The organism is Polyangiaceae bacterium (assembly GCA_015075635.1).
GTDB lineage: Bacteria > Myxococcota_A > Polyangia > Polyangiales > Polyangiaceae > JADJKB01.
Genome location: JABTUA010000001.1, coordinates 740,475 through 795,903, shown reverse-complemented (window position 1 = coordinate 795,903; position 55,429 = coordinate 740,475). Strand labels below are relative to the sequence as shown.

General features: G+C 70.6%; 56 protein-coding genes and 1 pseudogene (2 of these 57 only partly in view). 28 read left to right on the top strand and 29 right to left on the bottom strand.

The features are described from left to right. On the top strand, positions 1-162 hold the 3' portion of the coding sequence (gene rnr, locus HS104_03705; protein MBE7479085.1) for a ribonuclease R. The gene continues 2,157 nt to the left of window position 1, outside the view; 162 of the gene's 2,319 nt are visible here — the last part of the coding sequence; the start codon falls outside the window, past its left edge; the stop codon is at positions 160-162. Here rnr and serS read toward each other — a convergent pair. Next, positions 159-1,463: a serine--tRNA ligase gene (serS, locus tag HS104_03700; GenBank protein ID MBE7479084.1), complete on the bottom strand. Its 1,305-nt coding sequence runs from the start codon at positions 1,461-1,463 to the stop codon at positions 159-161. The genes rnr and serS overlap by 4 nt on opposite strands. 27 nt (positions 1,464-1,490) lie before the next feature. Continuing rightward, positions 1,491-2,021, bottom strand: coding sequence for a hypothetical protein (locus tag HS104_03695; protein ID MBE7479083.1), 531 nt, complete (start codon positions 2,019-2,021; stop codon positions 1,491-1,493). Positions 2,022-2,110: 89 nt separating this feature from the next. Between HS104_03695 and HS104_03690 the strand changes: the two genes are divergently transcribed. From HS104_03690 to HS104_03680, 3 genes are all read left to right on the top strand, one after another. Further along, complete coding sequence (locus tag HS104_03690) at positions 2,111-2,665, top strand: hypothetical protein (protein MBE7479082.1); 555 nt, start codon at positions 2,111-2,113, stop codon at positions 2,663-2,665. A 113-nt stretch (positions 2,666-2,778) separates the two neighbouring features. Beyond that, the gene (locus tag HS104_03685) at positions 2,779-3,117 is read left to right on the top strand and encodes a hypothetical protein (protein ID MBE7479081.1); all 339 of its coding nucleotides are present in this window, start codon (positions 2,779-2,781) and stop codon (positions 3,115-3,117) included. After that, entirely contained in the window at positions 3,114-3,650 is a 537-nt protein-coding gene (locus HS104_03680) for a hypothetical protein (protein MBE7479080.1), read from the top strand. The genes HS104_03685 and HS104_03680 overlap by 4 nt, the downstream gene beginning before the upstream one ends. A gap of 14 nt (positions 3,651-3,664) precedes the next feature. On the opposite strand, the gene HS104_03675 is transcribed toward HS104_03680, so the two are convergent. Next, complete coding sequence (locus HS104_03675) at positions 3,665-4,873, bottom strand: SAM-dependent methyltransferase (GenBank protein ID MBE7479079.1); 1,209 nt, start codon at positions 4,871-4,873, stop codon at positions 3,665-3,667. Next, positions 4,870-6,465, bottom strand: a complete 1,596-nt coding sequence (locus HS104_03670; GenBank protein MBE7479078.1) for a protein kinase — start codon at positions 6,463-6,465, stop codon at positions 4,870-4,872. The genes HS104_03675 and HS104_03670 overlap by 4 nt, the downstream gene beginning before the upstream one ends. A 128-nt stretch (positions 6,466-6,593) precedes the next feature. Between HS104_03670 and HS104_03665 the strand changes: the two genes are divergently transcribed. The 4 genes from HS104_03665 (at position 6,594) to HS104_03650 (ending at position 9,320) form a co-directional block, all read left to right on the top strand. Then, a complete protein-coding gene (locus tag HS104_03665) occupies positions 6,594-7,472 on the top strand; it encodes a hypothetical protein (GenBank protein MBE7479077.1) in 879 nt (292 codons plus the stop codon). Beyond that, complete coding sequence (locus HS104_03660) at positions 7,469-8,299, top strand: prephenate dehydrogenase/arogenate dehydrogenase family protein (protein ID MBE7479076.1); 831 nt, start codon at positions 7,469-7,471, stop codon at positions 8,297-8,299. Before HS104_03665 ends, HS104_03660 begins: the two co-directional genes overlap by 4 nt. A gap of 34 nt (positions 8,300-8,333) precedes the next feature. Continuing rightward, positions 8,334-8,723, top strand: a complete 390-nt coding sequence (locus HS104_03655; GenBank protein ID MBE7479075.1) for a hypothetical protein — start codon at positions 8,334-8,336, stop codon at positions 8,721-8,723. 132 nt (positions 8,724-8,855) lie between these two features. After that, the gene (locus tag HS104_03650) at positions 8,856-9,320 is read left to right on the top strand and encodes a BatC protein (protein MBE7479074.1); all 465 of its coding nucleotides are present in this window, start codon (positions 8,856-8,858) and stop codon (positions 9,318-9,320) included. Positions 9,321-9,323: 3 nt separating this feature from the next. Here the strand turns inward: HS104_03650 and HS104_03645 are convergent, their stop codons facing one another. The 4 genes from HS104_03645 to HS104_03630 all read right to left on the bottom strand — a co-directional run bounded on the left by HS104_03645 (position 9,324) and on the right by HS104_03630 (position 12,057). Further along, positions 9,324-9,827 carry a cyclic nucleotide-binding domain-containing protein gene (locus tag HS104_03645; GenBank protein ID MBE7479073.1) on the bottom strand — a complete coding sequence of 168 codons (504 nt, stop codon included), beginning with the start codon at positions 9,825-9,827 and terminating at the stop codon, positions 9,324-9,326. 5 nt (positions 9,828-9,832) lie between these two features. After that, positions 9,833-10,741 carry a hypothetical protein gene (locus HS104_03640; protein ID MBE7479072.1) on the bottom strand — a complete coding sequence of 303 codons (909 nt, stop codon included), beginning with the start codon at positions 10,739-10,741 and terminating at the stop codon, positions 9,833-9,835. Positions 10,742-10,813: 72 nt separating this feature from the next. Continuing rightward, complete coding sequence (locus HS104_03635; GenBank protein ID MBE7479071.1) at positions 10,814-11,617, bottom strand: TIGR02266 family protein; 804 nt, start codon at positions 11,615-11,617, stop codon at positions 10,814-10,816. Between the two features lie 2 nt (positions 11,618-11,619). After that, positions 11,620-12,057: a GNAT family N-acetyltransferase gene (locus tag HS104_03630; GenBank protein MBE7479070.1), complete on the bottom strand. Its 438-nt coding sequence runs from the start codon at positions 12,055-12,057 to the stop codon at positions 11,620-11,622. 109 nt (positions 12,058-12,166) lie between these two features. Between HS104_03630 and HS104_03625 the strand changes: the two genes are divergently transcribed. The 3 genes from HS104_03625 (at position 12,167) to HS104_03615 (ending at position 14,761) form a co-directional block, all read left to right on the top strand. Next, positions 12,167-12,829 (top strand): ribulose-phosphate 3-epimerase, encoded by a 663-nt coding sequence (locus HS104_03625; protein MBE7479069.1) that lies wholly within the window; start codon positions 12,167-12,169, stop codon positions 12,827-12,829. A gap of 1 nt (position 12,830) precedes the next feature. Next, positions 12,831-14,210, top strand: coding sequence for a hypothetical protein (locus tag HS104_03620; protein ID MBE7479068.1), 1,380 nt, complete (start codon positions 12,831-12,833; stop codon positions 14,208-14,210). A gap of 128 nt (positions 14,211-14,338) precedes the next feature. Beyond that, positions 14,339-14,761 (top strand): hypothetical protein, encoded by a 423-nt coding sequence (locus HS104_03615; GenBank protein ID MBE7479067.1) that lies wholly within the window; start codon positions 14,339-14,341, stop codon positions 14,759-14,761. 3 nt (positions 14,762-14,764) lie between these two features. On the opposite strand, the gene HS104_03610 is transcribed toward HS104_03615, so the two are convergent. The 3 genes from HS104_03610 to HS104_03600 are packed head-to-tail and all read right to left on the bottom strand — an operon-like array spanning position 14,765 to position 18,984. Next, positions 14,765-16,918, bottom strand: a complete 2,154-nt coding sequence (locus tag HS104_03610) for a DUF3488 domain-containing protein (GenBank protein ID MBE7479066.1) — start codon at positions 16,916-16,918, stop codon at positions 14,765-14,767. Then, positions 16,915-18,006, bottom strand: coding sequence for a DUF58 domain-containing protein (locus HS104_03605; protein ID MBE7479065.1), 1,092 nt, complete (start codon positions 18,004-18,006; stop codon positions 16,915-16,917). Before HS104_03605 ends, HS104_03610 begins: the two co-directional genes overlap by 4 nt. A 9-nt stretch (positions 18,007-18,015) precedes the next feature. After that, positions 18,016-18,984, bottom strand: a complete 969-nt coding sequence (locus HS104_03600; GenBank protein ID MBE7479064.1) for a MoxR family ATPase — start codon at positions 18,982-18,984, stop codon at positions 18,016-18,018. Between the two features lie 139 nt (positions 18,985-19,123). On the opposite strand from HS104_03600, the gene HS104_03595 reads away from it, so the two are divergent. Further along, complete coding sequence (locus HS104_03595; GenBank protein ID MBE7479063.1) at positions 19,124-19,765, top strand: ABC transporter ATP-binding protein; 642 nt, start codon at positions 19,124-19,126, stop codon at positions 19,763-19,765. Here HS104_03595 and HS104_03590 read toward each other — a convergent pair. Together HS104_03590 and HS104_03585 are read right to left on the bottom strand one after the other, a co-directional pair. Beyond that, positions 19,755-20,426 (bottom strand): dethiobiotin synthase, encoded by a 672-nt coding sequence (locus HS104_03590; GenBank protein MBE7479062.1) that lies wholly within the window; start codon positions 20,424-20,426, stop codon positions 19,755-19,757. The two genes, HS104_03595 and HS104_03590, sit on opposite strands and share 11 nt — an antisense overlap. Next, positions 20,399-21,517, bottom strand: a complete 1,119-nt coding sequence (locus HS104_03585; protein MBE7479061.1) for an 8-amino-7-oxononanoate synthase — start codon at positions 21,515-21,517, stop codon at positions 20,399-20,401. The genes HS104_03590 and HS104_03585 overlap by 28 nt, the downstream gene beginning before the upstream one ends. A 262-nt stretch (positions 21,518-21,779) precedes the next feature. On the opposite strand from HS104_03585, the gene HS104_03580 reads away from it, so the two are divergent. Continuing rightward, positions 21,780-22,355: a hypothetical protein gene (locus tag HS104_03580; protein MBE7479060.1), complete on the top strand. Its 576-nt coding sequence runs from the start codon at positions 21,780-21,782 to the stop codon at positions 22,353-22,355. A gap of 45 nt (positions 22,356-22,400) precedes the next feature. Further along, the gene (locus HS104_03575) at positions 22,401-22,730 is read left to right on the top strand and encodes a cell division protein ZapA (GenBank protein MBE7479059.1); all 330 of its coding nucleotides are present in this window, start codon (positions 22,401-22,403) and stop codon (positions 22,728-22,730) included. Between the two features lie 2 nt (positions 22,731-22,732). Here HS104_03575 and HS104_03570 read toward each other — a convergent pair whose 3' ends face one another. The 3 genes from HS104_03570 to aroB form a co-directional block, all read right to left on the bottom strand. After that, on the bottom strand, positions 22,733-23,299 hold the full coding sequence (locus tag HS104_03570) for a hypothetical protein (GenBank protein MBE7479058.1): 567 nt from the start codon (positions 23,297-23,299) through the stop codon (positions 22,733-22,735). An 8-nt stretch (positions 23,300-23,307) separates the two neighbouring features. Further along, entirely contained in the window at positions 23,308-24,072 is a 765-nt protein-coding gene (locus HS104_03565) for a hypothetical protein (GenBank protein ID MBE7479057.1), read from the bottom strand. Positions 24,073-24,154: 82 nt separating this feature from the next. Then, positions 24,155-25,714: a 3-dehydroquinate synthase gene (gene aroB / locus HS104_03560; GenBank protein MBE7479056.1), complete on the bottom strand. Its 1,560-nt coding sequence runs from the start codon at positions 25,712-25,714 to the stop codon at positions 24,155-24,157. Between the two features lie 117 nt (positions 25,715-25,831). Here aroB and HS104_03555 point away from each other — a divergent pair, with 117 nt between their 5' ends. The 5 genes from HS104_03555 (at position 25,832) to HS104_03535 (ending at position 33,584) form a co-directional block, all read left to right on the top strand. Beyond that, positions 25,832-26,086, top strand: coding sequence for a DUF167 domain-containing protein (locus HS104_03555; protein ID MBE7479055.1), 255 nt, complete (start codon positions 25,832-25,834; stop codon positions 26,084-26,086). Further along, positions 26,083-26,904, top strand: a complete 822-nt coding sequence (dapF, locus tag HS104_03550; protein ID MBE7479054.1) for a diaminopimelate epimerase — start codon at positions 26,083-26,085, stop codon at positions 26,902-26,904. The genes HS104_03555 and dapF overlap by 4 nt, the downstream gene beginning before the upstream one ends. Positions 26,905-26,913: 9 nt before the next feature. Then, on the top strand, positions 26,914-27,984 hold the full coding sequence (locus HS104_03545; GenBank protein MBE7479053.1) for an isocitrate/isopropylmalate dehydrogenase family protein: 1,071 nt from the start codon (positions 26,914-26,916) through the stop codon (positions 27,982-27,984). 66 nt (positions 27,985-28,050) lie between these two features. After that, positions 28,051-31,278 (top strand): response regulator, encoded by a 3,228-nt coding sequence (locus HS104_03540; GenBank protein ID MBE7479052.1) that lies wholly within the window; start codon positions 28,051-28,053, stop codon positions 31,276-31,278. Positions 31,279-31,313: 35 nt separating this feature from the next. Next, the gene (locus tag HS104_03535; GenBank protein MBE7479051.1) at positions 31,314-33,584 is read left to right on the top strand and encodes a sulfatase-like hydrolase/transferase; all 2,271 of its coding nucleotides are present in this window, start codon (positions 31,314-31,316) and stop codon (positions 33,582-33,584) included. Here the strand turns inward: HS104_03535 and HS104_03530 are convergent. The 10 genes and pseudogenes from HS104_03530 to HS104_03485 all read right to left on the bottom strand — a co-directional run bounded on the left by HS104_03530 (position 33,581) and on the right by HS104_03485 (position 44,149). Next, positions 33,581-35,455 (bottom strand): hypothetical protein, encoded by a 1,875-nt coding sequence (locus tag HS104_03530; GenBank protein MBE7479050.1) that lies wholly within the window; start codon positions 35,453-35,455, stop codon positions 33,581-33,583. The two genes, HS104_03535 and HS104_03530, sit on opposite strands and share 4 nt — an antisense overlap. A 19-nt stretch (positions 35,456-35,474) precedes the next feature. Next, positions 35,475-37,616, bottom strand: a complete 2,142-nt coding sequence (locus tag HS104_03525) for a CehA/McbA family metallohydrolase (GenBank protein MBE7479049.1) — start codon at positions 37,614-37,616, stop codon at positions 35,475-35,477. Then, positions 37,613-39,211 (bottom strand): SUMF1/EgtB/PvdO family nonheme iron enzyme, encoded by a 1,599-nt coding sequence (locus HS104_03520; protein MBE7479048.1) that lies wholly within the window; start codon positions 39,209-39,211, stop codon positions 37,613-37,615. Before HS104_03520 ends, HS104_03525 begins: the two co-directional genes overlap by 4 nt. Positions 39,212-39,257: 46 nt before the next feature. After that, positions 39,258-39,995: a hypothetical protein gene (locus tag HS104_03515; protein MBE7479047.1), complete on the bottom strand. Its 738-nt coding sequence runs from the start codon at positions 39,993-39,995 to the stop codon at positions 39,258-39,260. Between the two features lie 53 nt (positions 39,996-40,048). Continuing rightward, the gene (locus HS104_03510) at positions 40,049-41,149 is read right to left on the bottom strand and encodes a haloacid dehalogenase-like hydrolase (protein ID MBE7479046.1); all 1,101 of its coding nucleotides are present in this window, start codon (positions 41,147-41,149) and stop codon (positions 40,049-40,051) included. Positions 41,150-41,269: 120 nt separating this feature from the next. Beyond that, a pseudogene (locus HS104_03505) lies at positions 41,270-41,431 on the bottom strand (hypothetical protein). Positions 41,432-41,509: 78 nt separating this feature from the next. After that, complete coding sequence (locus HS104_03500) at positions 41,510-42,256, bottom strand: SDR family oxidoreductase (GenBank protein MBE7479045.1); 747 nt, start codon at positions 42,254-42,256, stop codon at positions 41,510-41,512. A 12-nt stretch (positions 42,257-42,268) separates the two neighbouring features. Further along, the gene (locus tag HS104_03495; GenBank protein MBE7479044.1) at positions 42,269-43,231 is read right to left on the bottom strand and encodes an alpha/beta fold hydrolase; all 963 of its coding nucleotides are present in this window, start codon (positions 43,229-43,231) and stop codon (positions 42,269-42,271) included. Positions 43,232-43,238: 7 nt separating this feature from the next. Beyond that, positions 43,239-43,502 carry a hypothetical protein gene (locus HS104_03490; GenBank protein MBE7479043.1) on the bottom strand — a complete coding sequence of 88 codons (264 nt, stop codon included), beginning with the start codon at positions 43,500-43,502 and terminating at the stop codon, positions 43,239-43,241. Positions 43,503-43,612: 110 nt separating this feature from the next. Further along, positions 43,613-44,149: a hypothetical protein gene (locus HS104_03485; GenBank protein MBE7479042.1), complete on the bottom strand. Its 537-nt coding sequence runs from the start codon at positions 44,147-44,149 to the stop codon at positions 43,613-43,615. A gap of 100 nt (positions 44,150-44,249) precedes the next feature. On the opposite strand from HS104_03485, the gene HS104_03480 reads away from it, so the two are divergent. Genes HS104_03480 through HS104_03450 form a run of 7 tightly spaced genes read left to right on the top strand, consistent with a single transcriptional unit; the run spans position 44,250 to position 51,652 of the window. Continuing rightward, positions 44,250-45,224 carry a hypothetical protein gene (locus HS104_03480; GenBank protein MBE7479041.1) on the top strand — a complete coding sequence of 325 codons (975 nt, stop codon included), beginning with the start codon at positions 44,250-44,252 and terminating at the stop codon, positions 45,222-45,224. Next, positions 45,221-46,195: an alpha/beta fold hydrolase gene (locus HS104_03475; GenBank protein MBE7479040.1), complete on the top strand. Its 975-nt coding sequence runs from the start codon at positions 45,221-45,223 to the stop codon at positions 46,193-46,195. Before HS104_03480 ends, HS104_03475 begins: the two co-directional genes overlap by 4 nt. After that, on the top strand, positions 46,192-47,751 hold the full coding sequence (locus tag HS104_03470) for a TIGR04551 family protein (protein ID MBE7479039.1): 1,560 nt from the start codon (positions 46,192-46,194) through the stop codon (positions 47,749-47,751). Before HS104_03475 ends, HS104_03470 begins: the two co-directional genes overlap by 4 nt. Before the next feature lie 7 nt (positions 47,752-47,758). Beyond that, complete coding sequence (locus HS104_03465; GenBank protein MBE7479038.1) at positions 47,759-48,598, top strand: hypothetical protein; 840 nt, start codon at positions 47,759-47,761, stop codon at positions 48,596-48,598. 18 nt (positions 48,599-48,616) lie between these two features. Next, complete coding sequence (locus HS104_03460) at positions 48,617-48,901, top strand: hypothetical protein (protein ID MBE7479037.1); 285 nt, start codon at positions 48,617-48,619, stop codon at positions 48,899-48,901. A gap of 7 nt (positions 48,902-48,908) precedes the next feature. Beyond that, the gene (locus HS104_03455) at positions 48,909-50,645 is read left to right on the top strand and encodes an AMP-binding protein (GenBank protein MBE7479036.1); all 1,737 of its coding nucleotides are present in this window, start codon (positions 48,909-48,911) and stop codon (positions 50,643-50,645) included. Further along, a complete protein-coding gene (locus tag HS104_03450; GenBank protein ID MBE7479035.1) occupies positions 50,645-51,652 on the top strand; it encodes an alpha/beta fold hydrolase in 1,008 nt (335 codons plus the stop codon). The genes HS104_03455 and HS104_03450 overlap by 1 nt, the downstream gene beginning before the upstream one ends. On the opposite strand, the gene HS104_03445 is transcribed toward HS104_03450, so the two are convergent. From HS104_03445 to HS104_03435, 3 genes are all read right to left on the bottom strand, one after another. Further along, complete coding sequence (locus HS104_03445) at positions 51,649-51,945, bottom strand: hypothetical protein (protein ID MBE7479034.1); 297 nt, start codon at positions 51,943-51,945, stop codon at positions 51,649-51,651. The genes HS104_03450 and HS104_03445 overlap by 4 nt on opposite strands. A gap of 29 nt (positions 51,946-51,974) precedes the next feature. Then, entirely contained in the window at positions 51,975-52,550 is a 576-nt protein-coding gene (locus tag HS104_03440; GenBank protein MBE7479033.1) for a hypothetical protein, read from the bottom strand. Positions 52,551-52,611: 61 nt separating this feature from the next. Next, positions 52,612-53,049: a Uma2 family endonuclease gene (locus tag HS104_03435; GenBank protein ID MBE7479032.1), complete on the bottom strand. Its 438-nt coding sequence runs from the start codon at positions 53,047-53,049 to the stop codon at positions 52,612-52,614. 85 nt (positions 53,050-53,134) lie between these two features. Here HS104_03435 and HS104_03430 point away from each other — a divergent pair, with 85 nt between their 5' ends. Together HS104_03430 and HS104_03425 are read left to right on the top strand one after the other, a co-directional pair. Then, complete coding sequence (locus tag HS104_03430) at positions 53,135-54,601, top strand: cellulase family glycosylhydrolase (protein ID MBE7479031.1); 1,467 nt, start codon at positions 53,135-53,137, stop codon at positions 54,599-54,601. Positions 54,602-54,642: 41 nt separating this feature from the next. Beyond that, positions 54,643-55,429 carry the 5' portion of a hypothetical protein gene (locus HS104_03425; GenBank protein ID MBE7479030.1) on the top strand. The gene runs 281 nt beyond the window's last position, so only the first 787 of its 1,068 coding nucleotides appear in the window; the start codon lies at positions 54,643-54,645; the stop codon falls past the right edge of the window.

Genomic DNA, 55,429 nt, shown 5'->3' with positions numbered 1-55,429 from the left:
ATGGAGCGCACCGGCTCGGGCGAGCGCGGCCGGCGCGGCCGCGAGAAGCCTACAGCGCCCGGGCGTGGGGCTCGCCCCCAGCGCGGCGCACGCCCGGCGGCACGGCCGGCTCCCAAGCGCGGCGGCGGTCGCGGCAAGAAGCAGGGCGGGCGGCGGCGCTAGCTCGGCGTGAGCCGATCCGTCCCCATGAAGGCGCGCAGCGCCTCCGGGATGATCACGCTGCCGTCCTTCTGCTGGAACTGTTCGAGGATGGCCACCAGCGTGCGACCCACGGCCAGCCCCGAGCCGTTCAGCGTGTGCACGAAGCGCGCCTTGCCTTTCGGCTCGGCGCGGTAGCGGATCTTGGCTCGGCGCGCCTGGTAGTCGGTGAACCAGGAACAGCTCGAGATCTCGCGGTAGGCGTTCTGCGAGGGCAACCAGACCTCGAGGTCGTAGGTCTTCGTGGAGCTGAAGCCCAGGTCGCCCGTGCACAGCGACACCACGCGATAGTGCAGGCCCAGGCGCTGGAGCACGGCCTCGGCGTGTCCGGTCAAGAGCTCGAGCTCCGCTTCGCCCTGCTCCGGCGCGACGAAGCGCACCACCTCGACCTTGTCGAACTGGTGCTGGCGGATGAGCCCGCGCACGTCCTTGCCGTAGGAGCCGGCCTCGCTGCGGAAGCACGGCGTGTAGGCCGTGTACCCGAGCGGCAGCTTCGCGCCGTCCAGGATCTCGTCGGCGTGCAGGTTGGTGACCGGGACCTCGGCGGTCGGGATCAAGTAGAGCGCGTCGGGATCTTCGGGATCGTTGCGGAAGGTCTTGAACAGGTCCGCCTCGAACTTCGGTAGCTGACCGGTGCCGCGGAGCGCGGCGCCTTTGACCAGGAACGGCGGATACACCTCGGTGTAGCCGTGCTCGCGGGTGTGCAGGTCGAGCATGAACGCGACCAGCGCACGCTCGAGACGAGCGCCGGCGCCCCAGAGCACGCTGAAGCGGGCTCCGCTGAGCTTCGAGGCGCGCTCGAAGTCCAGGATGCCGAGCGCTGCGCCGACGTCCCAGTGGGGCTTGGGGTCGAAGTCGAAGCTGGGTTTCTCGCCCCAGGTGCGCCGCACGGGGTTGTCGTCGGAGCCGGTGCCGTCGGGCGTCGAGGCGTGGGGCAGGTTCGGGATCGCGAGGAGCTTCTCCTCGACCTCGCGCTCGACGGCGCCGAGCTGCTCTTCCAGGCTCTTGATCTCGGCCGACAGCTCCTTCAGCTCGTCGCGGCGCGCGGCGAAGGCGGTCTTGTCGCCGCCCTTGGCGAGCTTGCTCATCTCCTCGTTGGCGGCGTTGCGGCGCGCCTGCAAGCTCTCGGTCTTGCCGATCAGCTCGCGCCGGCGCAAAAAGAGGGGTCCGGCGTCGTCGAGCAGCTGGCCCGTCTCCGCGGAGCGGCGCGTGAGTCCCGCACGTGCCTCGTCCAAGTGATCCGCGACCCAGCGACCGTCCAGCATGGTGGCCGGAGTTCTAGCGAACTCTGGTCAGGGCGTCATCATCACGCCCACGCCGACCGACACGCCGCCGCGGGAGTTCCTCATGTAGTTGCGCACCCAGAGCACGTGGGTGACCAGCGTGCAGGTGCGCTTTTGCGGCCCTTCGCAGCCGTACCAGACGCCGGCGTCGTGCCGATCGCCTTCGTCGTCGAAGCGCACGACCTGCCCGTTCGGCATCACCGCGAGCCAGGCCGCGGCGGAGCCCGGCGGGGCGGCGTTGGCGTGGCCGACCCGGCCGAGCAGCACGTTGTCCGGTCCGCCGACGTGTCCGTCGGGCATCAGGATGGCGACGGGCTCGTAGTCCTTGTCCACGACGCGTCCAGCTCGGTCGAGCACGAAGAGCAGGTCGCCGTCCTCGGTGACTTTGCCGTCGGCGTGGATCTGGATCGAGTCGTCGTCGGGGCGATCCCAGCGGGCCGGGGCGATGACGATGGGCGCGCCACCTTCTTGCCAGCGAGGGGGCGGGTTCGCGGAGCAGCCGAAGGCGCTCACGGCGAGGAGGAGCAAGACACTGCGCATGGCCCCCAGAATAGCGTGGCTCGACGATGGGCGCTCGCGCGCCCCCGGATTGTTGGCCGAGCGCACCGGCCGGGCCTGAAATGCCGGGCGTGAGTGCGTTCACTGCCTGGTGCTCGGAGCTGCCGAACGACAACCCCGCACTGCACGAGGGCGCGGTCTGGGTGCCGATGACGCCGACCGGCTGGCCGCGGGCCATCGCCCGGCCGCCACGTCCGGCCGAGCCGACTCCGGTCAGCGTGCCCGAGCCGGTCCCCGATGCGTTCGCGCAGCTGATCTCGCTCCTTTGTCGCGTGGCGCTGGGTGCCGGAGCCACCCGGGCGGCAGCGCTCTTGCCGAGCTTCGTGGAGGGACAGGTCGTCGAGGTCGGAGAAGCGCTCGGGCAGGCGCTGATCGCGAGCGGCCACGCCGCCCCTTCTGCTGCCGGCGTGGTGATGAGTGAGCCGGGCCTCGAGACGGCGCGCGCCTGGCGCGCGGTGCTGAACGGGGTGTCCGAAGATCTCTCGGGCTGCGAGCAGACCCTCGACAGCTGGTGCGCCGAGCTTCTCGCCGCGCTCTCCGGCACGCCCGGTCGCGCGAACGAGCTCCGGCGCGAGCTCCGGCGCTTCGGCGTGGCGGCCTTCGGCCTGCTCGCGAACGCGGCGTAGTGAGCGGGACTCACCCCAGGTGTGCGCTCGCCGACACACCGACCGCGACGTGACTGTTCGAAGCATGGCCTTTCGACTGCTTGGCACGGCCGCTGCTTGGTGGCGCGTCCTGGATGGCCAGACCAAGCGAATCGCGGACGAGCACCCTGGGCGCCCTGCTCCTGGCGCTGGTGGTCGGCTTCGGAACGAGCCGTGGATTCGGCTTGCGCGAAGACGAGCTCGAGTGCGAGGAAGCCGCGGCGCACCTCCAAGACTGCTGTCGCAATCTCGACGTCGGTCAGCTCGAGTGCGAGTACGAGGAAGGTTGCGGCGGGGAACCGGCCCGGCCCGTCCTCTCACCCGACGCGGCCCGCTGCATCCGGAAGCTCGACTGCGACGGGGTGCGAAGTCGCGGCTGGTGTGAGCCCAGTCTGTATGGCCCCGAGGCCCAGTCCATCGAGGGCTGCCGATGAGGACCATCGCTGACGTCGCAGCGCTCGTCTTCGCGCTCACTTGCTCGGAGCGTGCGGCCGTCGCGCAGGAGTCGGGAGAACCGCCAGCGACGCGAGAGGTCGTGGGCGGTCACTTTGCAGTGCGCGCAGGAGCAACCTATCGCCAGCTGTTGGATATTCCGGTGTACGGCGTGGACCTCGGCCTCTCCGTCGGGCGTTGGGGCGAACGCGGCGCGGACTTCTTCTCGATCGAGCCCTTCTTCGGGCGCACCGAGTACGGCTTGACCACCCAGATCTGGGCCTTTCGATACCGTACGGACTGGCTGCTGGGGCGCGTTCATGCCGGGTTCTCACCGGGTCTTTGCGTGATCACGGTGCACCGGGCCACGGACGCCAAAGCCATGTCCGGATTGGGGCTCTCGCTCGCTGGCTACGCCGGCTGGGACTTCCTGCGAGTCGGGGGCAGCGCCACGAGCATCGAGCTCGCGCTGAGCGGTGACGCCTACGGGGTCCCATCCTGGGCAGCGAGCCTCGCGCTGGTGCACCGGTCGTGATGCGCTCGAGTTGGCTAGCCCCACGCGCTGACCGCGAACTCGAAGAGCTCGGGCTTGCTGGTGCGCTTGCGCAGGCGCTCGACTCGCGGGCGCGAGAAGCCAGCGGCGCGCATCTCGGCGGCCAGGATCTCCTCGATGGGCACCACCACGTCGAAGAACTTCGAGTTGCCGACCACGTAGTGGATGCTGCCGCCGTCGGCGACCACGCGTCGCAAGCTGGCGAGGTGCGCCGCCATGTCCAGCGCGTAGCGCTCGACGTAGCGCGAGAGGACGTCGCTGCGCCGGGCGATTCGACTCACCAGGCGCGCCAGCCCGCGGTAGGCCGAGCCGGCTCCGTCTGGCGCCTGCCAGCGCGAGAGGTTGCTGGTCGCCGCGCCCCAGGTGCCGCCGATGGCTCGCCAGTCGAGCTCCCCGGCGCTCTTGCCGTCGCTCAGGTAGCCGAGCCAGTACATGTAGGGCCGGAGCTCGCGGATGTACGACATGCGGTTGGCGTAGGGCGGCGAGGTGATCACGGTGCCGAAGCGCCGCTCGCCCAGGGCTCGTTCCACGGCGCGCGAGTCCGCCTGAATCACGTGCCGGGCGGTGCGCGGCAGGTCCAAGGCGGCGGCCTGCGACACCGAAGCGAAGCTCGCGCCGAGGGAGCTCGCCACCTTCGCGCGGGCCTCGGCCGCGCGCTCCACCCGCAGCTCCGCGAAGGACATCGACTGATGGCGGAAGCTCGCGCTCGAGACGCCCACCAGCGTGCGGCAGAAGGCCAACCGGCACAGGTCGCGGCTGCGCGCGCCGAGCGGCGCGGCCTCGAGCGTCGCCCAAGCCCGCGACAGCGCGTCCAAGGTCGCTCGGCTCCACCAGCGCTCGATGTTGTGGAGCGGCGGTGTCCACCCGGCCTCGGCACGGGCGCGGCGAGCGCTCTCCCTGGCCGCCGCGACTGCGCTCGCGGCGTCGCGGAGCGCGTCGGCGTCGTAACGCGCGACCTTGGCCTTCGCGAGCCAGACCAGGAAGGGATTCAGCTCGACCGTGTCGCAGGGCACACCGAGCTCCGCGCAGGCCAAGAGCGTCGTGCCGGTGCCGCAGAATGGGTCGAGCACCGGCAACTCCGCGCGCTTTCGCTCGGCCGCGAGGGCTCGCACCAGGTGCAGCGAGTAGGCGGGCGTGAGCCGGAGCCAACCGTGGCGGCTGTCGCGCAGGTTGCCCCGGAAGGTGAATCGCTCGCGGCTCTTCACTTGCAGGGCACGGGCTTCATCACCTTGAGCTCGCCTTCGATCACTTCTTGATAGCAGGGCTGCGCGCGCTTGCCGTTACCAGGCGCGGTGAGCTTGATGGTCACGGTCTGGTCGCTCTGTGCCAACACCTTCGCGGTGCCGCGCAGCTTGTCCTTCTTCGCCTCGAGCGAGAGGCTCTCGTTCTTCGCGGCCAGCACCTCGCAGGGCGCCTTGTCGCAGACCTGGAAGCCGCCCTTCAGGATCACTGCGCCTTCTGGCTCGCTGACCACGTTCAGGCGCACGCTGCCCGCGGGCGCTGCCACCGCGGAGGGGATCGGCGCGATCAGCTCCGCCGGCTGCATCGGCTCCACGATGGTGCTGGGCAGCGGCGTGGTCGCTTGGAGCTCGACCGAGGCCGTAGTCCTCGGGGCCGGCAGGAGCTTCAGCGTCGCCACGGCTCCACCCGCCAGCACGATCAGCCCGAGCGCGATCCACACACCTTTGCCCGCTGGTCGCTCCGGCGCTTCGGCGCGGGTCAGCCCCACCGGAAGCGTGTCGGCGCGAGCGGCCGGCCCGTCCCCGCGATCGACGCGCGAGATCAGCGGGTGGACTTTCGCCTCGGCGCTGATCTCGGACTCCGAGGTCTGGCGCGCGCGATCGTAATCCGCCAGCGACACGCCGGGGATCGCGCTCTTGCGCGCCAACGGATCGAGCGTGGCGGCCTCCGGCGTGGTCATCAAGGCCGCGGCCAGCTCCCGCATCGACTGGAAGCGTTCTTCGGGCTTCTTTGCCAGCGCTTTGGCGATCACGCCTTCGAGCTCTGCCGACACGGTCACGTCGGGGCAGAGCGCGCGCATCGGCGGCAACGGGTCGGTCATGTGGGAGTTCAGCACGGCGAAGAAGGTGTCGCCGGTGAAGGGCACCGCGCCGGTGAGCATCTCGTACAGAATGATCCCCGTCGCGTAGATGTCGACGCGTAGATCGGCGTGGCGGCCCGCCGCTTGCTCCGGCGACATGTACTCTGGTGTGCCGAAGATCATCCCGGTGCGCGTGAGCCTGCGGCGGGAGGTCTCGTTGGCGGCGGCCTCCTCCTTCGAGCGCAGCTGCGCGATGCCGAAGTCGACGATCTTCACCGTCTCCTCGCCGTCGGCGGTCAGCTGCAAGAACACGTTCTCGGGCTTCAGGTCCCGGTGCACCACGCCCTTGCCGTGGGCGACCGCCAGCGCCTTGCAGACCTGAAGCACGACGCGCAGCGCGTGCTCGGGCGTGAGCACGCGGGAGGACTCGAGCTCGTCGGCCAGGTCGCGCCCCTCCAGGAACTCCATCGCCAGGAAGAAGCAGCCGTTGTCGAGCTGCCCGAAGTCGAAGACGTCGAGCACGTTCGGGTGCTTGATGCGCGACGCGCTGATGGCCTCGCGCTGGAAGCGCTCGACCAGGTCGGGCTTGGCCGAGTACTCGGCGCGGAGCACCTTGAGGGCGACCTTCTTCTCGATGGCCTCGTGCTCGGCCAGGTAGACCGTGCCCATCCCGCCCTGCCCCAGCCGGCCGAGGACGCGATAGCGCCCCGCGACGACCCTGCCGATCAGGTCGTCCGGCTGGCTCGGCATGGCCATCCGCCCGTTACTTTCGCCGTTCACCAAAGGCCCCCCGAACCATAGCGTCCAGGTTCGGCCCAGGCCAAGGGGAGAGGCGCATTTAGCTGGCTTCGCCGCGCGCCGCGATTTGCTACGCTGGCTCGTCCATGGTCGTCGTCATGGAGTCGAACGCGCCGGATGCGGCCGTCGAGGCCGTCATCGCGTATCTCGTCGGCGCCGGTTTCGACGTTCACCGCTCCAGCGGGCAAACGAGAACGTTGCTCGGCGTCGTCGGGGACGTCACCGAGCAGCACGTCGCCGTCGCCAAGGATCTGGAGTGGGTCGCGGACGTTGTGCGCGTCAGCGAGCCCTTCCGTCTGGCGTCGCGCCGCTTCCGCGAGGCCGCGACGGTGGTCGAGGGTCCCTGGGGCATCATCGGCGGAGAGCGGCCGTGGGTCGCCATCGAGCCGATCGGCCTCGGCGGTGAGAACGGCGACGACGAGCACGGTCCGACATCCAGCGAGCTCGGCTACGAGGTGGCTGCGGGGCGTCCGTTCGACGCGGCCGTGTCTCGGGCGCGCGTGGTGCCGGAGAGCGTCGGCTCGCTGACCTGTCTGCCGCTCAGGGTGCGCGCCGCGACGCCCAGCCAGGTGAAGTTCGTGGAGCGAGGACCGAGCTGGGGCGCGAACAAGTGGATCGGCGCGGCGGAGCGCGAGCTCGAGCGCCGCGAGGCGAGCGTGGTCTTGCTCGAGGCCGGCGGCGAGTACCCGAACGGCGCTCGCACGCTGGAGGTCGCGGCCATCGCGCGCGCTAAGATCCGCACGCATTTGCCCATCGTGGTCGACGTTGCCAGCATCGCGCAGCGCACCCGCTACTCCACGGCCGTTGCCTGCGCGGCCATCGGCGCCGGGGCCGACGGGGTAATCCTCCGGGTCTGGGTCGGACGCGAGGAGATGCCGAGCCCGGTGCCCGCCACGCTGCGTTGGGGCGACGCGGTCGAGCTCGCCGAGCGGCTCCGCGCCATCGGCGCCGCCGTGCGGCGATGAAGCTCTGTGTCGTCGGCTTCGGGCTGATCGGTGGCTCGATAGCCGCCGCCTCTCGGGCCCGGAGGCCGGGCGCACGGGTCGTCGCGGTGGACGCGAGCGCGGTGCTCGCCTCCGCGAGCGTGCGCGCACTCTCGGACGAGCGCGTGGACGCCTCCGACGGGCCGGCGGTGGAGCGCGCGCTCGCCGCCGCGGATCTGGCCGTGCTCGCGGCGCCCGTCTCGGCGATCGAAGCGGAGCTCGGGCGCGCGCTCGCTCACGCGCGGCTGGTCACCGACTGCGGCTCGACCAAGCGCGCCATCGTCGCGAGCGCCGAGAGCTCGGTGCGGCGCGGGCGCTTCGTCCCGGGGCACCCGCTCGCGGGCGGCCCGAGCGGCGGCGCGGACGCAGCGCGGGCGGATCTGTTCGAGGGCCAACGCTGGATCCTGTGTCCGGAGGCCGCCGATGCCGACGCCTTCGCACGGGTCGAGGCATTCGTCCGCGCACTGGGCGCCACGCCGGTGACGATGAGCGCGGCGGAGCACGACCGCGCGGTGGCGCTGACCAGTCACGTCCCGCAGCTCCTGGCCAGCGCGCTGGTCGTGCTGTCCGAGCGGCGTCGTGCTGGGGCTGCCGAGGGGCCCGGATTTGCCGGCGCAACGCGCGTCGCGGGCGGGAACCCAGCGGTCTGGCGCGACATCCTGGTCACCAACGCCGACGAGATCGCCTCCGCCCTCGCGGAGCTCGGCGCCGAGCTGAGCCGCGTCGCCGGGGACCTCTCGCGCGCCGACCCGAACGCCGCGCTGGCTCTGATCGAGTCGGCTCGCGCCGCGCAGCGATCCAGGGGATAGTCCTGGCAGGGGAATTGCTAAGATGCTTCTCGGAATGCGCCTCCGGCGATTCGTCTCAATCGTTGCGCTGGGCCTGAGCGGCTTCGCGGCCTGCGATCTGAACCCTCAGCCCGAGGTGCCGAGCGGTGAAGAGGGAGGCACCGGCGGCGGCATGAGCTTCGGCGGCGCGGGCGCGAAGGACGCGGGCGGCGGCGGCGCCGGTGGTGCTGCGGGCAGCGCGTCGGGTGGCTTCGGCGGTATGGCCACGGGCGGTGCAGCGGGTGGAGGCGGCTTCGCGGGGGTCGTGGATGCCGGCCCGGACGTTGACGATGCCGCGGACGGGGAGACCGACGCCGGGGAGGATGCCGGGGAGGACTCGGGCGAAGACTCCGGCGACGAGGATGCCGAGCTGGACGCTGATCCGGACGCGTTGGGTTCGGACTGAACATGTGCCGCGACTGACCGCCGAGCCCTCGCCCTGTGCCACACTGTGCCGGGAGCGGACACCTGAGGTCCCAGGATTTCCGGCAGGAAGTCCAGTGCCAGTTGGCGCAACGCGTGCTAGCCTAGGTGACACATGGCTCGGCGGTGGCTGTCCGTGCTGCTGGTCGCAGCGCTGTTCGCGGCGTGCGATCTGAACCCTCAACCCGAGGTGCCCTCGGACCAGTCCGGGGGCGGAACCGGTGCGGGCTTCGGCGGAGGCGCGGGTGGAGGCGTGCAGGCGGACTCGGGCTTCGGCGGCTCCAGCTCCGGCGGCGCGGGCGGGGACGGCGGCGCTGCCGGTGCGCCGGCGGGCGGTGCCGGTGGCGGTGCGGGCTTCGGCGGCGCTGGGGGTTTCGGCGGAACTGCAGGCGGACCGCCCAGCGACGCCGGCGATGCCGGTGACGCCGACATCGACGGCGACACCGACGCTGGCGACGACGGCGACACCGATGCTGGCGACGACGGCGACACCGATGCTGGCGACGACGGCGACACCGACGCCGGCGATGACGCGGATGACGACGCCGACGACGGCGCGCTCGAAGCGGGCAGCGACTGAGCGTCAGCCGGCCGCGGGGCCGCGGCGCACCAGATAGCTGTCCAGCACGTTCGCGATGAAGTCCGCGAGAATACCGTCGGCCACGCGCAGGCGCCGGCTGAGCTCGCGCGCCAGGTTCAGCACGATGATGGCGTAGGACTTCACGTCGTAGCGGTAGAGCGCGTCGAGATCGGCGGTGGTGATCCTGACCAGTCGGGTAGGCGCCAGCGTGCGCACCGTCGCCGAGCGCGCCTGCACGTCCACGACGCTCATCTCACCGAACCAGTCGCCGGGGCCGAGCATGGCCACGCGCGCGTCGATGCCACGGTGGCTGCGCTTCAAGACCTCGAGCTCGCCGTCCACGAGCACGAACATGTCGCGCGCCTCGTCGCCCTCGCGGAACACGACGGTGCCGGCCGGTGGAGTGCTGACCGTGAGCGAAGCCGCCAAGTGCGCCAACACCTCGTCGCTCAGCGCGCCGAACAGGCCGATGCTGCGCAGCTCCGCGATGTCCACGGTGGTGGGCAGACCGGTCACGGTGAGCAGATTCCGTAGGTGATGCCGTCCACGATGACCTCGTTGGGCGAAGCCCAGCCTTGGCAGGTCTTACCTGTTCCGCAGTCGCCTGTGAACTGGACTCGGCACCATTTCTTGCAGTCGCCGTTGGAGAGGCACGCATAGCCGGGGGCGCACGCGGTGGTGTCGGTGAGGCAGGCGCCGGCGGCGGTGGACGTGCCCGCCTTGCCGCAGTCGGTCTTCGGGGGCACCGCCTGCATGTCCGGGTAGCAGGTGAGGCCCGAGCCGCACGCCGACGCCGGGTTCTGCAGCTCGCACTTCTTGGAGCAGACCTTCATGCCCGGGATGGGCTTGCTCGTGCCGCCGCTGGTGAAGCTCACCTGGAAGCACGCGCCTCCGGTCGCTGCGCAGTCCGTGTTGCTCTCGCAATACGCCTTGCAGGCGCTGCCCACGCAGGCATGACCCGCAGTGCAGTCGTTCAGGTTCGCGCAGAGGTTGTAGGGCGTTACCGCGCCCGCCGGGGTGCACTGCGTGGTGCCGGCTTCGCTGGTGACGTTGCAGGCTTGCCCGCCGGTGCAACCGCACTGCGGTGAGGTGTCGCACTGGCCGCCGGCGACCGGAGGAGTGCAGGCGCTGCTCCCGCCGGTTCCGCCGCCGCCGGTTCCGCCGCCGCCGGTTCCGCCGCCGCCGGTTCCGCCGCCGCCGGCTCCAGCCATGCCGGCCGCGCCGCCCGTGGCGCCGCCCGCGCCGCCCACGGCGCCGCCCGCACCGCCAGCGCCGCCGAGCGCACCGCCGCTACCTCCACCAGGGCCGCCGTCGCCGCCGACGCCGCCGAATGCGCCGCCACCCGATACGGTCTCGGACTGCGCACAGCCCGAGAGTCCCCCCAGGGTAGTCAAGCCGACGAATAGAAGAAGCAAGCGCATCGAGGCCTCCCGTGCACGCGCGACGCAGAAAAACTGTATCTGCTCTTGGGCCCGATTCAAATCGCCGGGCCCTCAGTCGTCCGCCGAGTGGTGGTAGATCGGGGACCTCTGCTCGCAAAACTCCACGATCGCGTTCAGATCTTCCGCTTCCAGGTCGTCGAAGGAGATTCCCATGCCCGGGGCCATGTCGCCGCGCGCGTCGACCGTCCAGCGCACCACGCCCCGCGCCTTGACGGCGCGCCCATCGGGCAGGACGAAATGGAGAGTCACCTCCGTGCCGGGCGGCTGAGGCCGGTAGGTCGCGACGAACACGCCGCCGCGGGACAGGTCCCGCGAGAGCCCGGTGTAGAAGTGGGACTGGCTGGTGAAGCCGATATCCACCTCGAGGAACACCCGATCACCGCGACCACGCTTGTTGGCGCCGGAAAAATCGTTGCGCTCCGGCGGCGCGCCCGTGGGCTCGGGCGCCGGTGCGGCGAGGCCCGCCATCGAGTCCGGCTCGCCGAAGATGTCGAGGATGACCCGGCGCCGGCGGCGCTGATGCGTGCGCGCCACCGGATAGAGCAGCGCCAGGGTCCGGGCCAGACCCTCGATGGCCGCGTCGATCCCGGGGCGCGGCGGCAGGCCTTGGAGCACCCCGAGGGCGTCGCTCAGGTGGGCGATGGCCGTGCGGATGCTCCGGTAGTCCTGGGACACCGGGCCCTCCGCTTCGAGCTCGTAGAGCGTGCTGCTCGCCTGCGCGACGCTCTCGACCGCCCGCTCGAGGTCCGCTCCGTCCGGAGAGAGCTGGAGCGCGGCTGAGGCCTCGGACAAGATCGCGCGGGCGTCACGCGCGGATCGCAGCTCCGCCGAGCGCGAGTCGCCCTGCCCGCTCATGCTCACAGCACCTTGTTGAAGACCAGGCGCGGGCGAGCCGGCCCGGCGTAGTCGTCCACCGGGGTCACCGTCCAGCCCATCGCCTTGTGGAAGGCGATGGATCCCTCGTTGCCCAGGGTGGTGATGGCCTTCAGGCGCGCCGCGCCTTGGCCTCGGCACTCTTCTTCGAAGCTCTGGTAGAGCACCTTGCCGACGCCGCGGCGGCGGTAGTCCGGGTGGATGCCGACCAGGTGGACGTAGCCGGTCTTCGGCGGTCCGGGGGCGACGAATCCGAACAGAAAGCCCACCAGGATGCCGTCGTGCTCCACGACCCGGGCCAGCTGCCCGAGCTCGTAGAAGAAGAGCGGGTGGGCCAGCGAGCTCGTCGGCCCTCCCCACCAGCGGTCGATGACCTGGACGATGTGGTCGTAGTCCTGCTTGCCGAGGGAGCGCGTGATCATCGCTGGCTCTCTGGAACCTCGGCGGAGGGTAACACGCCGGGGTCGGGCGGCGACCAGATTCGAAGCCGCTCCTGGCCTCGTTGCGCGAGGTCGTGTATCCCCCGGGTGCATGTCCAGAGAGGTCCGCATCGCGCCCTCGATTCTGAGCGCGGATCTAGGGCGCTTGGCTGACGAGATCCAGAGCGTGGAGGCCGGTGGGGCCGACTGGATTCACGTCGACGTCATGGACGGGCGCTTCGTGCCCAACATCACCCTCGGCCCGGTGGTGGTTAAGGCCGCGCGCGCGGCGACGAAGCTGCCGCTGGACGTACACTTGATGATCGTCGAGCCCGAGCGCTACGTGGAAGCGTTCGCGGCCGCCGGCGCCGACGTGATCAGCGTCCACGTCGAGGCCAGCACGCACCTTCAGCGGACCCTGGCAGAGATCCGCCGGCTCGGAAAGAAGGCCGGCGTGGTGCTCAACCCGCACACTCACGAGAGCGCCATCGAGTACGTTCTGGACGATCTGGATCTGATCCTGGTGATGAGCGTGAACCCCGGCTTCGGAGGGCAGAGCTTTTTGCCCGCGGTGTTGCCGAAGATCAGCGCGCTTCGCGCGATGATCGATCGGCGCAAGCTGAGCATCGACCTGGAGGTGGACGGCGGCGTGGCGCCCGACACGGCGGCCCGGGTGGCCGGGGCCGGCGCCGACGTCCTGGTGGCGGGCTCAGCCGTCTTTGGCCAGACGGATCGCGCGGCGGCCATCGCGAGAATTCGCGAGCAGGTGAGCTGAGATGCGCGCCGCGCTCCTGGGCCTCGTGCTGCTCGGCTGTGGCGCGCCGGCGCCGCCCGTCGCGGCACCCGACGAGCCGCCGGAGCCCGCGCAGGGCGCGCGAGCGCCGGCGCCAGACGCGGGCGACGCGAACGCCACTCCGGCAGCCGATCGGGTGGTGGCCGACGCGCTGGCGTTGGTCGAGAAGCGCCGCGAGCTCGGCGCCAGGGGACCGGTGAAGGGCCGCACCATCGAGCGCACCGAGATGGTGGCCTACGTCAAGAAGCAGCTGGCGGAGGAGATCCCACCGGCGGTCGTGCGGGCTCAGAACGAGATGTTGTTCGCGCTCGGTGTGGTGCCGGAGAGCTTCGACTACGAGAAGAGCTTGCTCGAGCTGATGGGCTCTCAGCTGGCCGGCTTCTACGATCCGAAGCAGAAGACCATGTTCCTGTCGCGGGACCTGCCGCCGCTCGAGCGCGAGGCGACGCTGGCGCACGAGCTGGTCCACGCGCTGCAAGATCAACACTACGATCTGGAGAAGCGCATCAAGTTCCGCGAGGACGCCACCGACGAGCAGAGCGCGATCCATGCCCTCGCTGAGGGCGACGCCACCAGCGCCATGCTCGACCACGTGCTGGCGGTGCGCGGGCTCCGCGCCATCGACGTCTCCGACGAGATCATCAGCCTGGAAGCTCGCGGCGCCATCGAGATGTCGATGGAGGCCGCCAACGTCCCGAGCATCCTCAAGCGCTCCGTGGTGTCGCCGTACGTGGACGGGCTCTCGTTCGTGAACTGGGCGCGGCGACGAGGCGGCTGGGCCGGAGTGGACTCCATCTGGCGCGATCCGCCCACCACGACGGAGCAGCTGCTCCACCCCGAGAAGCACCTGGCGCGCGAGAAGGCCGAGAGGGTTCCGGTGCCGAGCCAGCGGGCCACCGGCCCCGGCGAGGTGATGTACCGCGACGTGCTGGGCGAGCAGTCGCTCCGGATCCTGTTCGAGGAGTGGATGCCGCGCCGCTCCGCCATCGAGAGCGCCAGCGACTGGGCCGGCGATCGCCTGGCGGTGTTCCGCGACGGCGAGCGGTTCGCGCTCGCCTGGCACGTGCGCTACGACAGCGAGGCGTCCGCGAAGCGCGGCCTCGAGGCCTTCGCGCGCGGGGTCGTCCGCCCCAAAGACCTGCGCCCGGGCGAGTTCGTCGCGCCGGACAAGGCCAAGACGGCGGTCAAGAACGGCAAGGCATGCACCGAGCGCGCGGCAGCCGGGCCGTTGGCGCTGGTCCGGGATGGGCGCGACATCGCCCTGGTCGGCGGCCCGTTCGAGCGCGGCCCGAAGGGCGCGAAGAGCACCGGCACCTGCTCGGATGCTCTCGGGTGGGCGGCGTCGATCGCCAAGCAGCGCTGACCGTGGAGTCACGGTGACCTGGCCAGTGTCGTCATCCTGACACCCGGAGCCCGCCGCCCCTCCCGCATTTCTGCGCATTTGTCCGGGCCTCTGGCGCTGGCACGAGGCGTGCTTATTCAACTCGGGTCATGGCTCCGCTCTCCGCCCCCATCACCTGGCTCGCGCTCCTCGCGGCGACGACCTTGGGCGCGGGTGAGCTCGACCAGGTGCGGGCCCACGTCACCGGCGGCCTGCTCGGCGACCACAACTATCGGCTGGTCGTCCAGACCTACGCGCCCGGGAGCGTCGATGACCAGGGCCGCCTGGCCCCGCGTGCTCGTCCCCTCGGCTCGATGCAGCGCGCGGTCACGGGTGACGAGCTGTCCCGCGGAGTGTCGGTGAGCGTAGTGCAGGTGCGCGCGGACGGTGCAGACCCCGTCGTCGTCGCCTGGGTCGAGCGCGGGGACCCGACGTTGGAGCTCGACGCGCTGACCGCGCGCCCGCAGCCCGAGGCGTTGATCGGCGTCTCTCGCGCGCAGCCGGGCGAGCGCGCTCACGTCGTCCTCGGCTGAGCCTCAGGCGGCTTCGCCCTCCGCGCTGCGTAGTAGCCTGAGCGCGCGCACGCGTTCGGCGAAGGCCTTGCGCTCGTCCTCGTCGAGCTCGCGATCACCGAAGCGCGCCTCGAGGTAGAGCTGAGTCAGGGCCCGGACCTCGGCCGCGGCCGGATGCCCCAGCGCCTCCAGGCCCACGGCGTGGGCCCAAGGCGGCACGCTGGGCGGGCGCGGCACGCCGAGCACCACCAGCGCGGACTCGAGACTGCGATACAGCGCCACGATGCGCGCCACGCTGAGCTCGTCGGACTTCGGCGCTTCCTTCTTCTCGTCGCTCGTCTGGCGCGTGCGGCGGAACCAGTAGACCCCCGCCACGATCAGCGCGACGCCCAGGCCGAACAGCCACGCGCGGCGGGGCGAGGCGAGGCTCTCCGCCAGCTTGGACGTCCCCCGGATCGAGGAGTAGCGGTTCCTGACGCTGCGGAAGAGGGAGACCTGCTGCTTCAGATCGTAGCCGACGATGTGCCGGTTCCAGCGCTGCGCGGCCGCCTCGACGAAGTCGCGCATGAACGCCAGGACGCCGGTGATTTCGCTCTGCGGCGCCGCGTCCGAAGGCGGAGTGGGGTCGAAGCGCATCCAGCCCTGCCCGTCGATGAACACCTCGATCCAGGAGTGCGCGTCGCCCTGGCGCACGGCGTAGTAGCGGCCGAAGCGGTTGAACGTGCCGCCGACGAACCCCGTGACGTTGCGCGTCGGAATGCCCTGGGTTCGGAGCAGCACCGCCATCGCCGTGCTGTAGAACTCGCAGTGCCCGCGCTTGGACTCGAACAGGAAGTGGTCGAGCGGGTTCTTCTCGGCGCCGGACGGCGAGTCCAGATCGTAGCGGTAGTCGCTGCGCAAGCGCGCCTCGATGGCGGCGGCCTGCGCGTAGGGGGTCTTCGCGTTGCCGACCCAGGTCTTGGCGAGCTCGAGGACTCGCGGCGGGAGATCCGGCGGCAGGGTGAGGTAGCGCGCGCGGTCGGCGCCGCTCAAGGGCCTCGGCGGCCCCTCGTTCTTGCCCGCCAGGAACACCTCGTAGCGTAGGCCGCGGTCCTCGATGCTGACGTATTTGAACTCGCCCTCCGGCCCGGCCAGCACCGTGGTGGTCGGCCCGACCACGGTCATGCCGCGGCTGACCAGGCGCATGGCCACCGCGTCGTTGGGCAGGAAGATCACCGGCGGATCGATGGGCTCGAGGTCGATGGTGAGCTTCTGGTCGCGCGCGAGGTCCGGCGAGCGACGGATCCGCACGGCGCTGCCCTGCATGTCGGCGGGCGCTCGCTGCGTCACGCTGCGCGACCAGGTGCGCCCGTCGTATTGGTCGAAGGCCGTCCCCCTGAGATAGAGCGCGATGCGCAGCGGCGGGTTCTCCGCCAGCGTCGAGGGCTCGACCCGCATGGCGATGGTCGGGTCGCTGCGCAGCTTGCCGACTCCGCCCAGGTCCACCTTGTCCGAAAAGCCGATCATGCGCTCCGGGCGCCCGTGGTTCAGCAGCAGGAGCGAGAGCCCTACGCGCGGGAACATCACGAACAAGATCGCCGTGAACAGGAAGATCGGCACCGAGAGCAGGCAGGTGAAGAGCAGGAACTGTTTGCCGATCACGCGGCGGCTGCGCAGGATGCGCGGCACGTCCACCGGCAGCCCCGTGCGGTCGCGGGCGCCTTGGCGGTAGTTGCCTTCGACCTCGCGGCGCAGGTGGCTCAACACCAGGGCGCCCGGCGCGACGATCAGGAAGCCGAGGAAGCACAGGCCGTAGGTCAGCCCTCCCCCGAGCACCGTGCCCGCGATCAGGTGCAAGAGCGCCAGCACCACCACCTGCTGGTCGTGGGCCGCGCCGCGGCGCGTGGCCAGGCGGACCACCTGCAAGCCGGCGGCGAACTCGACCGCCAGCTGCAAGACCGGGGCGCCGAGCACCAGGCGCCCGAGCTGCAGAGCCAGGAGCCCCACCGGGGCGACCACGCCCACGTGGCGCATCAGCTTCGAGTCCTGCCAGCGCTCCGGGATGGCCAGCGCGCCGACCAGGCCCAGCACGACCGCCGCCGTGATCCAGCGATTGAGCTCGCCGCTCGTGACCAGCGCCAAGAGCCCCAGCGCTGCCAGGGCATCGGTCATGATCCGATGGACGAGCCCGAACCTCACGCGGCCTCCTTGGGCTCGGGCGGCAGCGTGGTGGCGCTGCTCTTCGGCGGCAGGCTGCCTTTGCCCGGCGTCGCCTCGAGCAGCGCCAGGAAGCGCAGCAGCGGATCGGCGCCCACGGTCGCGTCGGCGCGTACTCGGTCGCCCGTGGTGCAACGAACCGTCACGCCGTCGCCGCGCTTGATGTGCGCCACGGCCCGCGAGGCCACGTCGCGGATGCGCCGCTCGAAGCGGGTGCTCCAGTCCTCCGCCGGGGTCAGCCCCGGGTGGGTGGGATCGAGGCTCAGCTCCACGTCACGGCGCGTCTCCCGCGCGCGCTCGCGCAGCACCATGTTGGTGGGCATCGTGCTCTTGCGCCAGTAGATGTCGCGGGGATCGTCGCCGTCGCGCATCGGACGCACGCCGACGATTTCGTCACCCGCGCCGCGCCCGAAGGCGCCGTCGCCGCCGAGCTTGCGTCCCGGCTGATCCGGCGGGAGGCGCACCGGATCCACCGCCGGGTAGATGATCAGGTCACCTTCTGCGCCGAGCTCTCGCGACTTCTCGAACAGTCCGAAGGGAAAGCGCGTCGCCACGCGGAAACCGATGTGGCGATCGCGGCCGCGCCGCGCCGGCGTTCGGCGGTAGGCCGCCACCTGGGCGGAGCGCGGGCTGATCTTGAGGAAGAAGCAGCGCTTGTCCGCGGGCTGACCGGCGCGCAGGTCTTCGATCTCGATGGCGTACGAGGGGATGCGCTGCTTGTGGTTGTAGACCTCGATCTCGACCAGGTGCGCGCGTCCCACCTGCGCGCGCGGCGGGAGCCTGCGCACCACCGTCAGGTGTCGGAGCGACAGCTCGCTCATCACGCCCGAGACGACGATCAGCGACAGGAGCATGCCGAGCAGCAGGTAGAGCAGGTTGTTGCCGGTGTTGATCGCCGCGAAGCCCACGCCGAAGGTGATGCCGATGAAGTACTTGCCCTCGCGCGTCAGGCGCAGCTTGCGCGGCGGGCGAAACCAGCGGCGGACCTTCCCCCAGAAGCCTCGGGGCGGTGTCGGGTCTTCCAGCGCGCGCTGATTCTTCGGGTGAGTCGCGAGGCGAGCGCCGGCCACGGCACTGCCTCAGAGCGGCACGGGCACGCGCGCGACGACGTCGCGGACCGCGGCCTCGGCCTCTTCGCGAGTGGGGACGTAGCCCTCGGCATGGGCGGCCAGGCGCACCCGGTGCGCGAGCAGCGGCACTGCCAGGTCGTGGATGTCGTCGGCAATGCAGTAGCGGCGACCGTGGATCAGGGCCCGAGACTTCGCCGCCCGTGACAGGTTCATGCCGGCGCGCGTCGAGGCGCCCAGCGCCAGCGTTGGAGTCGAACGGGTCGCCGTGATCAGGGCCTGAAGATACGTCCCGAGGGCTCCGTCCACGACGACACGATCCACCTCGCGCTGCAGCGCGACCAGCGACTGCGGGTCGAGCACCACCGGGACGTTGTCCACGCGGTCGTGGTCGGGCTCGAGCATCAGCCGGGTCTCGACGTGGGGCGGCGGGTAGCCGATGCGCAAGCGGACCATGAAGCGATCGAGCTGGGACTCCGGCAGCGGGAAGGTACCGGTGAAGTCCTGAGGGTTCTGCGTGGCCACCACCAGGAAAGGCTCGGGCAGCGGAATGGTCTTGCCGTCGATGGAGACCTGGCCGTCGTTCATGGCCTCGAGCAACGCGGACTGGGTGCGCGGGCTGGCGCGGTTGATCTCGTCCGCCAGGAGCACGTTGGCGAAGATCGGACCTTGGCGCAGGAAGAAATCGCCGGCGCGTTGATCGAACACCGACACGCCCAGGACGTCGCTCGGCAAGAGGTCGCTGGTGAACTGCACGCGGCGCATCTCACCGCCCACGGAGCGGGCGACCGCGCGCGCCAGCGTCGTCTTGCCGACGCCCGGGACGTCCTCGATGAGCAGGTGCCCACGCGCCAGAAGTGCAATGATTGCGAGCTCGACGACCGCCGTCTTGCCCTCGAGCGCCCGCTCGATGGCCCGCCGGAGCTCAGCGAGGCGCTCGATGCGCTCGTTGTCCAGGGCGACGGCGGAGGAGGAGGTCATCGGGCGGATGGTAGCACGGGGGTCTCAGCGGACCTTCCCGTGCAGAATGGATGATTAGCACGACCGGGCGGGGATTCGATGCCCGAGAGGGGGGATCCCATGGGCCGGCCCTGTGATATCGATGGCGCCTGGCCCCAGGATGGCGCGGATCGAACGTATAGAAGTCCGAGCGGTGTCGCGTTTGTTCGGGGCGACGCTGGCGCTGCGCGGGGTGAGCGTGGATTTCTCCCAGGGGGAGCTGGTCTTCCTCGAGGGTCCCAACGGGGCCGGCAAGAGCACGCTTCTCGCCGTGATCGGCACGGTCCTGGCGCCGAGCAGCGGCAGCGTGACCTACGCCCCGAACGGCGCCGACCGCGAGGGTGCGCGCGAGCAGATCGGCTGGGTCGCGCACGAATCCCATTGCTATCGCGAGCTCACCGGGCGGCAGAACGTCGAGCTCGCGGCGCGCTTGCGCGGCGTCGAGCCGAAGGCCGCCTGGGAGCGGGCCTGCGCGCGCGTCGGCGCCAGCACGTTCGGAGACCGGCGCGTGTCGACCTTGAGTCGCGGACAGCGGCAGCGCATCGCGCTGGCCCGCGCGCTGGTCCACGAGCCGGCGATCCTGCTTCTCGACGAGCCCTTCTCGGGCCTGGACCCCGCCAGCTCCGAGCGGCTCGAACAGGTGCTCGTGGACGAGCGGCAGCGGGGCGCCATCGTCATCGTCGTCAATCATGCCCCTGGCCTGGCCGAGAAGCTGAGCGCTCGAACGGTCCGCATCGAGGGCGGCCGAGTCGTCAAGAGCTGATGAACGCCTCGGCGAGGGCGCTCGCGTCGTCCTCGCCGGGCCCGAGCACGAAGGCCGGGTCGGCGATGCCGAGCTCGCGCAGCTCGTCCGCGTTGGTCCCCGTCGAGGCGTCCACGCTGGCCGCCGACAGCGCGACCAGATCCGGCGGGCGGCCGAGCGCGGCCATGGCGATCAGCGTCGAGCCGAGCGCGTGCAGCACGCCAAGCGAGTCGGGACCCACGAGCAACAGCTTGGCGGGGTCGAGCGCCCGGGCGAGCTCCAGGTTCCTGGCCTCGCGGCTGAGCGGCGAGAGGGCGCCTCCCGCGCTCTCGATCACCGAGAAGATATATGGCGACGTATTGTCACATAGTGCTAACTGAGACTCCTGCTGGGCGACCCAGCCCGTCAGCTCCGCAACGCTGACTCGGCGTCCTTCTCGCCGCGCTGCGAGGTGGGGCGAGAGCGGCTCGGCCAACGCGATCAGCGGGTGAGGCTCCACGCGGATCGAGTTTTCCACGTCGAACGCCCGGGCGTCGGCATCCCCGCCGGACTCGAGGGGCTTGAGCGCCAGGGTCGGGCCGATGCGGCGGAGGGCCCTGGCGAGCGCCACGGTCAGCCGGGTCTTGCCGACGCCGGTCCCGGTGCCCAGCACGACTACTCTGCGCAGGCGGCGATCAGGCATGTGGCCAGGCGCTCCAGGGTGGCGTCGTCGAGGGCGGTCGAAACGGTGATCCGCAAGCGGGCACTACCAGCGGGGACAGTCGGCGGGCGGATGGCCTGAGCGCGGAACCCATCGCGCTGAAGAGCGTCCGCGACGCGCAGGGCCCGGGCGTTGTCCCCGAGCAGGATCGGCACGATGGGGCCCGTCGATCCAGGTGCCGCCTCGACCCCGGCTGCCCGAAGCCGGGCCCGAAGCTGCGCCGCGGCCTGCGCCAGCCGGCTTCGCCCCGCCTCATCGCGCCGCGCCCGGCGCACCTGCTCGCGGGCGATCAGGGCCAGGAGCGGGGAGCTGGCGGTCGAGAAGACCAGGCTGCGAGCGCGGTTCCAGAGCCACCGCCGCAGCTCGCCGGAGCCAGCGACGAAGGCACCATGGACCCCGATGGCCTTGCCCAGCGTGCCCACCAAAGCGTCGGGAACGACCCCGGTGGCCCGGCACAGGCCGGCGCCCTCGGGCCCGAATACTCCCAGGGCATGCGCCTCATCGACCAGCAGGCTGGCGCCAAAGCGGTCGCAGAGCCGGCGCAGCCCGGGCAGGTCCGCTTGGTCACCGTCCATGCTGAAGTAGGACTCGGTGACGACGAAGCGCCGAGCACCTGCCGCGGGCTCGGCCAGGACTCCCTCCACCGCAGCCAGGTCGCGGTGCGGGACGACCGCGACGTCGGCCCGAGCGAGCCGGCAACCGTCGATGATCGAGGCGTGGTTCAGGGCATCCGACACGACCCGATCTCCGGGTCGAGCCAGGGCCTGAAGCAGGCCCAGATTCGCGGCATAACCACTGGAGAAGAGCAGGGCGGAGGGCAACCCAACCCAACTCGCGAGCTCGGCTTCGAGGGCCAGGTGGGGCTGGGTCGTGCCGTGGATCAGCCGGGAGGCTCCAGCGCCCGCCTCTGCAGCTTCACATTCGAGCAGTGTTGCACGTGAAACAGGCGTGCGGGCGTAGGCGAGATAATCGTTGGAAGCGACGTCGATCAGGTCGAGGCGTGCGCCCGTAACCTCGCGTAGCAGGCCCTGGCGAGCAAGCTCCGCCAGCTCTTTCTCCAGAAAATCCAGCATTCCGCGCGGCAGGCATAGCAGCTTCGGGGCCTGCCCAGGGAGGAGATCGACAGCGCTCGCTCAGGCTCGCTCAGGCGCTTTCCTCGGCGATCGGCGTTTCGGGGGTTTCACGCCCGTTGGCCCAAAAAGACGACAGAGTTTTATTATACTAAACCTAGTAATATCAAATGGATAAGTGCAATCCTGGGCTGGGGTGGCGCTTCAGAGGCCTCTCCTCGAGGCCTTTTTTGATGATCCATAAAAACAGAGTAGTCTTTCTCGCATGGCCCCTCGCGGCCTGTATCAGCGCGGATTGAGTCAGGCCGAGCGGTGGGCGCTCCACCGCAGTGAGTTGATCCGCGCCACGGCGGAGGTGCTCAACGAGCGCACGGCGCTGAACGTGCAGAACATCGTGCGCCGCGCGGGCAAGGGCCGGAACACGTTCTACGCGCACTTCGCCAGCCTCGAGCAAGCGACCCGGGCGGTCGAGAGCAGCGCCGCGATGATGGTCGCCGGACGCGTCGAGGGTGCGCTCAGACACAGCGTGGCGCCGCGCGAGCGCCTGCGCGGTGTGATCTCCGGTTGGCTGGCGGCGGCCAGCGAATCCCCCGATTTGATCGGCGCTTTTCTCTCGTCTGCGTCCAGCTCGCGCTGCGCGGCGTTGGCGCGCCAGCAGCTGCGCGGCGCGCTCGAAGACGCGCGCTCAGCGGGAGTGTTCTCCGGCGTCGTCGACGAAGCACGACTGCTCGCTGCAGTGGGCTCGTTTCAGGCCTTGGTGCGAATTCACGTGGAACGTCGCGCCGCCGCCGACGCCGTCGAACGCGTCGCACTCGAGGTCTTGCTGCGACTCTTCCGTTGATCGCGGGCCATTTCCATTCGACTACTCTGGTGCTACGGTCGTCCCATGAGCCGCGCTCCGGTGGAGCTTCGCGTGGGGGGACAGACCTACCGGGTCGTCGCTTCCGCGAGCGAAGACGAGCTGCGGCGCCTGGGGAGCCTGGTGGACGAGCGGCTGCGCGAGCTCTCGGGCCCGGGGCGCGCGGTCTCGCCCCAGACGCTCCTCTTGGCAGCCATCTCGCTCGCCCACGACCTGGAGGAGGAGCGCGGCCGGCGCCAGGCGCTCGAGGAGCGCTCGCGGGAGATGCTGCGCTCGGTGCTCCGGCGCATCGACGACGCGCTCGAGGCGCTCCCAGACGGCGACGGTGCCGGGGCCGAAGCCTCCCCGGAGCTCTAGCCTCAATCGTCTTCGTCGGGGTTGCCGCGCAGCCACTCGTAGGTGAAGAGGAACGGCAGCGCGAGCACCAGCCCATCGATCTGCACGCCGACCACGATGGCGTTGTGCCCGGGATCCCGGAGGTCGTGCTCGACACCGAGCAAGAGGCCCGCGGCGATGCCGTAGCTCGAGTGGAAGTTGTACGAACGACTGCCGAAGAACAGCCAGCCCGAGACGCCGGGATCCCAGTCGTCCTCCTGGCGCGCGTAGCCGCCCAGCGAGAGGCCGAGCGGCAGATACTGGGTCACCGGCAGGAGCAGCGTGGCGCCGCCGCCCAGGCGCACGTCGTCGAATCCCGCGCTGGTGATGCTGGCGAAAGGGCCCGCGCTGACGTCCGAGTAGCGGCTCCGCCCGAACAACACGTCGCCGCGCACGCCGTTGTACCAGCAGGTGTCCTGCCAGTAGCTGCCGTCGGCGCCACGGCCGCACACGCCCGTGAGCGCGCCGACGTTCCACTGTGGCTCCGCGCTGGCGGTGCCCGCGCTCCCGAGCGTCGCCGTCAGGGCACAGAGCGCGACGCGCCGCCTCATCGGGGAGCTTACCCGCCGGGGGTCTGGCAGGCCGGATCGGACGCGGAGCAGATTCGGCAGTCGATGTAGTCGTCCTGGCCGAGGTAGCACGGCAGCGGGTCCTCGCTCGCCTCGCCACCGATGCACATGTAGGCCGGGAGCTGCGCCGGGTCGGCTGCGTCTTGCGGGTAGGTGATCAGGCAACGATCGCAGGTGTAGATCGGGTAGCGCAGCGCCGCCGAGGTGATCTCCGTGCCGCCCAGCGTCTCGCCGAAGGCGCGGACGTCCACCAGATAGAGCGCGTTCGGCTGGGCCAGGCCCGACGGGATCAACGTGGTGGCGATCACGCCGTAGCCCGGGTCCTCGCCGGTTCCGACATCGACGAAGCCGACACCGGGTACGGTGAACTCGGCGACCACGTTCTCCTGGTCGTCGAGCAGCGTGACCTCGGCGCCCTTCAGCACCACGCGGTTCGACTCGTTGCGCAGCAGGTTCTTCGAGCCTCGGCGAACGAGCTGGTTACCGACCAGGAGGGCCGCGTTGTAGTTGTCGCGGAAGTGCAGATCCATCACTCCCCCGAGCAGCATGGTGGAGTTCGGATCGCCCTTGGCGAGGCACTCCCCGGCCTCCAGCTTCAGGACGGCGCGGACGAAGAGCATGGTCTCGTTGTCGGCGCAGCCTTGCGTCGCCAGAGCGAGAGGGGACAGGAGCCCGCCAATCACGATTGCTTTGGTGATGAACCGGCGCATGAAGACCTCGATGTCGGGAGGCGCACGATGGAGCGGGCGCTTCAAACCGAAGTGTATCGAGAGCCAGCGCGACACGCCAAGAATCGCGATGCGGCGCCGTCGCACTTCGCTAAGTCTGCGCGTCCGCTCAGCAGGTGAGCGCGAGGCGCCGCAGCTGTTCCAGCGGCAGCGACTGCGTCTCGACGCGTCCCGCGGCGGAAACCACCACGAAGTGGATGTAGGTGCCGCGCCGCTTCTTGTCGCGAACCAGGAGCTCGACGGCATCGCCGAGCGGCGCTCGGGAGAGATCCGTCGGCAGGCCGAGGCGGGCGAGCAGCGCGCGGACGCGCTCCGAGAGGCTCGGGCTGGTCACACCCAAGCGCTGGCCGATGCCGAGCGCCGCGACCAGGCCCAGCGCAACGGCCTCACCGTGAGTGTACGCGCTGTAGCTGGTGCAGGCCTCCAGCGCGTGCCCGACGGTGTGTCCCAGGTTGAGCACCGCGCGCAGACCCGACTCGCGCTCGTCCCGTGACACGATGCGCGCTTTGACGCCGATGCTGCGGCGGACGACCTGGGTCAGCGCGGCTGCGTCACGCGCGAGCACCGCGTCCGCGTGCGTCTCGAGGAAGTCCAGGAGCTCTGGGTCGCCCACCAACGCGCTCTTCACCACCTCGGCGAGGGCGCTCTGGAAGCCCCGCTCCGGCTCGGTGCCGAGCAGCGAGATGTCGCAGACCACGCCCGCCGGTTGCCAGAACGCGCCGACGGCGTTCTTGGCGTCGCCCAAATCCACGGCCGTCTTGCCGCCGACGGAGGCGTCCACCATCGAGAGCAGCGTGGTCGGCACCGCCAGCCAGCGCGTACCGCGCATCCAGGTCGCCGCGGCGAAGCCGGCGATGTCGCAGACCACGCCGCCGCCGAAGGCGACGAACAGGCTGCCGCGGTCGAGCTGGCTCTCCCGCGCAGCGCGCCACACGCGCTCGAGCGCGGCCGGTGTCTTGTGCGCTTCGCCCGGCTCGAGGGCCAGCGTCGCGTGGCCGCGAAGCGACTTACCCAGACTATGGCCCTGCGCCGCCTGGACGTTCTCGTCCGTCACCAGCAGCGTGGCGGTGGGCTGTCCCGACAGCGCGGCCAGACGCTCCTCCACGATCGCGCTGCCGACGTCCACGGCGTAGCTCTGGAGGCCCGCCGCCACCACCACCGGCTCGCGCTTCCAGACCGCGCTCACGGCTCGCGCTACCCGATCCACGTCGCCTTCGCCGCTGGTAACCCGCGCGTGGGCTTCGGCGTAGGCGATCCGCCGGGCCTCGTAGAGCTCGCGAGCGCGCGCCGCCGGATCAGCGCCGGAGAGCAGCGGCCTTCGCGTCGAGCTCGCGCGCGACACCACGACGTCCAGCGGGGCCTCGAGCGTGACGACGGTCGCGCGCTCCAGGGCGTGCAGGCGCAGCTCGCGGGACAAGAGCGCGCCGCCGCCGAGGGCGACCACACGCGGCGTGGGGTCCTCGAGCAAGCGCTCGAGCTCGGCGCGCTCCAGCCTGCGGAACTCGTCCTCGCCGGCGGACTGGAAGATCTCCGCCACGCTGGCGCCGGCGCGCCGCTCGACCCGGTCGTCGAGATCCTCGAAGCTCACGCCCTCGAGCTCGGCCACGCGCCGTCCCACGGTGGACTTGCCGGTGGCCATGAAGCCGTTGGTGAGCAAGGGTCGCGGCATTGGGCCTCCGACGTTGCCAGAGCGCGGCGGTCGCGGCCACCGCCGAGCTTGGCTAAGCTGCGACGCGCCTTGGACGAGCTCGCGATCACCCCCAGCGCCGAGGGGATTCGGCTGCGCATTCGGGTCAAGCCCCGGGCCTCGAAGAGCCGGGTGGTCGGAGTCCGCGAGGGCGCGCTCGAGGTCGCGGTCGCGGCGCCTCCCGTGGACGGGGAGGCCAACGCCGAGCTCACGGCGTTCCTGGCCAAGACGCTCGGCGTGTCGAAGGGCGCGGTCAGCCTCGTGAGCGGCGACACCGCCCGCTTCAAGACCGTGTCGGTGCGCGGGGTCGACGAGGCGACGGTCCGAAGTAGACTCTCCGAGGCACTCGCGTGACGCTCACGTTCCACAAGTACGAGGGGCTCGGCAACGACTTCGTCGTGATCGATGCGGCGCGAGCCGACGCGCTCGATCCGGAGCGCGCCCGCGCGCTCTGCGATCGCCACTTCGGCATCGGCGCCGACGGCGTGCTCCTGGTCGTACCCCCGTCGAGCAGCGGCGCGCGCGCGCGCATGCTGGTGCTGAACGCCGACGGCTCGCGGCCGGAGATGTGCGGCAACGGCATCCGCTGCGTGGCGCTGCACTTGGCCCGGAGGGACGGCGCCGCCGGCATCAGCTACGTGATCGACACCGACGCCGGTCCGCTCCTGTGCGAGGTGGAGCGCGACGGCGACAGCGCGCACGTCCGGGTCGGCATGGGGCGCGGGCGGCCGGAGCCCGAGCTCGCGGTCGCCTTCGACGGCCGCCGCTTGACCTTCGCGCGGGTCTCGATGGGCAACCCCCACGCCATCAGCTTCGAGGAGCCGCTCGACGCGGCCCACGCCGACCGGCTGGGGCCGGCGGTCTCGGCAGAGCTCCCCGAGGGCACCAACGTGGAGCTCGCACGCCAAAAAGGCGACGCCGCCTTCGACCTGGTGGTCTGGGAGCGTGGGGTCGGGCGCACGTTGGCCTGCGGCACCGGGGCCTGCGCCACCGCCGTCGCCGCGATTCGCTCCGGCCGCGCCCGCTACGACGCGCCCATCGCCGTCGATCTGCCGGGCGGCAGGCTCGAGATCACGGTGGCCGAGGGCTCCCTCGAGGTCAGCATGCGAGGACCGGCTCGCCGGGTGTTCAGCGGCGAGACTCCCCTCGACGCCGGACTTTCGCGCGCTTAGACCCGTGCCGTGCCGAACAAGAAGAAGATCGCGATCATCGGGGGCGATGGCATCGGGCCGGAAGTGACCCGTGAGGCCACACGACTCCTCGAGCGCTACGCCGGTCGCGGCCTTCCCATCGATCTGTGGCAGCTCGATCTCGGCGCGGAGCGCTTCCTGCGCGACGGCACCACGATGCCGAAGGAGATCTTCATCGCCATCCAGCGCGAGTGCTCGGCGGTGCTGCTCGGGGCGCTGGGCGATCCCCGCGTGCCGACGATGGAGCACGCGCGCGACATCTTGTTCGGGCTGCGCTTCGGCCTCGACCTGTACGCCAACATCCGCCCCGTGAAGGCGCTGAGCGACCGACTGGTCCCGCTCAAGGGACGTGGCAAGAAGGACGTGGACTTCGTCGTGTTCCGCGAGAACACCGAGGGCGTGTACGTCGGCGTGGGCGGTCAGGTGAAGCGCGGCACGCCGGACGAGATCGCCATCAACGAGGACGTCAACACGCGCAAGGGCGTCGAGCGCATCATCCGCGCGGCCTTCGAGTTCGCGAAGGCGCAGGGCAGGAAACGCGTGCACATGGCCGACAAGTCCAACGCCATGCGCCACGCCCACGAGCTGTGGCTCAGGGTGTTCGACGAGGTGCGCCGCGAATTTCCGGAGATCCAGGCCACCCACGTCTACATCGACGCGCTCTGCCTCTACATGGTGCAGGACCCGAGCCAGTTCGACGTGGTGGTCACGAACAACCTGTTCGGAGACATCGTCACCGACCTCGGAGCCGCGTTCCAGGGTGGGCTGGGCATGGCCGCGAGCGCCAACGTCCACCCCGCAGTGCCGGGGAAGGTGGGCCTGTTCGAGCCGGTCCACGGCTCCGCGCCGCCCCTCGCCGGCAAGAACCTGGCGAACCCGTTCGCGGCGCTCCTGACCGTCGGCATGCTGCTCGCCCACCTCGGTTGGCCCGAGGAGGAGCAACGCATCGACGAGGCCGTGGCGGACGCCCTGGAGGCCGGCAAGTGCACCAAGGACGTGGGCGGCAGCCTGAGCACCGAAGAGTCGGCCGCGGCGGTCCTGGAGCGGCTCGGGGCCAGCTAGCGCCCGTCGGGCGCACCAGGATCCGAAAAATGGGGCATCCGTTCGGCTTGTGATAGGGCCCGGACGATGATCGAGGCCGAGGAGGCTCTCCCCCAATCCGCCGGGACCCGGGTCGCCCGGGCCAGAGCGGAGTTCGTGGCGACGCTCGGCCGCCGCCTCACCGCGCTGCGCAACACGCTCCAGCAGCTGGAGGACGCGCCGAGCTCCCGCGAGCGCCGGGACATGCTGCAGCGCCGCTTGCACGCGCTCGGCTCGGCGGCCCGCGTGCTCGGCTTCGACGGCGTGGCCGACGCGCTCGAGGACGCGGAGCGAGCCCTGGGTCGAAGCGCCGGCGGCGGCCCGGTGTCTTCCACCGAGCTGGCGGAGGTCTCGCGGGCGCTGGACCTCTTGCCGTCCATCGCCTGGGGCGCCAAGCCGCCGCGTTCCGGCGTCGAGCTGCCCGATGACGTCGGTCTGCTCGCATCGGGCTGGCCGCTCTGCATCCTGGTGTTCGGACCGCCGGCGCTGGAGAGCTCCCTGGCCGCCGCCGACGAAGAAGGCATCGAGGTGGAGCTCGCGGCGGACGCCGAGGCGTTTCGCGAGCTCGCCGAGCGCGTGGGGCCCGACGTCGCGGTGATCGACGGGGACCTGAGGGGTGCCCGGGAGCTGATCGAGAACCTGGCCCACGATCCGAACCTGCCCTCCTTTCCCGTGATCGTGGTCGGCTCCTTCGAGCACCCCGAGGCCGCTTCGGGGTTCGTGTCGCTCGGTGCGGCACGAGTGCTGCCGAAGCCGGTGGGACCGGACGCGCTCTGGCGCGCGGTCCTCGAGGCCTGTCAGCACGAGACCGGGCTGCGCGGGCCCCGCGAGCCCATCGGCGACGTGACCGTGGACGAGCTGGCTCAGCGCATCGCCGCGGAAGTGCGGCGTGGGCTGGTCGAGGGGGTCGAGCCGGCGAGCTCCGCCGTGAGCGTTCCGCTCGGCGAGGGCACCGACGTTCTGGCCGCGGTCTGGGGCGCGGTGGCCCGGGTGCGCGAGCTCCTGACCATGCGCTCCCGCGGCAGCGTGCGCTTCACCTCCGGCGGACCGGAGGGCGCCGTGCCTCTGGCCCCCTGGACTGGAGCCGATCGGCGGGCAGGCGAGCGGGGCGGAGCGCTCCGGCGCAGCGACGGCGTGCGGCTCGAGGGGCGTCGCGCGGTGGTCGTGGACGACGATCCGGCGGTGGTCTGGTTCCTGAGCGGCCTCTTGCGCACTTCCGGAGTCGAGGTGGCCGAGGCGCACGACGGCCTCCGAGCGCGCGACCTGGTGCTGGAGGGTTTCCCCGATCTGGTGGTCAGCGACGTGCTGATGCCGGGGCTCGACGGCTTCTCGCTGTGCCGCGACGTCAAGCGCGACGTGGCGGTGCGCGACGTGCCGGTGATCCTGCTCTCGTGGAAGGAAGACCTGTTGCAGCGAGTGCGCGAGCTGGGTGCCGGCGCCGACGGCTACCTGCGCAAGGAGGCCGCTGCGTCGACGGTGCTGTCGCGCATTCGCGAGGTGATGCGGCCGCGGGCGCGGGTGGAGTCGCGCCTCGCCTCCGGCGGTGAGGTGCGCGGGCGGCTGGACGGGCTCACCACGCGCACGCTGCTGGAGCTCTGCCGGCGCCACCTGCCGAGCTCGCGGATCGTGGTGCGCGACTCGGTCTATCTCTACGAGATCGAGATGCGCGACGGCAGCATCCGCTGCGTCACGCGGACCGCCGCCGACGGCTCGTTCGAGCGCGGCGCCCGCGTGCTCGACGCGCTGATCGGCGTGACGGCGGGTCGCTTCGTGGTGGTGCCGAGCGCGGCGCCGGCGCGGCAGGATTTCACGGGCACGCTGGACGAGCTGGTCAAGCCGCGCGTGCGCCGCGCGCGGGCCTTGGCCCGGCTGTTCGAGGGCTCGGAGCTCGATCAGCTCGACTCGGTGATCGTGGACGGCGAGACCGTGGGCGCCTACCTGGACTCGACGCCGGAGCCGGCGCGCGGACTCTTCGCGAAGCTGCTCGGCGGCGCCCGCCCCCGGGAGCTCCTGGCCGAGGCTCCGAGCCAGCGCTACTTCCTGGAGCAGGTCCTGGCGGACATCGCGCGGCGTGGCGCCGTGATCGAGGTCGTGCGTGACGGGCAGCCGGTCGATCTGGAGGCCAGCGTGCCCGCGCCGGAGGTGGGCACCGAGCTTCCCTTGGAGCCCTCGCCTGGGCCGCTCTTCACCTTGGATCTATCGCCGGCACCGCCGGACCTTGGCGACTCGGTGGCGCGCTGGGAGAAGCCCGACGTGGTGCTGCGCGAGGCCTCGGCGCCGCTGCCGTTCAGCCGCACGGTCACCCCCGTGCCGGTGATGGCGCCGGAGGCGTCGCAGCCTTTCCCGGAGGAGCCGCGTACCGCGCCGGGGATGGGTCCGGTGCGCTACCCGCTGGCGCCCGAGCCAACGGCCAGTGCCGAGGCCGCGCCCGTCGCCAGCGCCGCGCCCGCGGAGCCTGCGGAGCCCGCGGAGGTCGAACCCGCTGCCGAGCCTGCCCTCGAGACCGCGCGCTCGGAGGAGGTTCAGGGTCGGGAAGACGAGGGCGAGGACGAGGACGAGCGCGAGAGCCCGGTGCCGCTGGTGAGCCAGCGTGAGAGCCCGGTGCCGCTGGTGAGCCAGCGCGAGACCCACACCCCCGAGACCCTGCGCGCCGAGCCTTCGCCGGCAGAGCACGAAGCCCAGCCGAAATCGGAGAAAGCGGCAATGAACGCCACCCTGCCTTCAGCCAAGCCCATCGAGTTCCCGCGCAAGAAGGCCACCGGCGCGGCCGCCCCGCCTGCCTCCAAGCGGTCCGCCGCGCCCCGTCCCGCACCCGCGAAAGCACTGGCGCAAGACAAGCCGATGGGCATGGGGAAGATCGCGCTGATCATGGCGGCTGCCGCGGTGACCGCTTTCTTCGGTGTCACCTGGGTGCGCACGAAGCTGCTCACGCCGCCGACGGACACCACCCAGGGTGCAGCGCCGGTCGAGAGCGCCGCGCCCGTCGCCGCGAAGCCCGCGGCCGCGCCGGTGGTCAAGCTCGCCGTCGAAGAGCTAGGTCTCGACGTCGGCACCCCCGTGTCGAGCGACAAGGGCGTGATCGAGGTGTCCATCGGCGAAAATCACCCCGTCTACGTGGACGGAACCTTCGTCGGACGCGGGCCCAAGCGAAAGGTGCCGGTCTCGGCTGGACCGCACGCGGTGGTGATCAAGGCCCCGGACGGCGATTTGAGCGTCCAAGTCGAGGTCAAGGTCGGCCGCCGGTTCCTGGTGTCGCGGCCTGCCGCGACCCCGTGATCGCGGCTCGGAGGGTTTCGGGCTATGCGACGGCGGTGACCTCGCGGTTCGCGGTCGTCGTGGCTGGGCTGGCGCTCGGCGGGCTCGCCCCGGCGTGCGAGCAGAAGCCCAGCGCTGCGGCCTCGGACGCGGCCGGGGCACCTGCCCCGAGCGCCGACGCTCCTTCGCCGGCCCCTCGCGAGAGTGAGGCGCTGATCGCGCGGCTGCCCAGCTGTGAGGTCCGCCACCGCGGTTTTCTCCTGGACCTCGGGACGGCCGCGACGCGGGCCAGCCGGGGCTTTCGCGCGGAGCCCTTCGAAGACGTCGCGGACGCCGAACGGGAGGGCGCGAGCGTGGCGAGAGTGCTGGTGCCGCGGGTCAGCTACGAGATCCCGCTCGACGAGGCCCACGAGGAGACCGAGGTCAGCCTGAGGCTCCGCCCTGGGGTCGCGCGGTCGGTCACCGCGGTCCTGGGCGAGCGCCGCCTGGGCAGCGTCAAGCTCGCCGCCGGCGAGACCAAGACCGTCTCGTTCCCGGTGCTGAAGGCCGCGCTCGCCGCCGGGCGCTACACGCTGACCCTGAGCTTCGCGGGCCGCCCCCGCGGTTCGAGCGATCCGCTGGCCGAGCTCGACTGGATCCGCGTGGGACCGCCGGACGAGGCGGGCGCGAGCTACGCGGCGCCGACCCTGCGCGATCTGACCACCGATGCCGTGCTCGACGGCGTGCCGCGGCGCGCGCTTGCGCTGCGCGCGCCGGCGTCCGTGCGCTGCCGCGTCTTGCTCTCGCCGGACGCGGAGCTGCGCGCCGACCTGGGCTTCTGGGGCGACGGCAAGGGGGCGCTCGACGTGCGCGTGCTGGCCGACGGCGAGGCGCCGGTGGTGCTGGAGGAACGCAAGCTGACCGGCGGTCCCGGGGCCACCTGGACTCCGCTCCGCGTGAGCCTGAAGGAGCACGCCGCGCGGGTGGTTGCCCTGGAGCTGCGTGCGCTCGAGAGCACCAAGGGCGGGCGCGTCTTGTTCGGCGATCCGCTGCTGGTACGCACCAGCGAGGCGAGCCGCGTCCCCGAGGCCTCGACCGTGGTCCTGTTCGTGTCCGCGGGCACGGACCGGCGCGTGATCCCGCCCTGGGGTCCCAGCGGCGGGCTCACCGCTCTGGGCGAGCTGTCGCGGGCGAGCGCCGCGTTCAGCGCGTATCGCGCACCGACCACGGTCCCGGCAGCGGTCGTCGGCAGTCTGCTCACCGGCGAGCCGCCGCAGGTCCACGCGCTCGAGGATCAGGCCGCCCGCCTGCCGAAGGTCGCGCGCACGCTGGGCGAGTTGCTCAAGGAAGCGAGCGGGCGCACGGCGATGTTCACCGGAGCGCCGACCACGTTCTCGGCCTTCGGCTTCGACGCGGGATGGGATCGCTTCGCACAAGTCTCGCCGGTTCAGGACGTCGAGGCCACTCAGCCGGTAGCGAGCGCGGCGCGCTGGCTCGACGACGAGCTGGGCGGTGGCGAAGCGGGGCGGCGCCTGCTGGTGATCCACGCGCGTGGCGCTCACCCGCCCTGGGACGTCAGCAGGGAAGAGGCGGCGCTACTGCCGCCGGAGGAGTACGGCGGCCAGCTCGAGCCGCGACGCGGCGGCATCGTGCTCTCGCGCCTGCGCTCGCAGCGGCGCGGGCAGAAGAAGCTCGGCGACGACGACTGGGCGAGGTTGCGCGCGCTGGTGCAGGCTTCGCTCAACAAGCAAGACGTCGCGCTCGGACAGCTGATCTCCGTGCTGAAGAAGAAGGGCATCTGGGAGTCCACGCTGTTCGTCTTCGTCGGCGACGTCGCCCCGGGCGACCCGCCGGACACGCCGTTCGATCCCGCGGGGGATCTCTCCGAGGAGCGCCTCTCGGTCCCGCTGCTGGTGAAGTTCCCGGGTGGCAAGTTCGCGGCCAAGGAGGTGCACACGCCCGTCACGACCGTGGACGTGGCGGCCACCGTCTTGCGCGCGCTCAAGCTTCAGGGACCGGCCGGCGCCGACCTGTTCGCCGCTGCCGAAGGCATGGAACCGCTGCTCGGGCGCGGGCTCGTCGCCTCCCTCGGTGACCGCTACTCCACGCGCCTCGGGCCGTGGCTGCTCGAGGGAGCACTGGGCAAGCCCCCGCGCTTGTGCCAGCTGGACGTCGATCCGGCCTGCGTGAACGACGTGTTCGCGCTGAAGCCCATCGCCGGTTGGGCAGCGTGGCAGTGGACCTGCGACGCCTTCTCGGCGGGCGCGACGCGCCGGCTGGCGCCGCGCGAACCCGCCAGCATCGACCCCGACACGGGCGCCGCGCTCACCGTGTGGGGGGACATCTAGCGTTTCACGACCGGCGGCGACCTCAAGAGCTGCAAGATCGGCTCGACCACCTGTGCCTGCACGTTGGTGCCGACGGAGTTCGTCTCCTCGTAGTGATCGCCCGGCGAGGCTTCCTCGAGGTACGGGTTCTGCGCGTCGAGCTTGTAGTCGTAATCGGGGACGATGTAGCCGATCTCGTCCTGCATCAGCCCGACCGCCCAGCGGTACTTCGCCTTCTGGTCGCGGGCCAGATCGATGATCTTGCTGCGGTCCATCTGTTCGATGGCGGGTGGACCGTCGTCGCACTGCGAGTAGCCGTCGGTGCCGCAATTCGGGTTCGTGGCCTTGTCGTTGAGCACGAAGTAGGGCTTGGGCGTGAACGGGTAAGGCGGGTCGAGGGCGCTCTTGCCGTCGGGCGTCGCGAGCAAGAGCTCGGCGTGGAGCTCTGCCGGGAAGCCCACCAGCTCCACGGGACCCACGTCGATCACGGCGATCTGCGTGCGGATCGCCGGGATGTTGTCCTCGCCGAGCTCCTTGTACTTGTCGAAGAAGTAGCCGTCGCGGTGGAAGAGCTGCTGCGCCAGGGCGATGTGGTAGCCCGTGTTCAGCACGTCCACGTAGAGCTCGCGTGCGCGAAACCCGAGCGCGGCGGTCTCGAGCGTCTCGACTCCCACCGTGAGCGCCTCGTGGGCGTACACTGCCAGGAGGCGGCCGTTGTTGTAGGCGCGCTCCAGGCCCTCCGGCACCGGATTCCCCTCGAAATCGGTGTGGTTCACCTGGCCGGGGCCGACCTGGCCGCCAAGGGGTCCGTTGAAGAAGATGGCCACACCCCCGAAGCCGGGCGTCTTCAAGCTGCCGCCTGGGGTCGTCACCTCCTGGCCCTTTTCGACGCCTTCGCGCAGCGTGTGCACGAAGTCCGCGCTGGTGAGCAGGTTCTCGTCGCCGCCGAACTCGGGGTGGCTGGTGAAGTTGATCAGCGTCGCGACGGTGGCCTGGTCGTCCGTGGCGACGAAGCGCATCACCCGGAGCTCGTTGTCGATCACGACCGGATCGCGGGTGTCGCTGACGAAGGCCGCGGTGCCGTGTTTGCCGGGATCGGTGCCGGGAATGTGCCCGTCCACGATCGACTTGCCGAGCTGGATCTGCACGGGCTCGAGCTGGGCGTTGGCCTTGGCGAGGGCCGCCGCCGTCTTCTGGCGGATCAACGCGTTGTACTCGTCCTTGACGCCGCTCGCGGTGTCGGAGGGGCCCCAGATCCCCATCGTATCCTGGGTCTCGTGGACGTGGGTGGCGGCGACGGCCAAGAAATCCAGATCGAGCTCGGGGTAGTCGGTCGCGATCAGCTCGCGCGTCTTCTCGACCTCGTTGTAGAACCAGCCCACCGCGTCCACCGCGCACAGGCCGATCTTGGTGTTGCCGCGCCGGAGGACGGCGCAGCGCACGCTGGTCTGATCGGCGTTGCCTTCGGCGGCGCGCCCGGCGCCGAAGCCGGCGATCCACGTGCACTTCATCGGATCGACGGCGGCGCACTTGGTCACGTCAGCGAGGTCGCAGGAGCCCTTCTTGACGCATTTGTCGCCCGCGAAGGGATTGAACTCGTGCTTCTTGGTGCTGGTCGGCGCGAAGGCGACGACGTGGTCGACCAGCGGCGAGATGTCCTCGCTCGCCGCGCCGGCGTAGAAGGTCGCGTCGTCGCTCGGCTTGCAGCCGGGGTCCCCTGGGCAGCGTTGATCGCAGGCGATCTCCACGTTGTGGGCGCTGCCGGCGGGCTCCTGCTCGCAGTAGGGCTTGCTCCCGGGCGAGCTGACCTCCGCGTCTTCACCGCACGCCTGCGTCAGGAACACGCCCGCTAGCCCGAGCGGAACCAACCCCAGAGCCGCTACCCAGCGCATGCCGCGAGGGTACGCGAGGTCAGGGCTCGACCCAAATGGGATTGGTGAACGCGAACGGCACGGTGCCGTCGCGGGAGGCGTTGGGCAGGCCGCGCTCGCCCTGCGCAGTGACCACGAAGAACGTCGGCTCGGTGACGGGGAAGTCGAAGCTCTGATCCAGGCGCACGACCTTCTGGCTCTTGGGGATCTGCTGCCACTTCACCCGTTTGGCCTGCCCGCCCTGCAAGATCTCCAAGGCGCGCACGTCCACCCAGGGGGCCGCCTTGACCACCACCCGCAGCCGCGCGGTCTTGCCCCGCGCGGTCTCGCCGGGGCCCTTGCCGTCGATGCTGGCCTCGATCACCGGCCCGCTGGTGACGATGGCGCGCCCAGCCTTGAGCGCCGCGAGCACGTCGGCCTGCTTCGCGGCCACGTCGTCGGCGTCCGAGCCCGAGCCGCCGTGGCGGATCAGCGTGCGCGGCAGGCCCGGATCCAGGAACGCCAGGCTGTGAGAGTCGCTCGAGCCGGTGGCCGTGTAGCGATGTCCTCGCCCGAGCAGGTGCATCCAGTCGAAGAGCACCTTCTTCACGGCCTTCAGCTTCCAGGCATCGTCGCCGTTGTAGACCTCGAGGGTGTCGAAGCCCGGGTCGTAGCCCGCGACCTTCATCTCACCGCTGGCGTCGTCGATGCCGTGATAGGTGAAGTAGCCGAGCTTCGGATCCAGCCGCGGGTGGTTCACCTGCAAGACACCGTTCGGCGAGGCCTTGCGCGCGCTGGCGAAGAGCTCGCTGGGAGTCACGTCCACGGAGCGCACGTTCTGATCGGTCCTCAGCGGAAACACGTTGAAGTGACCGAAGCGCCGGCCCAGCGTGCTCACCTCGCTGCCGACCACGGTCTGAACTCGCGTGGTGAGCAGGCCCCGCTGCTCGAGCCAGCGCACGGTGGGCGCGAGATCCGTCACCACGTAGTGGTCGGTGGCCACCGCGAGCTCGACGCCTTCGGCCGCGATGGCCACCACGCGCTCCGGCAGGCCGATGTCGGCGTCCACGCTGGGCGCCTGGTGCAGGTGCAGATCCGCGCTGATCCAGCCCGGGGTCTCGATCACGCGCGGCAGGCGGGCGGCCACCTGGACCTCGTCGCCGGCCCGCACGACCACGCTCTTCGACACCGCGTCGCGCTCGATGCCAGCCGTCACCAGCAGGCGGTAGCGCCCGGGCTCGAGCTGCCTTCGGAGCTTGCCATTGCCGGTCCAGAGGAACCGATCCGAGCCGTCCAGGTCGCCGTCCGGGGGAAAAACCGGGTCCTTCTGCCCCTCGCGGTCCAGGCGGACCTTCGCGGCGATGGGCCGTCCGGCTTCGTCGCTGACGTCGAGGCGCAGCGTGCCCGGGTTCTTCGGCGGTGTCGGCTCGGCCACCGGGATCTTCTCGAACGCGAGCTCGCGTGTGATGGTGACGCTCTGCCCGGCGGCGAGCTTGCCCTTGAAGAACAGCGCGCTGATCGCGCCTTGGAATCCCGGCTGCTTGGCAGACGTGTAGTCGAGCCACATCGCCTGCCCCGCGCCGGGGCGCAGCATCAGGTCGCCGCCTGCGCCGCGCCGCCCCACCCACTTGGCCGGGCCTTTGTACTTCATGCGCGACTGGCCCAGGCCCTCGACGTAGTAGCGCGTGTTGCCCCACTTGACCTCGTCGCCGAGCTCGACGGGACCCGACGCGCCGCCGCCCACCACGCTGAAGGTCGTGCTCACCGTCAGGCGCGGCTCGGTCGGGTGCAGCCGGTGGACGCTGCGCGCGCGATAGCGCACGCCGCCGAGCTCCGCGACCCCCTCGACCTCGATGGCGTCGGCGAGCTCGGACACCCGCGAGGCGAGCACCGGCGCGCTCTTGTCGCCGAAGCGCACGAGCGGAACCAGCTGCCAGATGGCGTCGATGTCGGTGAGCGTGCCGAGCTGCGCCGTCGTGGGCAGCGTCGGGCGGTTGCGCCAGAAGTCCACCAGGAAGCCGTCGCTCTTGCGCACCACTGCGGTGACCAGGGCGTTCTGGAGCTTCGGATCCCCGGGCGTGCCGAAGACGCGGAGCCGCGTGCCGATGTCGCCGCGGGTGAGCGTGCCCGGCCGCACGCCGGGGACGTCTCCCGAGGCGGCGGTGCCCGCGACGAGCAGGATGGCGCCGACGAGTCGCTTCACTTCCGTGCAGCTTTACAGCAGCGGAAGCTGGTCTGCGAGCCGGCGTAGATCTCGCTGTGGCTCTCGGTGGCGGCGCGGCAGCGATTACGGCCCGTGAGCCACCAGCCGCCGCGCAAGATCGAGCGCCAGGGCGGGTCGCGGCTCTCGCGCGTGGTCCACTCGTCCACGTTGCCGACCAGGTTGAACACGCCGAACGGGCTCTTGCAGCGCGGCAGCGCGTCCGCCGGCAGCCGCCGATCGCGGAGCTTCTGCCGCGGACCGAACAGATCGTCCAGGTCGTGGTTGCAGGCGCTACCGTCGCGGACGTGACCATACGGGTAGGGCAGCGCGTCCGGGCCCTCGCAGGCGAACTCCCACTCTTCTTCGCGGCACAGCCGCTTGTCCATGGCGCCGCAGATGTTCTGCGCCTCGCCCCAGGAGACGTTCACCAGCGGCAAGGCCCAACCCGACGGCGTGTACTCGTAGCGGTCGATGCAGTAGCGCAGGCTCTGCCTGCCGCCCGTGCAGCGCGTGGGCGCCTTGAACTCCGCGCAGGCGCGCTGCGGCTCCTGCCCCGGGACCTCGAGCCAGCGCAGGCACTGCTGTTCGGGCACGAGGCAGCGCTCCCCGTCCACCAGCGCCATGTCCACCGGACAAGCCGCGTCGGCGGGTTCGTACGCGGGGGGAGCCGGCTTGGGCGGGAGCTTGGCGCCCGGATCGGCGAAGGAGCGCAGGCCCGCGGGGTCTCGCGCCTCGCTCGGCGCCGGCAGCTGCACGCTCGCGGCCACCGTGTCTGCGCCCTTCAGCGCCGCGGGTTCCGGCTCGAAGCAGCAGCGGAAGCCGGTAGTGAAGTCGTGGTACTTCTCGCCGTGACGCTCGGTGACGTAGGTGCAACCCGTGCCGTTTTCCTTGGCGTCCAGGTAGTAGCCGCCCATCAAGAGCGGGCGGTCGCCGCGGGTCCACTCCAGGAGATTCCCCACCAGATCGTGCACGCCTTCCGGCGTCACGCAGGCCTCGAAGGCGGCCGTCGGCGCAACGGTGGAGGCGACCTGGTTGATGCGCGGATCGTTCATCTGGAACGAGTCCGTCGGGCGCCGGCCCTGGTGCAGCACCATCAGCGGGTGCGCGCCCCCCTGGTTGGTGTTGCAGGCCGACGCTTGCTCCTTCGGGCCATAGGGGAAGCGGCGCTTGGGTTTGTCGGTGCCCATACAGGCATCCACCCACTGCTGCGTCGTACACAGGCGCTTTCCGCTGCGCTTGCAGGCGAGGTCGGCCTGCTCCATCGAGATGTGGGCCTGCGGCACCACGCCAGGCCGGCTCTCGGCGCTGACCTTCTCGTAGGTGACCGCGTGATAGGGCGAGTGCGGCTTGTCGTCCTCCGCGACCGTCGTGGCCTCCCAGCGGTCGATGCAGAAGCGCCCGCCGACCAGCGCCATCTCCGGCGGGCAGGGCGAGCGAGGCACGCTCACCGCGACGGGAACGGTCTCGGGCGCGGGCTCCGGAGAGGGCGGGGGCTCGGGCTCTGGAGCCGGGGCGACCGGGGCAGGCTCGCTCGGCGGGTCGCTCGCCTCGGCGCAGGCGCCGAGCAGCAGGGCTCCGAGCAGGATGGCGCGCACCGCGGGAAGCTTCCCCCGCGGGGGCCCGATCGGCCAGTTTTCGGCGTCAATTGGTCAGCTTGCCGAGCAGGCGCTTGGCCTTCGACGTCTGCCAGGCCTCGGCAAAGGTGCCGACCTTGCGCTGCGTGCAGTCCTTGCACACGAACACGTTCATGAAGCGATCGCCGTCCACCGCGACGCGCCCGTCCTTGGCGGCCTTGGCGAAGTTCCAGTGGAAGACCGAGAGCGAGGCTTCGCCCTTCTCGGCGCCGATGGTCGTTGCCGTCACTCCGTCCTCGCTGTCGGCGCTGGCGTCGGAGATCTTCCGGCCCATTGCCTGCAGGACTTCCTTCAGACCGTCGCGGTCCAGGTCGTCGATGGGCTTCTTGGCTTCGATGTCGGCCAGCAGCTTCTGGCCCGGAGTCGGCGAATTTTCGAGCTCCAGGGCGAGGCCGGCAGTCTTGCCCATCTTGCCGGCGTGTTTCTTCGCCGTGACCTCCGCGCCGAGGTCGATGACCGTCACGTAGGCGTAGTGCTTGGGGTCCTCGAGCTCCAAATCGTACTGGTCGCAATCGAAGGTCTTGTCCTCGTGCGAGCTCAGCACCTTCCAGCCGGCCTTCTTGGCGCGGGTCTCGATGTCCTTCAGGGTGAAGCTGCCGAACTTGCCGGTGGGGATCGCCGCGCCCTCGTCATCCTCCGCGGCCGCGCCGCTGGCGCTGGCCGCGGGTGACGACGAGCTCTGCGAGGAGCTCTTGCAGGCGAGCAGGGCAGCCACGAGCAGCAGCGAAGTCCCCAGGTTCCGCATGGCACCGGCCTAACTGGGCTCCCGCCGGGAGTCCAGGCGGCCGGCGCGCTTCGTCACGGCAATGCTTTGGGGAACTGAGCTCCAGACTCGTCCTTGATGGGCGCGCCATCGGGATCGACCCCGGTGGGACAGGCGAAGGCGCCCGCCGCCGGCGCCGATTTCGGCTCGATGAACATCGGCTGGTGCAGCCACTTGTTCTGGTAGTTCGCCCAGGCGTTGCACGAGACCTCGAGCTTGTGGCGCTCGATCACGAGCTTGAGCACCGTGGCGTCCTTCAGCATCGCGAGGTCGGTGTCGGAGTCGCCGGCCACGAAGACGGGTCGCTTGCTCGGATCCGGGTTCGGCGCGAGCTGCGAGGCGGCGGGCTCGCCGAAGATGACCTTGTTGATCCAGCAGCGCTTGCCGGCGTAGTAGGTGATGAGCGAGGTCTGCCCGTTGGCCAGCGTGCCGCAGCCCTCGAAGCCGTAGGTGATGAGGCCGGCGTTCAGCACCGGGCGGATGCCGATGACCTGGTGCGGCGGCACCCCGATCTTTTCGGAGACGGCTTCGACCACGTACTGAGGCGAGGCCGTCACCACCCACACGTCGAAGCCGTTTTCGTCGAGCGTCTCGGCCAGATCGCGGATCTGCTCGTAGATGCGCAGGTAGCCTGCGACGCCAGAGACCCCGAACAGCGTCTGCGTGGTGCCGATGGGCGCGCCGACGTTCTCCTCGAAGGCCGCCTGCGCCCACGCGCGCACCTCCGCCGGCGTGTGCCCAGCTTGGAGCTGCGAGACCCAGGCGTAGGGTTGGTTGGTCGTGGTCGTGTTGGCGTCGGTCCAAGCCGCGGCCCCCGCCGCCGTCTTGCCGTTGTAGTAGATGCTCATGATCTCGGCCGCGCAGGCCGGCGTGGCGCTGGTGGGCAAGGGCGTGCCCGCCGCCGCCGCCGCGTCGCAGGCTGCGTTCAGCGCCGACTTGGCCGCCGCCGTGAGATCCGGATTGGTGAGCCCCCAGTCTTTCCCCGGTGGCTGCAAGATGACGTCGTGCTTCAGCATCCAGAACAGCGTCGCGTCGCCGATGTCGTTCTTGACCACGGTGTTGTCCCAGTCGAAGACCGCCACCGGGCGCTTCGCGGGGTCGAAGGCCGGGCTCGCGATGCCGTGCTTGACGATCATGTCGTTCAGCGCGTCGCGGTTGCCCTGCTCCCAGCCGCCGATCTTGGCGTCGAGCAAGCGAGCCGGCTCCAGCGGGCTAGCAGGCCCCGCCTCACCCGGCGGGCCCGCTTCGCCGGGGAGCCCGTCGACGCCGTCCTTGCCGACGCCGCCGTCGGCGCCCTGAGCGCCGTCCTTGCCATCCTTGCCCGCCGGGCCCTGGGCCCCGTCTTCCCCCGAGCACGCCACGCCCGACAGCGCAGCCAGAACCATCGCCGCCATCCCCAACCCAATCGTCCTCGCCATGTCGACCTCCGTGAGCCGACGTTAGGGATTGGCGGACGACCGCTCCATGGTCAGTTGTTACGCGCCGCTCGCGAAGCGCTACATCACCAGCCCACCGTCCACATCGACACAGCGGCCGTTGAAGTAGTCGCACTCCAGCACGAAGCGCACCGCCAGCCAGAGGTCCTCCGGCACGCCGATGCGGCCCACCGGGATGGCGGCCACCAGCGCGTCGCGGGCCTTCTGGTTCATGCCCTGGGTCATCGGCGTCTCCACCATGCCCGGGGCGATGCAGCCGACGCGGATGCCGTAGCTCGCGAACTCGCGGGCCCAGGTCACGGTGTTGGCCGCCAGGGCCGCCTTGGCGGCGACGTAGTTCGATTGCCCGCGGTTACCGTGGCGGGAGACGCTGGAGATGTTGACCACCACGCCCGGCCGGGTTCCGGCCTCGACCATGGTCTTCGCCAGCTCGCGCACCATGAAGGTCGCGCCGGTCAGGTTCACGGCCAGCACGCGCTGCCAGTCGTCCGTCGAGAGCGTCGTGACCTTGCCGGTCTCGCGATCGCGCTTGACCAGCAGGCCGTCGCGAATGATGCCGGCGTTGTTGACCAAGGCGTTCAGCCCGCCGAGCTCGGAGGCCGCCCACTGGGTGAACGCCACGCAGTCCGCTTCGTTCGAGACGTCGAGCCGGCGGCGCGCGATGCCGGCGGGGAGCTCCGCGAGCCCCGCCTCGTCCACGTCGCCCGCGGCGACCTTGGCGCCCGCGGCGGCGAGCTGCTTGGCAAAGTGAGCGCCCATGCCGCGCCCGGCTCCGGTGACGATGATCTTCAAGCTGTCGAGTTTCATGGGGGCTCTCTCTCAGTTGGCGAGGGTCTTGCCAAACCACTCCGCGAGCTTCGGGTAAAGCTGTTTCGGCGCGCTGCCCCCGACCACCGCGCCCACGTGGCCGCCCGGGATGACCAGCAGGCTCTTGTCGCTGGAGCTCGACAGGTCGTTCAGGGCCTGGGCGGCGGGCGGCGGGCAGATCACGTCGCGATCGGTCACGACCGTGAGCACCGGGCAGCGGATGTCGCCGAGGCGCACGCGCCGTCCGGCGACGTGGTGCTCACCTCGCGCGAGCGCGTTCTCCTGGTACAGGTCCCGGATGTATTTGGCGTAGGCGGCGCCCGGGAACGGGATGTTGGCGCTCGCCCACTCCTCGAGCGCCTGGTAGGCCTCCAGCCGCTCCGGATCGCCGAGGCGATCGAAGAAGCTCAGCCACTTGCCGAGCTGCGCCGTGGGCCGAAGGGCGACGAAGCCGCTTTGCATCTGCTGGGCGCTGACGTTGCCGGCGTCGGCGATCGCCTGAGGGTCGAACCAGCGCGGGTTCACCATGTGGGCGAGGAAACCGCCCTCGGCGAAGTCGATGGGGCCCGCCAGGTTCACCAGCCCCGCGACGGAGTCGGGCTCCAGGGCGGTGTGGATGGCGGCCAGGGTGCCGCCGATGCAGTAGCCGAGCAGCCCCACCCGGGGCGCGCCGCTCTCGCGCTGCACCCGCCGCACCATGCGGCCGACCCGGCCGACGACCGCGTCCCAGTCCAGGTAGCGGTCCTCGGCCTCCGGCACGCCCCAGTCGAGGCAATACACGTCGAAGCCCGCGTCCACGAGCGCCCGCGCGAGCGAGGCGCCCGGGCGCAGATCGAGCACGTACCAGCGGTTGATCAGCGAAGGCACCAGCAGCACCGGTGCGCGGCCGGATGAAACCTCGCTCGCGCGAAATCGGTAGAGCGTTGCCGTGCCTTCGCTGAACAGCGAATCCCTCGGGGTGGGTGCGAGCTGCATCGGTTCGTCAGCTCCCCGTGCGCAGGCTCTCGCCGGTCTTCTTGACCATCTCCAGGTTCAGCTTGCGCCACTCGTTGGAGAGCGCGAGGCCGTAGGTGAGCGACTCCTTCATCAGCTTGGCGCTCTCGTCGATGGCCTGCTGCGCGCGCTCCACGCCCTGGCCCTGGGCCTTGGCGAGCTGCTCCCCGAGCTGCTCCATGCGCTCGAGCTGCTCCTTGGCGGTGCGGGTCCAGAGGTCGAAGAACTGGTTGGGGGAGTTGAATCCGGGCATGAACATGGCTGTATCGGTGTCCTTCCGCGCCGAGATTTGTTGCGGCGCAACAAGACCAATAGGCAGCGTCTGCGCCCCTGTCAAGCCGAGAATGTTGCGAAGCAACAAAATCAGCGGCGGCGGCGGGGCTTCTTCTCGAGCGAGCGCTTGAGCTCGTCGAGCTCGCGGCGCAGGCTCGCGATGTCGGCGTCGGCGCGGGGTTCCGGCTCGCGGCGCGGCGGGGGCGGCGGCGGAGGCGCGGCGTCCCAGCTGCCCTGCTGCGAGAACAGACGCGCGAAGGCGTTGCTCGCCGAGAACGGCATGTTGGCGAACGGGAAGTACGGCGAGACGGCCTGCGCGCCCTGTTTGGCGGTCAGGTACATCTCCAGCGTGGCGCTGACATAACGCCCGAAGAACTCGCCCAGCGCGTCGTCCTGCATGCGGATGAGCTGGGTCAGGAGCGGTACCGGCAAAAGCTTCGCGGCCGGTCCCTCCAGGATGATCTGCGTCAGCGTGGCCTGCGTCAGGTCCTCGCCGCTCTTGGCGTCCACCACCCGCACGTCGGCGCCCTTGCGGATGCGTTCGGTCAGCTCTTCGAGCGTGATGTAGCGGCTCTCCTCGGTGTCGTAGAGGCGGCGGTTGCTGTACTTCTTGACCACGAGGGGCATGTCGCAGTGCGAAAGGCTAGCCCTCCCAGGGCGCCATGGGAAGCGCAAAATTGCGGCACTGCAACATGGGGCTTGACCAGCCATGGAGCCGGAGCTATCCATGCGCAGGTCGATCATGGTGCAGTGCAACAAGAAGCTGCCGCTGCTGCTCCTGCTGGGGATCTTCGGCTGCAACGCCGCGTCCGAGAACGCGGACGAGTGCGAGCGAGGCTCGGATTGCGTCTCCGGCGCCTGCAACGCCGGCCGCTGCGTGCCGGCGGCCGGCGGCGCTGCGGGAGCGGCGGGCGCGCCCAGTGGCGGCGCGGCCGGGACGGGCGGCGTTGCCGGCAGCGGCGGCAGCGCGGGCAGCCCGAGCGGCGGCTCCGGCGGCGGCTTCTGCGCGCCCAACCACGACGGCGTGCTCGACAAGAGCGAGACCCCGCTGGCGGCCGGCTTGAACGCGAAGTTCCTGGTCTCCGGCCCGGCGCCGGTGGCGAGCGCCGGCGTGGCGCAGGGCGACGGCAGCCGCAGCTGGGACTTCAGCGGCGCACTCTCCGGCGACCACCTGGTGCTGGTCGAGACGCAGAAGCTCGACGGCAAGTGGTTCGCGGCGAAGTTCCCTGGCGCGAGCTACGCGGCCCGGCTCGCGGAGTCGAGCGATCTGCTCGGCGTGTTCGAGATCGCGGCGACCTCGCTCTTGCTGCGCGGCGTGGTGTCGCCCAGCGACGGCCTGACCAAGACCGAGCTCAGCTACGCGCCGCCGGTCGTGGTGCTGGATTTCCCGCTGAAAGAGGGCAAGACCTGGTCCACCGCCAGCACCGTGAGCGGCTTCGCCCAGGGTGTCCTGGCCAATTACACCGAGGAGTACGCGAGCAGCGTGGACGCCCACGGCACCCTGAAGGCGCCGTTCGGCGAGTTCCCGGTGCTGCGCACGCGCGTGGTGCTGACGCGCAAGGTCGGCCTGGTGACCACCGTGGTGCGCTCGTTCCTGTTCGGCTCGGAGTGCTTCGGCACCGTCGCCAGCCTGGTCGCCAAGGACAACGTCAGCACCACCGAGGTGAGCGAGGCGGCCGAGCTCCGGAGGCTCGCGCCGTGAAGCCGTGGGCGCTCGCCGTGGCACTCTTGCCGCTCGCGTGCGCGCCCGCGTTCCACTCCGGGCCCATGCCCGGCGAGCCCAAGGCGAGCTACGCGAACGTGGCCGGCGCCCGCGTGCGCTACCAGGACGAAGGCCAGGGCTCGGCGGTGGTGCTGCTGCACGGCTTCGCCTCGTCGCTCGAGACCTGGGAGACGGTGCGGCCCGCGCTCTTGGCCGATCACCGGGTGATTTCCCTGGATCTGAAGGGCTTCGGCTGGACGGATCGGCCGCCGGGCGACTATTCGCCGCGGGCCCAGGCCGAGCTGGTGTTCGCGCTGCTCGACGCCCGGGGCGTGAAGCGGGCGGCGCTCGTGGCGCACTCCTGGGGCGCCTCGGTCGCGCTCCAGATGGCGCTGCTCCGCCCCGAGCGGGTCGAGCGCCTCGCGCTCTACGACGCCTGGGTCTACGAGGAGCAGCTGCCCACGACCTTCCACTGGGCGCGCGCCGGCGGCGTCGGCGAGGCGCTGTTTGGCGCCTTCTACGCCGAGCGCTCCGACGAGAAGATCTCGCAGGCGTTCTTCGACGAGCGCAACGTGAGCGAGCGCCTGGTCGAGGACGTGGAGCGCGCGCTCGAGCGGCCTGGAACCACGGCGGCGGCGCTGGCGGCGACGCGGGGCCAGCGCTTCGCGGAGGTCGAGGCGCGCTATCGCGAAATCAAGCAGCCGGTGCTCCTGCTCTGGGGACGCGAGGACCGCGTGACGCCAATCGAGATCGGCGAGCGCCTCCTGCGCGAGCTGCCCGACGCGAAGCTCCGCGTCTACGGCCGCTGCGGGCACTTCCCCATGCTCGAAGCCGCCCGGGAGTCCTCGCGGGATCTGGCTGAATTCCTGCGGGATCCGCCCGCGCCCAAGCCCGCCCCCGCCCCCGCCCCCGCCCCCGCCCCCGCCCCCGCGCCACAGCCCGCACCCGCCCCCGAGCCGGAGGCAACGTGAAGCGCCTCGCGCTCGCGCTCGTGCTCGCCAGCGCTCCCGCCGGAGCGACCGGCTTCGCCGACCACGCGCGGGACCTCGGCGCGAAGCCCGCCGAGGACGTGCGCCTGGACGGCTACTTCCGCGTGCGCGGCGATGCGCTTTACAACCTGGACCTCGATCGCGGCCCGACGCCCTCGGGCCAGCTCCTGTACCCGGTGCCGCTCGGCAGCCGCAGCGGGCAGACGTTGACTCGCGCCGACATGCGCCTGCGCACGGATCTGGCCATCTACGCGCCCGGCGGCATGATGGCGGTGAAGGCGCGGCTCGACGCCCTGGACAACGTCGCGCTCGGGAGCGCGCCGGAGGGCATTCCCGCCGCCAGCGGCAGCCAGCGCACGGAAGGTGAGACCATCACGGTGAAGCGCGTCTGGGGCGAGGCGCTCACGCCCGTCGGGGCGCTGGCCATCGGTCGCATGGGCAGCCACTGGGGCCTCGGCATCCTCACCAACTCCGGCGATTGCCTGGACTGCGACAGCGGCGACGCCGCCGATCGCATCGCCTTCGTGACCCCAATTCTCGGCCATTATTGGGCCGTTGCCTACGATTTCTCGGCGACCGGACCGTTCGTGCCGGACCGCGGCGGACGCCGCTCCATCGACTTCGCGCCGAGCGCCGCGGTGCACACGCTGACCTTCGCGGCGCTCTCCTCGCGCACCGACGCGGCGCGGGCGCGGCGCGCGAAGGCGGGCAAGCACACGCTGGAGTACGGCGCCTACGCCTCGCACCGCTGGCAGAAGGACGACGTGCCGGCGACCTACCTGCCGGTCGCGCAGCCCGTGACCGTCGACAACCGTCAGGTGATGTCGCGGGGCTACACCGCGACCGCGGCGGATCTGTGGACGCGTCTGAGCGGTCGCGGCTATCGCGTCGAGGCGGAGGTCGCGTACCTGACGGCGCGCGTCGAGCAGCCGTCGCTGGTGCCCGGCGTGCTGCTGCGCGATCCGGCCACCAGCAAGCAGCTCGGTGCCGCGTTCGAGAGTGAGGCCGGAGACGCGGACGACAGCTACCGGCTGGGCTTCGACGCCGGCTACGCCAGCGGTGATTCCGCGCCGGGCTTCGGGGCCTTTCCCGGGGTGAACCGCCCGGCGCCGGTGCCCGGCGATCTGGACGGACCGCAGGCCCGCCCGCCCTCCGATTCGAGCGTGAACAATTTCCGATTCCACCCGGACTTCCGCGTGGATCGCATCCTTTTTCGCGAGATCATCGGCACCGTGACCGACGCGGTGTACCTCCGGCCGCACGTCGCGGGCGACCTGTTCCGCTTCGCGAGCGGGCGCCTGCGCGCCTCCGCCGCGGCGGTCTGGTCGTGGGCGGTCAACCCGGAGTCGGCGCCCGGCGGACGCCGGCCGCTGGGCGTGGAGGTGGATCCCACCCTGAGCTACGAGAGCCGCGACGGCTTCGTGCTCGCGCTGGAGCAGGCCACGCTGATCCCGCTGGCGGGGCTCGACAACCCGGGTCTGGGGCTGAAAGCCAAGCCCGCCCAGCTCTGGCGGCTGAGCGCCGCGTTCACCTTCTGAGGTATCCATGGCGCGTCTTCTCTCACTCGCTCTGCTCGCGCTCCTCGCCACGGCGTGCAGCGACAACAAGACCCAGCCGCCGAGCTACTCGGAGTACCAGGGTGCCGAGCCCACGCCGCTGTCCTGCGTGCCGAACCTGGACGGGCGCATCGACGCGAACGAAGCGCAGCCGGCGATCGGCGCGCAGGTGTCGTACCTGGTGTCGCCGGCGGACGTGGAGCGCAGCGTGGACCTGGTCGGCGTGGACCTGGGTGGCGGCCGGTTTCGCTGGGATTTTGCCACCGATTTCGCGGACGACCAGCTGGCGAAGGTGGCGCCCACGGGCATCTCCGGCAAGTGGTACCAGAGCTCCTTCGCGCCGGACGCCTTCGTCACCCCGTTCGACGCCGCCGGCAGCGTCGAGAACGTGCTGCGGCACGACGACAAGGCGCTCTGGCTGCTGGGCGTGGCCTCGCGGGACGAAGCACCCCCGGAGGGCAAGACGCTCCTGATCTACGACGCGCCGGTCGAGCTGTTGCGCTTCCCCATCGAGCCGGGAAGCAGCTACGTGTCCGCCGGCAGCATCAAGAACGGCACGCTGCGCGGCTTGCCCTACGCCGGCAAAGACACCTACGAGGTCTCGGCGAACGGCGTGGGCGAGGTGGTGCTCTCGGCCCTGGCCTTCACGCAAGCGCATCGCGTGCGGACCAAGGTGACGGTCGCGCCGGCCGTGGGCGCGAGCACCTCGCGCCGGCAGGTCTCGTTCTTCTTCGAGTGCTTCGCCGAGGTGGTGCGCGCCACCAGCCTCGCCGACGAGCCCGAGGCGGATTTCAGCGTGGCCAAAGAGCTCAGAAGAATCGGCTTTTAGCCGCAGGAGACAGCGAAAATGAACGCCTGGGATCAATACAAGAAGTTCTTCAACGCCTGGGAAAACGCCACCGCACAGTACATGGAGCAGGTGCTGAAGAGCCCGCTGATGCTCGAGCCGGCGGGGGCATGGCTGAGCGCCATGATGAAGGCCAAGGCCAAGAGCGACGAGCTGGCCGCAAACTGGTGGGGCGGGCTCGGGCTGCCCACGAAGCGGGACCAGGAGCGCACCCTGCACAAGCTGAACCAGCTGGAGAGCAAGCTGCTGGATCTGGAAGAGCGCCTGGCCGGCGCGGAGAAGTGAGCCAACCATGTTCGACATCACGCCGTATCGCGAGCTGAAGATCGCCCCCCGCGCCGTGTTCGACGCCCTGGAAGAGCGGCGCTCGCGCCCGCGCTTCATGCTGCCGACGCCCGAGGGCGACTGGGCGGCGGTGACCTGGGGCGCGTACGCCGACGCCATCCGGAAGCTCGCCTGCTACCTGGCGGCCACGGGGCTCGAGCCCGGCGATCGCGCGGCGATCTTCGCGCCGAATCGCGTGGAGTGGATCGAGGCGGCGCTGGCGATCCAGGCCGCGGGCGGCGTCATGGTCCCGGTCTATCCGGCCTGCACCGCGGAGCAGGCCGCGTACATCGTGGACCACAGCGACGCGAAGGTGCTCTTCGTGGACACGCCGGCGCTGCTCGCGCGGGTGCTCGAGCGCTGGAGCGAGCTCGCTCACCTGGAGCGTGTGGTCTTGCTCGACGACGGCATCGACGCCGGCAAGGTGCTGGCGGAGCTCCGCGCGCAGGGCAAACCCGCGCCCGCCGCGGCCGAGCTCGAATCCAAGCTCGTGACCTGGAGCCGCGCGCTCGCGCTGGGCGCGGCCCACGATCTGGAGGCGCCGCAGGCGTTCGAAACGCGCATGCAGGCGGTGGAGCTCGATCGGCCGGCGCTGATGCTCTACACCAGCGGCACCACCGGCAACCCCAAGGGCGTGCCGCTGACCCACCGGAACGTCGCGCTGAACGGCCTGGACTGGCTGGAGTGCAACGCGCCGCTGCTGGAGGACAACGCGGTGGACCTGTTGTGGTTGCCGATGAGCCACATCTTCGGCCTGGGCGAGGCGTGCCTGGGCAATACCCTGGGTTTCACCACCTATCTGTCCGATCCGCTGAAGGTGCTCGGGCACCTGCCCGAGGTGAAGCCCAGCGTGTTCATGAGCGTGCCCGCCTACTGGGAGAAGCTCGCCACCGGCGCGATGACCGAGAGCGATCCCGATGCGCGTCGCGAGAAGCTGGCGGCGCTGACCGGCGGCCGGCTGCGCTTCTGCCTGTCCGGCGGCGCGGGCCTGAAGCGCGAGATCAAGCAACTCTTCTACGAGTGCGGTCTGCTCATCATCGAGGGCTACGGGCTCACCGAGTGCTCGCCCACGCTCACCTTGAACCGACCCGACGCCTTCCGCTTCGATTCCGTGGGCAAGCCGCTGCCGTCGGTCGAGCTGCGCTTGGCGGAGGACGGCGAGATCCTGGCCCGCGGCCCCAACATCTTCGCGGGCTACCACAAGGACCCCGCTGCGAGCCGCGAGGCTTTCACCGACGACGGCTGGTTCAAGACCGGGGACGTGGGCCGCTTCACCGACGACGGCTTCCTGCAGATCGTCGATCGCAAGAAGGAGATCCTGGTCACCGCGGGCGGCAAGAACGTCCCGCCGGCGAACATCGAGCTTCGCTTCGCCGACGACCCGGTGGTCGCCAACGCCATCGTCTACGGAGACGGCAAGAAGTTCCTGGTCGCGGGGATCTGGCTGAACCCGGAGGCCACGGACGCGAAGCTCGCGGCGCTGGGCGTGAAGCCGGAGGGCCGCAGCGCGGCCATTGCGGAGCTCGTCGCCGCGAGCGTCGAGCGCGTGAACCAGCACCTGGCGAGCTTCGAGCAGATCAAACGCTTCCGCGTGATGGACACGCCGCTGACGGTGGCCGGAGGCCTCTTGACCTCGACCCTGAAGCCCCGGCGCAAGCAGATCTACCAGGCCTTTCAGCGCGACTTCGAGGCACTGTACGGCTGATGTTCCAGGCGCTCGGCTCACTCCTGGGGCGGAAGGCGCCCGCCGTGGGGCAGACCCCGGCGGACGTCGTGTTCACGGAGAACAAGTGGCGCCTCTTGCGCTACCGGCCGCGGGCGGAGGGCCGCGCGTTCGCGACGCCGCTCGTGCTGGTGCCTTCGCTGATCAACCGGCACTACGTGCTCGATCTGCTGCCCGGCAAGAGCTTCGTCGAGTACTTCGTGGCGCGTGGTCACGACGTGTTCTGCCTGGACTGGGGCACACCGGGGGACGAGGATCGCTACGTCAGCTTCGACGACGTGTGCGATCGCTACCTGGGTCGCGCGCTGAAGAAATCAGCGGAAATCGCCGGGGCGCCGCGCTCTCACGTGCTCGGGTACTGCCTGGGCGGCACGCTCGCAGCCATCCACGCCACGGTCTACCCCGAACGCTTCGCCTCGCTCACGGCCCTGGCGGCGCCCATCGGCTTTCACGACGGTGGGCTGCTCAGCACCTGGACGCGCTCGGCGAGCTTCGACGTGAAGGCCGTGGTGGCAGGCACCGGCAACGTGCCCTGGCAGCTGATGCAGTCCGCCTTCCACATGCTCCGGCCCACCCTCAATCTCTCCAAGGCCGTACACGCCGCCGACAAGCTCTGGGACGACGAGTTCATGAACGGCTTCCTGGCGCTGGAGACCTGGGGCAACGACAACGTGTCGTTCCCGGGCGCCTGCTACGAGCGCTACGTGGAGGAGCTGTACCGGAAGGACGCGCTGCTCGCGGGGACCTTCACGCTCTCGGGCAAGCCCGCGCGGCTCGAGGCCATCACCTGCCCGACCCTGGCCGTCACCTTCGAGCACGACAACATCGTCCTGCCCCAGAGCGCCGCGGTGCTGCTCGAGCGCATCTCCGCGACCGACAAGCACCGCATCCACCTGCCCGGCGGCCACGTGGGCGCGGTGGTGTCGAAGAAGGCCGCGCAGAGCCTGTGGCCGGCGATGGCGAAGTTCTGGGAGGAGCGAGCTGACTAGTCCGGCGTTCCGGCGTCCTGCGGCGGAGCCCCACAGAATCCGAGCGTCTGGCCGGTCTGCTGGCATGACCACGTGCCGGTACACTCGCAGTCGAAGAGCTTCTGCATGCCCGCGCCGCCATCCGGACAGTTCAGGTACACGCTGACCAGGCACGACCCCGACCCGATGCACGCTCCGCTGGGAGGCGCGCTCTGAGGTGCCGCGGGGCATTCGACCGGCACCGCATTCACCGCCGAGTCGGTCTTCTCGGTCGGGTCCGACTCAGAGCCGCAGGCCGCGAGTGCGTACGCCATGCCAAGACAAAGGACTTCACGGCAGCGCATCAGGGCCCTCCCAGCGCCGCGTCCAAATCCACGACACTTCCGGACGCCCCGTAACACCGATTGGCGCCTAGCGAACTCGGGTGAACCTGGAAACATGCAATGAAGGTCAGCTTCGCGCCCATGCCGATAGTGTGGTGCACTATGACCGTTCCCGCATCCTGGACCCCTGTCTTCTGCGAGAAAGCGCCTGATGCGATGTCGGCGCCGATCCCCAGCGCTTCTTCGACCACAGTGGGAAGACACACGAAAGAAGCGGCAAGGTTCGACTGGTCGAACGCCGAGGTGTCGTAGTCGTTTGCGCTTCCTCCAGGTGCGTTCGGATCACACATCGACCGATCAGTTGCCGTGATGTCGTACAAGCGGACGGCTGGCGAGAAGTACGGTCCGTTGGTCAGCGTGTTGTAGAAGCCCGTCGCCTCCGCGTTACATGTAGTGTCGAAGCTGTGATCCCCGACTACGTACGAGTAGTCGTTCGCGCTAATTGCAGCGACGCCGGAGTTGGCCACAGCGAGATCGCTCGAGCAGACAGCGCTCGCGCCTAACGCAACTGGTATGAAGAATCGTCCCACTCCCATGCGAGCGAGTCTCCCCCCCCCCCCGGTTGTCAAGCTGGTGCGAAGCAGTGCTTGACCGTTGTCAACTCGAGCGTGTCAAGCCGGGTCGAGCGCGACGCCGTCGTAGACGGCGCTCACGGGAAAGGCAGCGTCGAACGCGTCGAGCGTCACCATTTCGCCGTCCCGTAGCTCGCGCTCGGTCCAACGCCCACCTTCGATCCGTTCCACGACCGTGATGCGCCACTCGCGGTGCGACACGATCAGCACGGCCCGTAGCGATTCGAGCTGCCGGTAGCTCTCGAGCGACTCTGACCTTCAGGTCCGAGGTCGCCACGCGACAACCCGCCGGAAGAGCTCCGGCCAACGCCACGATGGTTGCCGCAGCGAGCTGGGCGTGGGCAGGCGTGCCACCGGCCATCGCGTAGATCACGCCGCGGCAGTACTCCAGCTTCAGCAGGCTCGTCTCGAGCGACGCGAGGTACTCCGCGTAGTCGTAATGAAGCCGGCGGGCGGTGGTCACCCCGCGCAGTGTAGCGCAATTCCGCCGGGAGCCCGGCGCGCAATTGGCGAAGTCGCACCGCCCCCGATGACCTACAATCGGGGCGATGCGCCGCGCGTCCCTCGCCCTCGCGCTCTTCGCCTTCGGCTGCGGAGGTGACGACCCCGCCGCGCCGCCGAGCGCCAACGCCCCGTGCAGCGAACCCGCCCAGGCGGGGAGCCCGCTCGGCGTGCACTGCGGGCAGCTCGTGGATGCAGAAGGCCGCGTGGTCTTTCTGCGCGGCGTGAACGCGCGGGTCGAGGGGATCTTCGACGTCACCTTCGACGACGGGCGCACGGCGCTGGAGGAGATCCCCGCGTTCACCGCCGGCGACGCCACGGCGATGCGCGACTTCGGCTTCGACGCCCTGCGCTTGCCCATCAACTGGAGCGGCATCGAGCCGACGAAGGACGGCGGCTTCGACGAGGCGTACCTGGACCGCGTCGAGCAAGCGCTAGATCTGGCGCACGCCGCCGGCTTGAGCGTGCTCCTGGATCTGCACCAGGACGCCTACAGCAAGGAAATCGGCGAAGACGGAGCGCCGCTCTGGGCCATCCTCCCGCCGCCGACGGAGCTCCTGGAAGGCCCGCTCGTCGATCTGGAGGCGCGCCGGCTGAGCAAGCAGGTGCTGGACGCCTTCGAGACGTTCTTCGGCGACAGCACCGACGGCAGCTGGCTGCGCGAGCGCTTCAGCGCCATGGCCGCGCACGTGATGCAGCGTTTCGCCGAGCATCCGGCGGTGATTGGCCTCGAGATCTTCAACGAGCCGCAGGCCACCATGGCAGGAGTCACCCGCCTGAACGACGTCGCCTACCCGGCGCTGCGCGCGGCGGCGCCCGAGAAGCTCTACCTGTTCGAGCCGCCGGTCACGCGCAACGTGCTCGACGTCGCGCCCGTACCGGAGGCGCCGCTCGGGCCGATGACGGGCTACGCGCCACACGTCTACACGCTCGCGTTCGTCAGCACCGACGCGCAGAAGCAGGCGATGACGAAGGAGACGTTGCGCACCTCCCACGCGAACGCGCGCGTCGAGGCGGACGCCTGGCAGGCTCCGCTGGTCATCACGGAGTGGGGCTTCGACCCGAAGGCCATCAAGGCGAACGAATACGTGACCTGGCAGAGCGAGCTCGCGGAGGAGTACGGCGCGTCCACGTTCTTCTGGGTGTGGAAGGAGCGCTCCCAGGGCAACTGGGGCTGCTTCGACTTCGACCCGACGACGCAGGTGTTCAGCGAGCGCGCGGCGCTCCGAACCGCGCTCGCCCGGGTGCGACCGGTGGCCGTGGCGGGCTGGCCCACGCGGGTGTCGTTCGCACGCGCGACCGGGGTGTTCGAGCTCGAATTCGACGGTAATCCGCGGGTGAAGGCGCCGCACCGCATCGCCGTGGCGCCGCTGCTCGGCGCGCCCGAGGCGGTGGAGTGCGACGGGGCGTCGGTCGAGTACCAGACGGCCGCGCACGGGGAGGTCCGAGCGCACTGCGGCCGCGGTAGCGCCGCGCCGCACTTGCTCCGGGTCGTGGTCGCGCCCAGGCCTTGAAGTGTTCCGCACGCCGCGCTTCGGCTAAGCTTTGACGCAGCATGAAGCGGACCCGCTACGTCGCCCTGGGGATCGCGGCGTCGTGGCTCCAGTGGACCAGCTGCACTGTCGAGGAGATCGACCTCGAAGGCAAGAAGTGCCCCTGCGCCGACGGCTGGACGTGCGACGACGCGACTGGGCTCTGCGTGAAGCTCGCGTCTACCGGCGGCGGTGGAAGCGGTGGAAGCGGCGGAAGCGGCGGGGGCGGGGGAAGCGGTGGCTCGGACGCAGCGGTCGATCAGTCTGCTGACGCGCCGCCGACACCGGTCGCGCTCGGCCGGCCTTGCATCGGCTCGCAGCGCTCGACCGGTATGGTGGCCAATCGCAAGCGCGTCAGCCGATTCGCGTTGTTCTCGCCGGAGACCTACGACGCGGTGATGCTGTACCTGGAGCCCCCTGGCAGCGGCTCGCAGCAAGTTCGCGGCATCGTCTACTCGGTGGGCGGAAATGGGCAGCCGGATGCGCTGGTCGGGGTCACGACCGAAGCGTCGATTGGCACCTCGTTCGTGAAGGGCTGGGTGTCGATGGCGTTCGACCAGCCGTTGACCCTCCAGGCGGGCGAGTACTGGCTCGGGATGCACAGCGGGCCGAACGGCTCGTCGAAATACGCCTTCGAGACCGCTCCGGCGGCGCTGCGCTTTTCGGACGACACCTACTCCGACGGGCCAACGGCGACGTTCGGAGCCACCACCAACAACGACAGCCTCTTGTCGGTGTATTTGAAGCCCGCGGGGGCGACCGTCGACGACTCGAAGCCCTGTCCCAGCTCGGGTGGAACCGGCGGCGGCG

Bases quoted from the DNA above. Each gene is read 5' to 3' on its own strand.
- HS104_03590 (MBE7479062.1), bottom strand. From the start codon at position 20,426: ATGCCTGATCGCCGCCTGCGCAGAGTAGTCGTGCTGGGCACCGGGACC.
- HS104_03655 (MBE7479075.1), top strand. From the start codon at position 8,334: ATGCGCCTCCGGCGATTCGTCTCAATCGTTGCGCTGGGCCTGAGCGGC.
- HS104_03540 (MBE7479052.1), top strand. From the start codon at position 28,051: ATGATCGAGGCCGAGGAGGCTCTCCCCCAATCCGCCGGGACCCGGGTC.
- HS104_03440 (MBE7479033.1), bottom strand. From the start codon at position 52,550: ATGGGAGTGGGACGATTCTTCATACCAGTTGCGTTAGGCGCGAGCGCT.
- aroB (MBE7479056.1), bottom strand. From the start codon at position 25,714: ATGCCGCGACCCTTGCTCACCAACGGCTTCATGGCCACCGGCAAGTCC.
- HS104_03625 (MBE7479069.1), top strand. From the start codon at position 12,167: ATGTCCAGAGAGGTCCGCATCGCGCCCTCGATTCTGAGCGCGGATCTA.
- HS104_03480 (MBE7479041.1), top strand. From the start codon at position 44,250: ATGCGCAGGTCGATCATGGTGCAGTGCAACAAGAAGCTGCCGCTGCTG.
- HS104_03510 (MBE7479046.1), bottom strand. From the start codon at position 41,149: ATGATCGTCAAGCACGGCATCGCGAGCCCGGCCTTCGACCCCGCGAAG.
- HS104_03450 (MBE7479035.1), top strand. From the start codon at position 50,645: ATGTTCCAGGCGCTCGGCTCACTCCTGGGGCGGAAGGCGCCCGCCGTG.
- HS104_03580 (MBE7479060.1), top strand. From the start codon at position 21,780: ATGGCCCCTCGCGGCCTGTATCAGCGCGGATTGAGTCAGGCCGAGCGG.
- HS104_03430 (MBE7479031.1), top strand. From the start codon at position 53,135: ATGCGCCGCGCGTCCCTCGCCCTCGCGCTCTTCGCCTTCGGCTGCGGA.
- HS104_03445 (MBE7479034.1), bottom strand. From the start codon at position 51,945: ATGGCGTACGCACTCGCGGCCTGCGGCTCTGAGTCGGACCCGACCGAG.
- HS104_03530 (MBE7479050.1), bottom strand. From the start codon at position 35,455: ATGCGCTGGGTAGCGGCTCTGGGGTTGGTTCCGCTCGGGCTAGCGGGC.
- HS104_03695 (MBE7479083.1), bottom strand. From the start codon at position 2,021: ATGCGCAGTGTCTTGCTCCTCCTCGCCGTGAGCGCCTTCGGCTGCTCC.
- HS104_03575 (MBE7479059.1), top strand. From the start codon at position 22,401: ATGAGCCGCGCTCCGGTGGAGCTTCGCGTGGGGGGACAGACCTACCGG.
- HS104_03490 (MBE7479043.1), bottom strand. From the start codon at position 43,502: ATGCCCGGATTCAACTCCCCCAACCAGTTCTTCGACCTCTGGACCCGC.
- HS104_03630 (MBE7479070.1), bottom strand. From the start codon at position 12,057: ATGATCACGCGCTCCCTCGGCAAGCAGGACTACGACCACATCGTCCAG.
- HS104_03465 (MBE7479038.1), top strand. From the start codon at position 47,759: ATGGCGCGTCTTCTCTCACTCGCTCTGCTCGCGCTCCTCGCCACGGCG.
- HS104_03600 (MBE7479064.1), bottom strand. From the start codon at position 18,984: ATGACCTCCTCCTCCGCCGTCGCCCTGGACAACGAGCGCATCGAGCGC.
- HS104_03650 (MBE7479074.1), top strand. From the start codon at position 8,856: ATGGCTCGGCGGTGGCTGTCCGTGCTGCTGGTCGCAGCGCTGTTCGCG.
- HS104_03485 (MBE7479042.1), bottom strand. From the start codon at position 44,149: ATGCCCCTCGTGGTCAAGAAGTACAGCAACCGCCGCCTCTACGACACC.
- HS104_03680 (MBE7479080.1), top strand. From the start codon at position 3,114: ATGAGGACCATCGCTGACGTCGCAGCGCTCGTCTTCGCGCTCACTTGC.
- serS (MBE7479084.1), bottom strand. From the start codon at position 1,463: ATGCTGGACGGTCGCTGGGTCGCGGATCACTTGGACGAGGCACGTGCG.
- HS104_03635 (MBE7479071.1), bottom strand. From the start codon at position 11,617: ATGAGCGGGCAGGGCGACTCGCGCTCGGCGGAGCTGCGATCCGCGCGT.
- HS104_03595 (MBE7479063.1), top strand. From the start codon at position 19,124: ATGGCGCGGATCGAACGTATAGAAGTCCGAGCGGTGTCGCGTTTGTTC.
- HS104_03515 (MBE7479047.1), bottom strand. From the start codon at position 39,995: ATGCGGAACCTGGGGACTTCGCTGCTGCTCGTGGCTGCCCTGCTCGCC.
- HS104_03460 (MBE7479037.1), top strand. From the start codon at position 48,617: ATGAACGCCTGGGATCAATACAAGAAGTTCTTCAACGCCTGGGAAAAC.
- HS104_03570 (MBE7479058.1), bottom strand. From the start codon at position 23,299: ATGAGGCGGCGCGTCGCGCTCTGTGCCCTGACGGCGACGCTCGGGAGC.
- HS104_03660 (MBE7479076.1), top strand. From the start codon at position 7,469: ATGAAGCTCTGTGTCGTCGGCTTCGGGCTGATCGGTGGCTCGATAGCC.
- HS104_03685 (MBE7479081.1), top strand. From the start codon at position 2,779: ATGGCCAGACCAAGCGAATCGCGGACGAGCACCCTGGGCGCCCTGCTC.
- HS104_03455 (MBE7479036.1), top strand. From the start codon at position 48,909: ATGTTCGACATCACGCCGTATCGCGAGCTGAAGATCGCCCCCCGCGCC.
- HS104_03495 (MBE7479044.1), bottom strand. From the start codon at position 43,231: ATGCAGCTCGCACCCACCCCGAGGGATTCGCTGTTCAGCGAAGGCACG.
- HS104_03500 (MBE7479045.1), bottom strand. From the start codon at position 42,256: ATGAAACTCGACAGCTTGAAGATCATCGTCACCGGAGCCGGGCGCGGC.
- HS104_03670 (MBE7479078.1), bottom strand. From the start codon at position 6,465: ATGGCCATGCCGAGCCAGCCGGACGACCTGATCGGCAGGGTCGTCGCG.
- HS104_03615 (MBE7479067.1), top strand. From the start codon at position 14,339: ATGGCTCCGCTCTCCGCCCCCATCACCTGGCTCGCGCTCCTCGCGGCG.
- HS104_03640 (MBE7479072.1), bottom strand. From the start codon at position 10,741: ATGCGCTTGCTTCTTCTATTCGTCGGCTTGACTACCCTGGGGGGACTC.
- HS104_03665 (MBE7479077.1), top strand. From the start codon at position 6,594: ATGGTCGTCGTCATGGAGTCGAACGCGCCGGATGCGGCCGTCGAGGCC.
- HS104_03620 (MBE7479068.1), top strand. From the start codon at position 12,831: ATGCGCGCCGCGCTCCTGGGCCTCGTGCTGCTCGGCTGTGGCGCGCCG.
- HS104_03585 (MBE7479061.1), bottom strand. From the start codon at position 21,517: ATGCTGGATTTTCTGGAGAAAGAGCTGGCGGAGCTTGCTCGCCAGGGC.